This is a genomic window from Bariatricus sp. SGI.019, from assembly GCF_050315235.1.
Lineage (GTDB): Bacteria > Bacillota > Clostridia > Lachnospirales > Lachnospiraceae > JAFBIX01.
Genome location: NZ_JBNPOQ010000003.1, coordinates 57,672 through 115,342 on the forward strand (window position 1 = coordinate 57,672; position 57,671 = coordinate 115,342).

Genomic DNA, 57,671 nt, shown 5'->3' on the forward strand with positions numbered 1-57,671 from the left:
ATTTCATATAAGTTGTCTTATGGACTATATTGATTCCATAAGTAGAGTTTATGCACCCGTAGCTCAGGGGATAGAGCACCGCCCTCCGGAGGCGGGAGCGGCGGTTCGAATCCGCCCGGGTGTGTATTTTTTAAGTGCATATGGAGGTAGTCTTTATGGAGGGAAAGAAAAAAGGCTATTCTGCAAGGTACAAGAGGCATGTGCGGGGAACGATTTTGTTTGTCCTCTTATTGTTGGTACTCATTAGCGGACTGGTCAAAGCAAACCTCACAGAAGCAAAAGTCCAAAAAGCACAGAAGATAAATTCCAGAGATGTGAAAGTGGAGAATGCGGGATGCGAAAGCATGGAATTGAATCCACTTCAACAGGAGAAATATCCGGAAGTGACCGAAGTGGTACAGAGGTATTACCGGTCGTTGGGTGAAAAATCTAGCTTTGCCGATTCTTATGATGATATTATCGTATATACAAAGCTGGGGGAATACAAAGATACCTATGTGGCATTTGTCAGGTATGATATGAAAATAAAGGATATATATACGAAAGTTCCGGGGCTTGGTACCGTATATGTTGCGAAGGATGCGGAAGGTGAGTATCAGGTCAGTGCATCGCCAGAGGATGAAGAAATCAATGCATTTATTCAGGAGATTGCACAGCATGAAGATGTACAGGCACTTTTAGAGGAGACACAGACTGCGTATCATGAGGCAGTTCAGTCAGATGCTTTATTACAGGAAGCGCTGACAGATTTGAAAAATGCTTATGAAGACTCTACTGGAAGCTGAGAGAAGTTTGAATGAGGGTCAGATCCCTGTGATTGTGCAGTGGTCTGGCTCTTTTTTTGTTATTTCGTCTCTGATGCGATGCATCCGGGATAGATACGGTGACGGGCGTGGGAACGAAAGAAAGGAAAAGATATGTCTGGCTATAAAGAGGCGTTTAAAAAAGCATTTCCATATACGATTCCAGTATTGACTGGTTATCTGTTTATCGGAATTGCATTTGGGGTAATGTATGCTGAGAAAGGATATTCTTTCTTATGGGCAGTATTAATGAGTTTGTTGGTATATGCGGGGTCGGGGCAGTATCTTGCGGTTAATTTTTTTGTGCCGGGAGTATCGTTTTTGCAAGTGATATTTATGACGCTGATGGTGAACATACGGCACATTTTTTATGGAATATCATTGTTGGAAAAGTTTAATAAAATGGGAAAAAAGCGATGGTATATGATATTCGGACTGACGGATGAGACTTATTCTCTGCTCTGTACCACAAGAATACCGGAAGGGGTAGAAGAAGATAAGTTTTTATTTGCTATTTCTATTATGGATCAGTCTTATTGGGTCATTGGTTCGGCAATCGGCGGACTTGCCGGAACTTTGATTCCATTTAATTCAGAAGGTATTGATTTTGCCATGACTGCTCTGTTTGTGGTGATTTTTGTGGAGCAATGGATGGACAAGAAGAACCGGATTCCAGAAGTGATTGGAATTGCAGCAGCAGTTATCTGTCTGCAGGTTTTTGGAGCAGACAGCTTTGTACTTCCGTCTATGATTTTGATTATTTTGGTTCTCTTTATGATAAAACCGCGTTTAGAAAGGAAGGAGGATGACATATGCCAATAAGTGCTGCAAAATCATTTCTTATTATATTAGTTGTGGCAGCGGCTACTTTTTCAACACGTCTTGTGCCATTCCTGCTCTTCCCAAAAGGAAAAGAAATACCGCCGGTTATTCAATATCTTGGAAGGGTATTGACACCGGCGGTGATAGGAATGCTAGTTGTATATTGTCTGAAAACGACTCCAGTACTAACAGCTCCGCATGGAGTCCCGGAAGCCATTGCAGTAGCAGTCACGGCCGGTCTCCATGTATGGAAGCGGAATAACTTGTTGAGTATTGGAGTTGGAACCATCTTATATATGGTTCTAATCCAGGTGGTTTTTGTCTGTTAGGCCAGATTGATCTTTCGTTTCATTAAAAAGTACGTTACGATATATAAGGCTACCGTAAGTATGAAAGACAGTACAGTTCCGAATGCCAGGCTGTGAGAAAGAAAGTCCAGAGGATTCGGAGACACATCGTTGATCAATGATGATGCAAAGGCATCATTAAAGATTCCAAAGATCAGCATAACGGCGAAAGCAAAGTGGTCAATACGAAGTACATTACTACAGCACCAAGAATTCTGTGCCCGGAAAAAAGCTGTCCAAGTGCGATGGAGGCATACAGCATCAGGATGTTCGATAAAACATCAATAATCAGGCTTAGTACAAAGAACAGGATCAGGATGGAAAAGCTGCCGGAATATTCGTTCAACCCCAATATGTCCAGAAATTCTGCCCGGTTTTCTTGATAAAAGTTTACGACAGCAGGAGTAGCTATGGTGATGTACATTGCAGCCATTACCAAGGCAGTGTCTATAAATCCCCAGACACTTCCAGTAATCGTCTTGGACAAAAGATGCTGTCTACAGGTAACAGGAAGGGTACGGGACAGATATCCCTCATTGGAGAATAGATTCTGATAAAAATGAATTCCGATGACGATATAAGTTCCAAAGGTCACGCCTATAATCAGAATGACATAGAGGATTATGGTTAACGCAAGCAAGATACCATTGGTCTTGCCTTCCAGATCAGTAATCCGTCCTGTAAGGAAGAAGCGGGTTAAAACTGCGAAGACCATTAAAAAGCAATGAATGATTATCAGAAAGCGGTTCAGGGCTTTCAGGTCGTATTTGATTAATTTCCTTAACATCTGAATACCTCCCGAAATAAAGCGTTTACGATCTGCCCTTTCTCTAAAGATAAATTTAGATTATTCAATGCATAAAAGTTCTTATATTGTTTTGAAAGTCCCTGACATTCTAAAATAGGATTCATATCATTATTCCCCCTTTGTATTAGATATTACTTCTTGGAGAAGCTGGAAAATCTCCGCCTCTGCAAAGCCTAATTGCTTCATTTTCTCCATAAATTCCTGAATATGCTGGAAAGCAAGGTCGTGTTTTAGCTGCTTCAGCATCTGTTCATCTCTGGTAATATAACGTCCGCTTGTTCTTTGAGAATGGACAAGGCCACTGCGTTCCAGCTCGGATAGGGCTTTCTGCATGGTGTTTGGATTCACTGAGGCTTCCAGGGCAAGTTCTCTGACTGAAGGAAGTTTATCTCCGGGGCCATAGACTCCAGATATAATATCTTGTTGGATACGCTCCATCAATTGAAGATAGATGGGACGGTTGTCATCCAAGTTCCAAGGCATTGTATTCACTCCTTTTCAATAAAAAAGTTCGCATTATTGTACTATTTATATAATACAATAATACGAACTGTTTAGAATGTCAAGATAAAAGACATTTTATTTTTTGGTAAACTTTTCTTTTCCCTGTTTGCAGATTGGACAAGTATAAGTATCTGGTAATTCTTCAAAAGGAATCTCGCCATCATATACATATCCACAAATACTGCATACCCATTGTGTGGCAGCCGCTTCTGGCTTGCTGTCTTCTTCCGGCAGATAGGTAGGTGCATTCTTTGGACTCTTACCTTTGACTACATTATGGTAATAAGCATAAGTCATGGCAGGAGAAGAACCAATGGTGTCACAGTCAATCACTTCACCAAGAAAAACGGTGTGGGTAGAAGTTTCCATTTTATCAATGACTTTACAGACGATATAGCCACAGGAATCATTGATAACAGGTAGTCCTTCCTTGATGGAAAAATCTATACCGTCAAATTTGTTGACATCTTTTCCGGATTGGAATCCAAATCGTCCGATTAAAGCGGCATCGGATTCTTCTGAGAGAATAGAGACTGCGAATTTTCCGGTCTTGGCAATACAAGAATTGGTATAGTTGTCATGATTCATGCTGACTGCAATGGTTGCAGGAGATGAAGTGATCTGCATGATACTATTAGCAATGCATCCAGTATTGCGTTCGCCATCCAGTGTGGAAACGGCATAAACGCCGTATGATAAATTGCGGAATACGCGTGTATTCATATAAAAATCCTCCTTTGAATAATAATAGTAATTGTTATTGTTATATTAACATATAATGGAATTTTTTGCAATAAGAGTTTGAATATTAGGTTGTTGCAAGGAAAGCCTTGTGTTAGAATAACTAAGTAAATGCATTAGTTATGTAATTTTAGAATGAGAATCAGATAGATAAGACTAGGAGGATATCATATGAAGAAAATGATGGATCTAATTGCCGAAGAGCTTGCCGAAGCATTTGAAAAAGCGGGGTATGACAAATCTTATGCCAAGGTTACGTTGTCAAATCGTCCGGATCTGTGTGAGTATCAGTGCAATGGTGCGATGGCAGGTGCGAAGACATATCGTAAGGCACCAATAATGATCGCTAATGATGTTGTGGACAATCTAAAAGAAAGCAAATATCTGGAAGAAGTAAATGCTGTGAATCCAGGATTTATTAATATGAAGCTGAATAAGAAATTTGTGGCGGATTATCTGAATCAGATGAAGAGCGAGGAATCTCTTGGATTGGAGAAGACAGAGAATCCGCGTATGATCGTGGTAGACTATGGTGGACCAAACGTTGCAAAACCTCTTCATGTTGGACATCTTCGTTCTGCAATTATTGGAGAAAGTGTGAAGCGTATTGCCAGAAAGATGGGACATAAGGTCCTGGGAGATATTCATCTGGGTGACTGGGGATATCAGATGGGGCTGATCATTACGGAATTAAAGAGGCGCCAGCCGGAGCTTCCTTATTTTGATGAAGATTTTGAGGGAAATTATCCGAAAGAAGCACCTTTTACTATTGGTGAGCTGGAAGAGATCTATCCAACTGCAAGTGCGAAAGCTAAAGAAGATGAGGCCTACCGGGAAGAGGCGTTGCACGCAACATATCTGTTGCAGAATGGGCATAAAGGATATACGGCAATCTGGAATCATATTATGCAGGTATCTGTATCAGATCTTAAGAAGAATTATGCGAATCTGAATGTGGAATTTGATCTGTGGAAAGGGGAATCTGATGCACAGGCATATATTCCGGATATGATAGAAAGACTGAAAGAAGAAGGATTTGCCCATGTGGATGAAGGTGCCCTCGTCATTGACGTGCAGGAAGAGACAGATACGAAGGAGATTCCTCCATGCATGATTCAGAAATCTGATGGAGCATCTCTTTATGGAACAACAGATCTGGCAACACTGGTGCAGCGTGTACAGGATTATCATCCGGATCAGGTGATTTATATTGCTGATAAGCGTCAGGAATTGCATTTCCTTCAGGTGTTCCGTGCGGCTAAAAAGACTGGAATTGTTCCAGAAAAGACAGATCTTCAGTTCCTGGGATTTGGTACTATGAATGGAAAAGACGGTAAGCCATTTAAAACCAGAGAAGGCGGTGTAATGCGTCTGGAGAATCTGATCGCCGAGATTACAGAAGAGATGTATAAGAAGATTACGGATAACCGTACGGTAGAAGAAGCAGAAGCGCAGGCAACGGCAAAGGTCGTAGGAATGTCTGCAATTAAGTATGGGGATCTGTCCAACCAGGCATCAAAGGATTATGTGTTTGATGTTGACCGCTTTACTTCCTTTGAGGGCAATACCGGACCGTATATCTTATATACGATCGTACGTATTAAATCAATCTTGAATAAATATCAGGCAGAAGGAAAGGCACTGGACGGTCTGCAGATAGAAGCAGCACATAATGACAGTGAGAAGGCACTGATGCTGGAGGCATTAAAATATAATGAAGTGATAGAGAATGCTTTTGAAGAGATGGCTCCTCACAAGATTTGTGCATTTATTTATGACCTTGCCAATGCATTTAACCGTTTCTACCATGAGACAAAGATTCTTGCAGAAGAAAATGAATCGGTACAGAAGAGTTATGTTGCGTTGCTCGTACTTACGAAGCAGGTTCTGGAGTCTTGTATTGATGTGCTTGGATTTGAAGCACCGGAGAGGATGTAAGATATGACGGAGAAGTTATTCTACCAGGATAGTCACAGGAAAGAATTTCAGGCGAAAGTTCTTGCCTGTGAGAATAATGGCGAGCAATATCGTGTGGCGTTAGATCAGACTGCTTTTTTCCCCGAAGGTGGTGGTCAGTACGCGGATACGGGATATCTGGAAGATGTAGAAGTAACGGACGTTCATGAAAAAGAAGGGATTATTTTTCATACGGTAAAGGCTCCTTTGGAAGTGGGAAAGATGATAACCGGGAGATTGAACTGGGAAGAACGATTTGAAAAGATGCAGCAGCATACAGGAGAGCATATTGTGTCTGGCCTGGTTCATCAAAGATTTGGATATGAAAATGTGGGATTTCATCTGGGAAGTGATTATTGTACCATGGATTTTAATGGTCCGATTTCCAGAACAGAATTGAAAGAAATTGAACAGGAAGCAAACCGCGCAGTATTTCAAAATCTGGATATTCAGGTGACATATCCTTCCAAAGAGGAGTTAAAGAATCTGGAATACCGAAGCAAGATTGAGATTGAAGGTCAAGTCCGAATTGTAACAGTTCCAGGATATGATGTGTGTGCCTGCTGTGCACCCCATGTTGATAAAACTGGTGAGATCGGTATCATCAAGCTAGTTAATATGGCCAATTACAAAGGCGGAGAGCGTATTACGATGCTCTGTGGTTCCCGTGCTCTTAGGGATTATGAGATTAAGGACGAGAATACTAAGGCTATCTCTGCTTTGCTTTGCGCCAAAGAATACGAGGTGGCTGATGTAGTTTCGCATCTGAAAGAAGAACAGGCCAGCCTGAAAGGACGGGTGGCATCGCTTCAGCAGAAATTGTTAACTTATCAGGCACAGAAGATTCCGGTTGATTCCGAACTTGTAATGGTGTTTGATTCCGGACTATCCGGCAATGCGCCAAGAGAATTGATGAATCTTCTTCTTGACCGGAGCGCAAAAATATGTGCTGTTTTTGCCGGGACGGATTCAGATGGATACCGCTATGTGATTGGCAGCCGGTCAGAAGATGTCCGCCCGATCAGCAAAAGACTGAATTGTGCGTTTGGCGGCAGAGGCGGCGGTAAGCCGGAGATGGTCCAAGGCTCTTTGATGGGAACAGAAGTACGGATCAGGGAAGAACTTTCCAGGATTTAATCATTTTGTCACGATTCCATCACAGTTTAAACACAATTTGGCGTTAGACTACTTACATAAAGAAAAAGGAAGATATGAAAGGAGTCTTATATATGGAAAACCAATATACTTATTATAAACCAGAGCAGGATCCGCAGAATCAGTCAAATATGGGTGGTGGAGATATGAGTCGACAAGGACAACATCATAAAAACGGAGCCTCAAAACTAATCAAAACAATCTGTCTGGGGTTGGTGTTTGGTTTGGTTGCAAGTGCGGCCTTTCAGACCAGCAATATAGTGGCCGGGAAGATTCTTGGAAAGACTAATAATACGAAGCAGACGGAGACTGTGAGCAACACGAAGCTTACAACATCAAGCAGCAGTACGGTGAATTCAGACATTGCAAATATTGCTAAGAATACGATGCCTTCGGTCGTATCAATTACGAATATGAGTGTTCAGGAGGTGCAGAGTTTCTTCGGAGGAACACAGGAGCGGCAAAGCGAGAGTGTAGGTTCCGGTATTATTATCGGGCAGAATGATTCTGAATTATTAATCGTAACGAATAATCATGTAGTAGAAGGCAACGATACACTGACCGTTTCATTTATTGATGAAGCAAGCGTAGAAGCGAATGTAAAAGGAACAGATCCTAATAAGGATCTGGCAGTTGTCGCCGTTGACCTGAGTAAAGTGGAAGAAAGTACGCTGGATCAGATTGCAGTAGCAACCATGGGAGATTCTTCACAGATTCAGGTCGGAGAGACTGCAATAGCAATTGGAAATGCACTGGGATATGGACAGTCTGTGACGACTGGAATTATATCTGCTACTGGTCGAGAGTTAGACGGTATTGATGTGAAACTGATCCAGACAGATGCGGCAATTAACCCAGGTAACAGCGGTGGCGCTCTGCTGAATTCCAAGGGTGAAGTGATAGGTATTAATACTGCGAAGGTAGCAACAGATTCTGTAGAAGGAATGGGATATGCAATCCCTATCTCTGAAGCACAAGAGACGATTGAAAATCTGATGAACCAGGAGACAAAGACGAAAGTTGACGAAAAAGACAGAGGCTATATAGGAATCCAGGGTGTTGATGTAACAGAAGATACTTCTAAGATGTATAATATGCCGACCGGTGTGTATGTTTCAGAAGTTAGTTCGGGCGGTGGTGCTGATAAAGCTGGTATTACAAAAGGATGTGTTATCACAGCGATTAATGGCACTTCAGTCAATGACATGGAAGCACTTCAGGAACAGCTGCAGTATTATGCGAAAGGTGAGACCGTGACATTGACTATCCAAGTCCCTGGCAATAACGGAGAGTATACTGAGAAGCAAGTAGAAGTTAAGCTTGGAAGTGCTGGAAAATAATGTTACAATAGAATCCTGGGGAAAATATGACACCTAGGAGGAAAAACATGTATTCATTTGACGAGATTAAAAATGTAGACAGTGAGGTTGCGGATGCAATCCAGGGCGAGATGAATAGACAGAATTCCCATATCGAACTGATTGCATCTGAAAACTGGGTAAGTAAAGCTGTTATGGCAGCTATGGGAAGCCCATTGACGAACAAATATGCAGAAGGATATCCGGGAAGACGATATTACGGTGGATGTCAGTGCATAGATATTGTGGAGAATCTGGCGAGAGACCGTGCAAAAGAGTTGTTTGGCTGTGAATACGCAAATGTGCAGCCGCATTCTGGTGCACAGGCGAATCTTGCAGTTTTCTTCGCAATGTTAGAGCCGGGAGATAAAGTACTTGGTATGAATCTGGATCATGGCGGACATCTGACGCATGGTTCACCGGTAAATATTTCAGGAAAGTATTTTCAGATTGTATCTTATGGTGTAAATGACCAGGGTGTGATTGATTATGATGAAGTTAGAAAAATTGCATTGAGAGAAAGGCCAAGATTAATTATTGCCGGTGCAAGCGCTTATGCAAGAACCATAGATTTTAAGAAGTTCCGTGAGATTGCAGATGAAGCAGGTGCATATCTGATGGTGGATATGGCTCACATTGCCGGACTTGTGGCAGCAGGACTACATCCGAGTCCGATACCGTATGCTGACGTGACAACAACGACAACGCATAAGACGCTTCGAGGCCCAAGGGGTGGAATGATTCTTTGTAATCAGGGGGCAGCAGATAAATTTAACTTTAATAAAGCACTTTTTCCTGGAATCCAGGGAGGACCGCTTGAACATGTAATTGCCGCAAAGGCAGTCTGTCTGAAGGAAGCGCTTCAGCCAGAGTTCAAGGAATATCAACGGCAGATCCTTAAAAATGCAAAGGCTTTGAGTGAGGGATTAATGAAGCGGGGCGTAAAGATTGTATCCGGAGGAACAGATAACCATTTGATGCTGGTTGATCTGAGCGGGCTGGATGTGACTGGAAAAGAACTGGAAAAACGGCTTGATGATGCACATATTACCTGTAATAAGAATACGATACCAAATGATCCAAGATCACCATTTGTCACCAGTGGAGTCAGATTGGGGACTCCGGCTGTCACCTCTCGTGGTATGAATGAGGAAGATATGGATTTGATTGCAGAAGGAATTGCACTGGTGATTCAGAGTGAAACGAATGTTGAAAAAGTTAGGGGTATGGTGGAAGAATTAACAAAGAAATATCCATTATGCCAGTAAGTGGAATTTTGTAGATTTTAGAACAATTTTTTTGAAATTTCTTATGAAATGTAGTATAATAATTGCGTATGTGAAACGTATGCTGTCAGACAGCATGGGATAGCAAGAATATTTACATTATGAGGAGGGACTTTTCAATGAAATGTCCAATATGTGGTCAGGAATTAAAACCGGGAAAAAAAGATCCGAATTATCTGTTATGCTATAATTGTAAAAAGAAATTTAAAGTTCCACAGAAAAAAGTGAAGACGGTAGAGAAGGAACAGGAACCAGAGCAGGAAGATCAGAAGTATTCAAATATACCGCCAAAGCATGTTCGCCAAAAACGCGAAGAAGAGATGCGCAAAGCTTACGATGAATTATTGGCTGTAGGCGATGGAAAGAGCAAGAAGAAAAAGAAAAAGCAGCCAGAACCGAAGAAAGAAGAATACTTTGACGATGATTTTGATGACGATTTTGACGATGATGACGATGAGAAAATGTCAAAAGCTCCGATTATCATTCTCGCAATTGCTATTGTAGTAGTGGCTGCATTGATAGTTTTCATGCTGTTAAGATAATTCTATTTTGCTATTATTTAAGGGTTAAGATTAAATATGATAATTAAGAAAATGACGTGGCAATCTGCCACGTCATTTTCTCGATAGTGTTTATTTGTTATTTGAACACACATCAAATTCCGGGTTGATAGCATAGAAGTTTTTACTGTCAAGGTGATCCTGTACGATGCGGAGACTTTCACCAAAACGCTGGTAGTGTACAATCTCGCGTTCTCTTAAAAAACGGATTGGATCGCAGATTTCAGGATCTTTGACAAGGCGGAGAATGTTATCGTATGTGGTGCGGGCTTTTTGCTCGGCGGCCATATCTTCATGCAGATCTGTGATAGGATCGCCTTTGGATTGGAAGTAAGTAGCAGTCCAAGGGGTTCCGCCTGCTGATTGAGGCCATAACGCTAGCGTGTGATCCACATAATATTTGTCGAATCCTGTTTTTTCGATTTCTTCCGGCGTTAGATTTCGTGTCAGTTGATGGACGATAGCGCAGATTATCTCCATATGGGCGAGTTCCTCGGTTCCAATATCAGTCAGGATTCCGGTGACTTCACGATAAGGCATCGTGTATCGTTGGGATAGATAGCGCATAGAAGCGGCGAGTTCGCCATCCGGGCCACCGAATTGCGATATGATGACTTGAGCAATCTGCGGATTGGTCTGAGAGATTTTCACTGGATATTGTAAACGTTTTTCATAGTTCCACATAGACTAACAGCCTCCTTCCTGCCATGGCCATGGCTCATTGATCCAGCACCAGTGTTCGGACGAAGTACTGGCAGTATCCAGGGTCAGTGGACCATAGTATTTCGCATATTCTTTTAAAGCCTGCACTCGTTGTTTCTTGAATTCGTCGAAGAATTCCATGGCTTCTCTGTTGCAGGGATGTGTATCTAGAAATAATTTTGTGTCATCCACGGCGAAGCTTACTACATTGATCCATTCTAATAATTCTCTGCGGCTTGGTCTGTTTTCACTCATCTGCAGCATCCTCCTTTTCCGTGAAATGGTTTATCCAGTTCTTCGAAAATGGTTCCCCGATGAAATCCTTTTTGTACCTCATATAATGCCCGCCATTCCTGCCAAGGCACATATGCCATTGCAAGAGGCATGCCATTCAGTTCATCATTTTCAGATTTGTCTTCGCAGCAACTGGAACCAGAATTGACAGAATACACAGAAGAGGGTGACATTGTCTGGCGACCATAGGTATTCCGTCGCATATGATCCGAGGTGTTATAGCGATAATTTGGCATACGTCATACTCCTTTTTAGAAACATTTGTAATAACATAGTATGGAGAATTCGGAAGATTGGTGCAGAGTTTCGCTTTTTCTAGGTTGTTTTTACAGGAATATCTGAGTATAATAGATACGATTGGAGTGTAAATGTAATGACAAAAAGACAAGAGACCAAAAAGAAAAAAACGAATACCGCTCAGTTTTTTGATTATAGTATGCTTGCTGTATTGATCTGCCTGATTTGTTTTGGACTGGTCATGCTGTACAGTACCAGTGCATATAGTGCTCTGGTGAATTATGGAGACAGTATGCATTATTTTAAACGTCAGCTTATTTTTTGCGTGGCAGGTCTGATCGGGATGTATATTATTGCAAAGATTGATTACCATATCTACATAAAATGGGCAAAGAAGATATATTTCTTTTCTATATTTATGATGGCACTTGTACAGACACCTCTTGGAAAAGAGGTTAACGGTGCCAGACGATGGATCAAGCTTCCGTTTGATCAACAGCTGCAGCCTGCTGAAATTGCGAAAATTGCGGTGATTTTGTTTATCCCTGTTCTAATCTGCAATATGGGCAGAGAGATTAAGACTTGGAGAGGGATTATGAAAGTGCTTCTGTGGGGCGGCTTTGCATCTGCCTGTGTCTTATTTCTCACTGATAATCTGAGTACCGCGATCATTGTTATGGGGATTACCTGTATCATGATATTTGTTGTGCATCCGAAGACGAAGCCATTTCTTGCAATTGTGGGAATTGCGATGACAGCGGTTCTTGCAGGAGTTTTGATTCTACAACAACTGATGAATTCGGGGCTCGGGAAAAAGTTGTCGGAGAATTTCCGCCTTCGTCGTATTCTTGTGTGGCTGGAACCGGAAGAATATGCTTCCAAAGGTGGATATCAGGTTATGCAGGGACTCTATGCAATAGGTTCTGGAGGCTTTTTTGGAAAAGGACTTGGGAATAGTGCACAGAAGATGATTATCCCGGAAGTTCAAAATGATATGATTCTTTCTATTGTATGTGAGGAGCTGGGGGTATTCGGAGCAATTATGGTTTTGCTGCTGTTTGGACTGTTGCTGTATCGTTTGATGTTTATTGCCCAGAATGCGCCAGATATATATGGATCTTTAATTGTGACGGGAATATTTGCCCATGTTGCACTTCAGGTTATATTGAATGTATGTGTTGTGATTAATCTGATCCCGACAACTGGTATTACACTGCCATTTATTAGTTATGGAGGAACATCCAGTTTGTTTTTGATGGCAGAGATGGGAATTGCATTAGGGGTTTCACGAAAAATAAAATTCAATGAATAAAAGTCTTTTATTTCCTATATAAATGTGCTATTATTAATCAGGTAGTATTTAAAACTACATAGTACGGAAATGAAAGACATGCCAGAAAGATGTTTGTACCGGCATGCCGGGAGGAACGATATGAGTTATAAGATTATTGTTGATAGTTGTGGAGAATTGACGGATAAGATGAAAGCATCAGGGTGTTTTGAGACGGCTTCACTTCAGATTGATGTGAATGGACATCATATTGTGGATGATGAGACGTTTAATCAGGCCGAATTTTTAAAAATTGTTGCCGAATCGCCGGAATCTCCGAAGTCTTCCTGCCCATCGCCGGAGAGATATATGGAAGGATATTGTTGTGAGGCAGACCATGTATATGCAGTCACTTTATCAGCTGAATTGAGTGGCTCTTACAATAGTGCGGTATTAGGCAAGAATTTATATCAGGAAGAATACGGTGAGAAGGATATCTATGTGTTTAATTCACGCTCAGCATCTGTCGGCGAGACATTGATTGCTATGAAGATTGCAGAGTGTGAAGAGAAAGGAATGTCATTCTCAGAAGTTGTTGATACTGTAGAAGCGTATATTAATTCACAGCATACGTATTTTGTACTGGAGACATTGGATACGCTTAGAAAAAATGGAAGATTGACTGGAATAAAGGCAGTAATGGCTACGGCTTTAAACATTAAACCTGTTATGGGTTCAACGCCGGAGGGAACGATTCAGCAGCTTGGTCAGGCACGTGGCGTAAAAAAGGCATTGGCAAAGATGGGGGACGAGATTATCAAGGGATTGGAGAATTCCAGAGATAAGATTCTTGCAATTTCTCATTGTAATTGTCCGGCACGCGCAAAATATGTAAAAGAAATGCTGACAGCCAAAGCACAGTTCAAAGATGTAGTGATTTTGGATACTGCAGGAATCAGCAGTATGTACGCAGCTGATGGTGGAGTAATTGTGGTTGTATAATTTCCTGAATTGTGGTAGAATAACCTTTAGTTGGTACGTAAGTGTACTTAGAAAAAGGAGTCAGAAAGTATGAGCCAGGAAAAAGTAGACAGATATAAAAAAGAAAAAGCAAACCGCAAGAAAAACATGAAGAAAGAGAAGTTTCAGAACATCTTACGTAAATGTGCAGTAGCTCTTGTGGGAATTGTGCTGATAGGATGGATTGGATTTTCCGCATATAATACTTATGAATCGAAGCAGCCAAAGGAAGAAGCACAGATAGATTATTCTTCTTTGACGAATTTATATAATAATCTGGCTGAAGTCGAGGCAACATCCGCTGAATAATCAATAAATCAATAAAAAAAGAAGCAGAAAGGTCTGCTTCTTTTTTTATTGCCATTATGAGTATAAAGTGTAACCTTTTTGTGCAAAATCGTAAAAAGGTCTTGAAATCAATATAAAAGTGGTTTAAAATGAATGCAAGTGGTAGAAAGTGGTGAAAAGTGGAGCGAAGTGGTATGAATGTGGAGACCACTTGGAAGAAGGTGAGTTCTAATGTTGAAAGGGGAGTACAGTCATAATATTGATGCAAAAGGCCGATTAATCATTCCGGCAAAGTTCCGTGACGATCTAGGGGAGCATTTCGTCATAACAAAAGGAATGGAGAATTGCCTTTATGTCTACCCGGAAGACGAATGGACCACTTTTGAAGCAAAACTGAACGCCTTACCAACCACCACAGATAAAAAAGCCCGTGCGCTTGCATATTTCTTTCAGGGAAGTGCGACAGACGGGGACCTTGATAAGCAAGGTAGAACACTTATCCCTTCTGTTCTCAGAGAATTTGCTCACTTAGATAAGGAAGTAGTATTTATCGGTATGGGGAAGCGTGCCGAGATTTGGGACAAAGCAAGATGGGATGAAAAGAATGCTGAAGTGGAACTTAACATTGAAGATATTGCATCTGATATGGAAGCTAGCGGATTCAGTATCTAGAGGGAGAAGATATGGAATTCGAACACAAATCAGTACTGTTAAATGAAACAATTGATGGATTAAACATCAAGCCGGATGGCATCTATGTAGATGGCACGCTTGGTGGAGGTGGACATGCATATGAAGTGTGCAGACGCCTTGGTACAAAGGGGAGTATTGTAGGAATAGACCAGGATGCAGCAGCTATTGAGGCGGCGGGCGCCCGCTTAAAAGACTTCGGGGAGAAAGTTACAATAGTCCGGAGCAACTATTGTGATATGAAGTCACGGCTCCATGAATTGGGAATTGACAAGGTCGATGGGATCGTACTTGATCTGGGCGTATCATCTTATCAGTTAGATACGGCAGAACGAGGATTCTCCTATCGCGAAGATGCACCTCTGGATATGCGGATGGATACTCGTCAGAAGATGACGGCCAGAGACATCGTCAATGACTACAGTGAGATGGATCTTTACCGCGTAATCAGAGATTACGGGGAGGATAAGTTTGCGAAGAACATTGCAAAACATATCGTAGCAGAACGCGGTAAGAATCCCATCGAGACAACAGGCCAGCTGACAGAGATTATCAAAGCGGCCATTCCAATGAAGTATCAGAAGAAGTCTGGGCATCCGGCAAAAAGGACGTTCCAGGCTATCCGTATTGAACTGAACAGGGAGTTAGAAGTTCTTAGAGATTCATTGGATGATATGATTGAATTATTAAATCCAGGAGGAAGGTTATGTATTATAACGTTCCATTCACTGGAGGACAGGATTGTCAAGAGCGCATTTAAGAAAAATGAGAATCCATGTACCTGTCCACCAGATTTTCCCGTATGTGTATGCGGAAAAGTCTCAAAGGGGAGTATTGTTACTAGAAAGCCGATTTTGCCGAGTGAAGAGGAGATAGAATATAACAGCCGCTCTAAGAGCGCAAAGCTTAGAATCTTTGAACGGAAGTAAAATGGCTAAAAGAATATAGATAGAAAGGGGTGACATACATGGCAGCAAGACAGACTTATTCAAGAAACAGACAACAGTACAGTGGGATGTATGTGTATGGAAATACAGTGACCAAACCGGCAGCTGAACCAAGACGTCATGAAAAGTCACCCGAGAGACCAAAAAAAAGGACAAGCAGCAGACAGATCCGTAAAAATAGAAGACATGCTCTTCATATGAATTCAGCATATGTGATTTTTCTGGCAGTTGCTGCTGTTATGGCATTAATTGTGTGTGTAAATTATGTTCAATTACAGTCACGCATTACCAGTCGCTCTAAAAATATTACAGCAATGCAGGAAGAACTGGCAGAACTGAGGGAAGAGAATAACACCAAATATAATGCGGTTATGGACTCTGTGAACCTAGAGGAAATCCGAGATAAGGCTCAGAATGAGTTAGGAATGGTGTATGCTTCGCCGGAACAGATTGTGGAATATGATAATCCGGCTACGGATTATGTAAAACAGTATGAAGATATTCCGGAAGACGGAGTGCTTGCTCAGTCAGACAAAGATTCGAGATAGGTGAGTTATGGCAAGACAGAAAAAAAGTATTTTTCGAAGAAAATTTTCAAAATTTATGCAGAAAAAGCTAGTGATGATTTTTGTGGCAATCGTACTAGCTTTTGTTTTCTTAGTAGGAAGAATTACATATATTAATGCATCCAATGGAGCCAAATATACAAAGATTGTATTGAATCAGCAACAGTATGACAGTCGTACGATTCCATTTAAACGAGGAGATATCGTGGATCGTAATGGAACGAAGCTTGCGACCAGTGAGAGGGTATATAATGTCATTTTGGATGTAAAAGTTTTGACGGAAGATGAGGATTGCATTGAGCCAACAATCAAAGTGTTAGAAGATTGTTTTGGAATTGAAGAAGAAGTAGTACGGACATTGATAAAGGATAGTCCGTCCAGCAGATATAATATACTAAAAAAGGGGATTGATTATGAGACAGCGCAGGCATTTGAAGAGATTGATGAAGATGATGAAAAGTACTCGGATGTAAAAGGAATCTGGCTGGAAGATGATTATGTAAGAAAATATCCTTATAATACATTAGCAAGTGATGTGATTGGATTTACCGTAAATGGAAATGTGGGAAGCAATGGAATCGAAGCATCTTATAACTCTATCTTGAATGGAACGGATGGCAGGGAATATGGATATCTGGATGACAGTTCTTCTTATGAAAGAACGGTGAAAGAGCCAGAAAATGGAAGTACAATTGTATCAACAATAGATCTGCAGGTGCAGAGTATTGTGGAAAAACATATACTCGCCTTTAATGAAGCCCATAAAAATGAGGCATCTGTTGGAGAAGGAAGTAAGAATACAGCGGTAATTGTAATGAATCCACAAAACGGTGAGATTCTGGCAGAAGCTTCTTATCCGAATTATGATTTGAACAATCCGAGAAAATTTCTTGAATCTTATTCGGATGAAGAATTGGAAGCAATGGCAGAGGAAGCATCAGAAGCTGAAGGTGTAGAAAAGACGGTAGATGACATAAAGATAGATTTGTTGAATGAAAGATGGAATAATTTCTGCGTCAGTGATGTGTATGAACCGGGTTCTACTTTTAAGCCATTTACGATAGCTGCAGGCTTGGAGACCGGTGTTTTGACGGGAAATGAGAATTATACTTGCGGAGGCGTCATGCATGTGGGAGATCATGATATTCATTGTAGTAATCGTGATGGACATGGGCCGCAGACATTGAAGCAATCTCTGGAAAATTCTTGCAATGTTGCGTTGATGCAGATTGGCGCAAGCCTTGGTACAGAAGAATTCTGTAGATATCAGAAATTATTTGGCTTTGGAGAGTATACAGGAATAGATCTTCCGGGAGAGGCTGTCGGACTTTTATATTCTGCAGAAGATATGGATCCTGCCAGCCTGGCAACCAATTCGTTTGGACAAAACTTCAACGTAACAATGACGCAACTTGCGGCTTCTTTCTGTTCGCTGATTAATGGCGGAGATTATTATAAACCACATGTAGTGAAGCAGATTCAGGATGAAAATGGAAATATTACAGAAAATAAAGATCCAGTATTGCTGAAAAAGACAGTTTCTAATGAAACCAGTGATATTATCAAGGATTATTTACTTGGAGTCGTACAGGAAGGTACTGGTTCATCGGCAGCAGTAGAAGGGTATGATGTTGGCGGTAAAACAGGAACTGCAGAGAAGATTCCTCGTGGCAATGGTAAATATCTGGTATCATTCATTGGATATGCTCCGCAGGAGAATCCGCAAGTGGTAGTGTATGTGGTTATTGACGAACCGAATGTTGCGCAGCAGGCATCCAGTTCTTATGCGACTGAACTGGCATCTTCGATTATGGAAGAAATCTTCCCTTATCTTGGTGTTAAAAAAACAGAACAAGTCAGTGAGTAAGATATGAATTTACAATAATTACAGAATAACCTTGCAAAAGCTATAATAAGTTATAAAAAATGCTTTTGCGAGGTTTTTTGTTTTATGAAAAATAAAACATATAATAAGAAGAAAATTCTTGTTGTATTCTTGTGTGCAGTGACGGTGATTCTGGCACTGGTTGGACGACTTGTGTATCTGATGGTATTTGATGCCGAATATTATCAGAAAAAAGCGGAAGCGCTGCATGAAAGGGAACGTGAAATTAAGGCTGCACGAGGTGAAATCATAGACGCCAATGGAACAGTCCTTGCTACGAACAAAACTGTCTGTACTATATCAGTCATTCACAGCCAGATTACGGATTCCGAACGGGTGATTCAGGCATTAGCTCAGACTTTGGAGATGGAAGAGGAGATTGTTCGAAAGAAAGTGGAAAAAGTCTCTTCTATGGAAAGAATAAAAACAAATGTTGACAAAGAGACTGGAGATAAGATTCGGGATATGGAATTAGATGGAGTAAAAGTGGACGAAGATTTTAAAAGATATTATCCATACAATGAGTTAGCGTCAAAAGTACTGGGCTTTACTGGAGGTGATAACCAGGGGATTATTGGTCTGGAAGTCAAGTACGAAGAGTATCTGAAAGGAATCAATGGAATGATATTAACGACTACAGATGCCAGAGGGGTAGAGCTTGAAGGAGTCGCTGAAGATCGTCTGGAGCCGGTTGCTGGAAATACCTTACAGATTAGCTTGGATTATAATATACAGACTTATGCGCAGCAGATGGCGGAGAAGGTCATGGAAGAAAAGCAGGCCGATAAAGTCGCAATCTTGTTGATGAATCCACAGAATGGAGAGATACTGGCAATGGTAAATGTCCCGGAATTTGATCTGAATGATCCATTTACGTTGAATACAGGGGAAGAGAGCAGTAATATGTCAGATGAAGAAAAGCAGGGTGCTTTGAACCAGATGTGGCGAAATGGATGTATCAATGATACCTATGAACCTGGTTCCACTTTTAAAATCATCACGGCTTCTGCTTGTCTTGAGGAGGGAGTTGTCCATCTGGATGATTCCTTCAGCTGTCCAGGATATCGAATTGTGGAAGATCGAAAGATTCGATGCCATAAAGTGGGTGGTCATGGGGCAGAGACATTTGTACAGGGGATTCAGAATTCCTGTAATCCGGTGTTTATCGATATCGGACTTCGATTAGGAGTGGATAACTTTTACAAATATTTTCAACAATTTGGTCTGTTGAACCTTACGGGAGTAGATCTTCCGGGAGAGGCGGGAACGATTATGCATAAGAAAGAGAATATTGGTTTGGTAGAATTGGCAACTATGAGTTTTGGACAGTCGTTTCAAGTGACTCCGATTCAGATGGCAACAACAGTCAGTTCTCTGGTAAATGGAGGAAGAAGGATTACGCCGCATTTTGGTGTCAGGGTTCTTGATTCAGATGGCAATGAAGTGGAAGAATTTCAATACGAAGAGAAAAAAGACATTGTGTCGGAAGAAACTTCGGCGACTATGCGGATGCTGTTGGAAAGCGTAGTATCAGAAGGCTCTGGAAAGAACGCATATATTGAAGGATATGAGATTGGAGGAAAGACGGCTACTTCTCAGACGCTTCCCAGAAGTGCGAATAAATACATCTCTTCTTTTATTGGATTTGCGCCGGCGGATCATCCACAGGTTTTGGGGATGTGTATCATTTATAATCCTCAGGGCGTATATTATGGAGGAACGATTGCTGCACCGGTGATCAGAGAAATATTTGAAAATATATTACCCTATCTTGGCATTGAAAAAGAATAAGAAATGAAGTATACTAGGTTAGGTTGAAAAGTGAATTAACAAAAGAAATAAAGAGGTGGATATATGGATTATAAAGTGTTTATTCCAGTATTAATATCGTTTGCACTGAGTGTGATTATGGGGCCGTTGATTATCCCGGTATTAAGAAGGCTGAAGATGGGGCAGACGGAAAGAACAGATGGTGTACAGTCACATCTGAAGAAGGCTGGCACTCCGACAATGGGCGGTGTGATCATTCTTTTAAGTGTAGTAATTACATCTGTATTTTATATTAAAGATTATCCGAAGATCATACCAATTCTATTTGTGACACTTGGTTTTGGTCTGATTGGATTTCTGGATGATTATCTTAAGGTTGTAATGAAGCGTTCTGATGGTTTGTTCCCAAAGCAGAAAATGGCACTTCAGATTGTTGTGACAGCAGTGTTTGCATTCTATATGGTCAGATTCACAGATGTTTCGCTTGCGATGATGATTCCGTTTTCTGGAGGAAAGTACTGGGATATCGGCTGGCTGGCGATTCCACTGATGTTCATTGTAGTAATCGGAACGGTGAATGGTGTGAACTTTACAGATGGTCTGGATGGTCTGGCTTCCAGTGTGACTGTGCTTGTTGCGACATTCTTCACTGTAGTTGCAATTGGAACAAAAAGTGGTATTGAACCAATCACCTGTGCAGTGGTAGGAGCACTTTTGGGATTCTTGTTGTTCAATGTATATCCGGCAAGTGTATTCATGGGAGATACAGGCTCCCTGGCATTAGGAGGATTTGTTGCATCAACAGCATATATGCTTCAGATGCCGATTTTCATTATTATTGTCGGATTGATCTATCTGGTAGAAGTATTGTCTGTTATGATTCAGGTAACATATTTTAAGAAAACTGGCGGAAAACGTATCTTTAAGATGGCGCCAATACATCATCATTTCGAATTGTGTGGATGGTCAGAGACAAGAGTTGTGGCAGTGTTTTCAATTGTTACAGCGATTCTTTGTCTGGTGGCATTGATGGCTATGTAGGAGGAAACAAAGGTTGAATATGGAAGTTGCAGAGAAAAGAGTACTCGTATTTGGTTCGGGAATCAGTGGAATTGGGGCAGTAAAATTATTAGAAAAGCATCAGGCAGATGTGGTTCTCTATGATGGAAATGAAAAATTAGAAGAGGCACAGATTCGTGCAAAATTAGGCGTGGACAGTAAAGCAAGAATCATAATCGGAGCTTTTCCAGAAGAATTATTAGAAGAATTAGATCTTGTTATTTTGAGTCCTGGAGTTCCGACAGATCTTCCGGTGGTAGAGAAGATGAGGGAGAAGAATATTCTGGTTATAGGAGAGATTGAACTGGCATATCAGATGGGAAAGGGAGATGTGCTGGCGATTACCGGAACAAATGGTAAGACAACAACAACGTCTCTGTTGGGAGAAATTATGAAAAATTATCAGGACGACGTGTATGTAGTGGGAAATATTGGAAATCCGTATACGATTGCGGCAGATCAGATGACGGAACATACGATTACAGTCGCTGAGATGAGTAGTTTTATGTTGGAAAGTATTGTAGATTTTCGCCCGAGAGTCAGTGCGATTCTGAATTTTACACCAGATCATCTGAATCGTCATCATACGATGGAAGCGTATGTGAATGCGAAGAAAAATATAGCCAGAAATCAGACGGAAGAAGATTATTGCATTTTGAATTATGAAGATGATCTCACCAGAGAATTTGGAAAAAATCTGAAGACACAGGTTCTATATTTCAGTAGTCAGCGTAAACTAGAAGAAGGAATTTATCTTGAGGATGGCAACATTATATTCCATTATCATGGTGTAGAAGAAACAATCTGCCATGTGGATGAATTGCAGATCCTTGGAACACATAATCATGAAAATGTAATGGCTGCAGCTGCGATGGCAGCTGTCTATGGAGTACCGATGAATGTCATCCGTGAGAGTGTCAAGGCATTTGGCGGAGTAGAGCATCGTATTGAATATGTGACGGAAAAAAATGGCGTCGTGTTCTATAATGATTCAAAAGGAACGAATCCGGACGCTGCAATCAAAGGAATTCAGGCTATGAATCGACCGACGGTCCTGATCGGTGGAGGATATGACAAAGGTTCCGAATATAAGGAATGGATTCAGAGCTTTGATGGAAAAGTGAAGAAACTGGTCCTTCTGGGAGCCACGAAGGAAAAAATTGCAAAAGATGCCAAGTGCTGTGGATTTACAGATTATATGTTTGCCGATACATTTGAAGAAGCCGTTCTTACTGCGGCAAAGTTGGCAGAGCCGGGAGAAGCAGTTCTGTTATCTCCGGCATGTGCAAGCTGGGATATGTTCTCTAGTTATGAAGTACGTGGAGAGAAGTTTAAAGAGATTGTAAATTCCTTATAAGGAGTGGCATAGATTGACACTATTGAACAGGAAAAAGTATGATTATACACTTCTTGCTGCGTTATTTCTGCTCGTTATTATGGGGCTTGTGATCCTCTATAGTACGAGTGCATATAATGGAGAAGTAAAGTTCCATGATTCGTTTTACTATCTGAAAAAGCAGGCTTTTGCAACACTGCTTGGAATTGCCGGAATGTTTGTGGCTTCGAATATGGATTATCATATATGGAAGCATCTGGCAGTTCTTGGATATTTTACGGCAATCTTATTGTCAATAGCAGTTTTGTTTATAGGCGATGAATATAATGGGTCCAAAAGATGGCTGTCTTTGGGCCCGTTTTCTTTTCAGCCGTCAGAATTTGCAAAAGTAGCAGTGATCCTATTCCTCGCATATATGGTGACAAAAAATGTTCAAAATATGGGAAAGATGCGAACGATGATTAAGATTATCGTGATGATTCTGCCAATTGTGGCACTGGTGGGTGCCAGCAATTTGAGTACAGCAATCATTATTCTGGGAATAGCGGTGATTCTAGTGTTTGTGGCGAGTCCGAAGTATGGACAGTTTGTTGTCATGGGTGTTCTTGGAGTAGGATTTATGACTATTTTTCTGGGATTGGAAAGTTATCGACTAGAGAGACTGGCAATTTGGAGAAATCCAGAAGCTTATGAAAAAGGATATCAGACTCTCCAGGGACTGTATGCAATTGGGTCAGGAGGACTCTTTGGAAAAGGTCTGGGGCATAGCATTCAGAAGCTTGGGTTTGTGCCTGAAGCACAGAATGATATGATCTTCTCAATCATCTGCGAAGAACTTGGGCTGTTTGGGGCTGGATTCATACTAATTCTGTTTTTGATTCTGATCTGGCGCTTTTTTGTGATTGCCACTCATGCTCAGGATTTGTTTGGAGCATTGATTGCTACGGGTGCAATGGGGCATATGATGATCCAGGTGATATTGAATATTGCAGTGGTGACCAACACGATTCCGAATACTGGAATTACACTTCCATTTATAAGTTATGGAGGAACGTCCGTGGTTTTTTTACTTTTTGAAATGGGACTTGTACTAAGTGTATCATCTTTGGTAAAATAAAACACAAGAGTAAGCAGACAAAAGGGAGCATAATAATGGGAGAGACAAAAAAGAAAAAAAAGAAGACGCACCGACTATATGCATTTATTGTGTTGGTTTTAGGTGTTGCAATTATCGCGTTGGGTATATTAATTCTTTTCTATGTACAAGAGATAGAAGTCAGTGGGAATGAATATTGTTCTGACCAGGAGATTGTGGATACAGTGCAAAATGATAAATATTCTGTTAATACACTGTATATTGTCGGAAAATATGCTTTGGGATATGGAAAAGAACTACCATGTTTTGAAAGCATGAAAGTGAGTTTGAAATCTCCCTGGGCGTTAAAGGTGACGGTAAAGGAAAAGACAATCGTAGGATATGTTCAAAACGGTGATCATTATGATTATTTTGATAAAGAAGGGCTGGTAGTGGCCGAGTTACCTTCTCTGATAGAAGGACTACCGTGTATTGAAGGAATTGAAGTGAAAGACATCAAGCTATATCATAAGTTGAAAAGTGATGATGTTGGCATTTTTGAAGAAATATTGGAGACTTCGCAGGAAGTGACAAAATACAATCTGACTACAGACAGGATTGTGTGTAAGGATGATGCAATCTATCTATATATAGGAAATATATGTGTTAATCTGGGGGAAAATGTATCTTCTGAGCAGATTGCCCAGATTGAACCAATTATAGAAAAACTGGGTGATCAGCCGGGAACGCTTCATCTGGAAAATTATTCTGAGAATAATACAATAATAACCTTTGACAAGGAAGAAATTCAGGAAGAAAATTAAGAAAAATAGCCAAATTCTATTGATATTTTGTACGAAAGTCTTTATTATATAGTATATATGGCAAACTGAACTCATTTCATTTGCTTTATGTATGGGATGTATAATATATAATAAGGATAACAAAGGAGGAGAAACCCTTGCTAGAAATTAAAACGAATGAATCAGAAGCAGCGGCAAAAATAATTGTTGTTGGAGTCGGCGGTGGCGGTAATAATGCTGTAAACCGTATGATTGACGAGCAGATTGCCGGTGTCGAATTTATTGCTATTAATACAGATAAGCAGGCGCTTCAATTATGTAAAGCCCCAACATTAATGCAGATCGGGGACAAGATCACCAAGGGACTTGGTGCAGGTGCAAGACCTGAAATCGGAGAGAAAGCAGCAGAAGAAAGTGCAGAAGAGATATCTGCAGCATTAAAGGGAGCAGATATGGTATTTGTAACTTGCGGTATGGGCGGTGGTACCGGGACAGGTGCTACACCAGTAGTTGCACGGATTGCAAAAGAGCAGGGTGCTCTGACTGTAGGTGTTGTAACGAAGCCTTTCCGTTTCGAGTCTAAGACACGTATGAATAATGCTCTTGCTGGAATTGAAAAGTTAAAAGAAAGCGTCGATACATTGATTGTTATCCCGAATGATAAATTGCTGGAGGTTGTGGACAGACGTACGACTATGCCAGAAGCTTTAAAGAAAGCAGATGAAGTATTGCAGCAAGGTATTCAGGGTATTACAGACCTGATCAATGTACCTTCACTGATCAACCTTGACTTTGCGGATGTTCAGACTGTTATGACGGATAAAGGTATTGCACATATCGGTATTGGACAGGGACGTGGTGATGACAAGGCACTGGAAGCTGTTAAGCAGGCAGTTGCCAGTCCGTTGCTTGAGACAACGATTGCAGGCGCATCTCATGTTATTATTAATGTATCTGGTGATATCACACTTATGGATGCATCTGATGCGGCTGAGTATGTACAAGAACTTGCAGGAGAAGATGCGAATATTATCTTTGGTGCAATGTATGATGATTCCAGAGCTGATGAAGCAACGATTACAGTAATTGCAACAGGCCTTCATAATGTAGGCGGAAGTGCTTCGAAATTAAAATCAAGACTTGAAAACCAGAGAGTTTCTTCAATGCCACATAATGCAGCAGCATCACAGGTATATGAAAGAGCTGGTCAGACTGCGCCACGCAGCTCTCAGGCTTCTCCAAGATTAGATTTTGGTGCAGCTCCTACACAGGGCGGTGGAACAACGTCTGCTCCGAGAAGACCAGTAGGAGGTACAACTCCTACTTTGGATACACCAAGAACACCAACCAGCAAAGTGAAAGAACAGTCTATTAAGATACCAGATTTCTTTAAGAAGTAATTTATTATTAAGAAGTAATTCATTAGATTATAAAAAAAGAATGTGCTTTGGCACATTCTTTTTTTATTGCTGTATAGCTTGAAGAATCAGCTGATGCAGAAGTTTTACGGTTGTGGAAAGTATCATTTCCACCAGGAAAAATATTCGGGAAGAAATGACAATAAACGCCAAAAAATCCTCTTTTTCTTTTCAAAATTCTTTCTTTTGTGCCAAAAAAGTATACCAAATATAGTATTTCTACAAATAGAATTCCCCAAAATGACTTTTCTGAATCTATATCTTGTGGTTCACAGGAACTGTCGAACGAAAATCAAAATCCACTCCATCATCTGACAAAATCTTTTCGAGATGACTCGTATAATAAATTTTGCTGATGTACCAAACCGGTGATGAAAATGAAAGAAGGTGGAGCGTGTACTATGAATTATACATAGATGTATTCTTTATGGTGAATTTTATGATGGATTATCTTGTACTGATGATTACTCGTAAGATGATAAGATGTTCTGTCCCTGCCTGGCGTGTCTGTCTGGCGGCTGTGGCAGGTGCATTTCTTACGTGTCTGATCGTAGTGGTTCCATTGAACAATACATTCATGAAATTCATACTGTTCCATGGTTTGGTAAGTGTTGCAATGATAAAAACAGGATTTGGAATCAGGCAGTGGCGTGAATTGATAAGAACTTGGATTCTGATCTATGTTAGCGGTTTCCTGATCGGAGGAGTGTTACTGTGCGTTCGACAATATGTACGAATAGGAAGCCTTTTCTTTGTTCTGGCTATTGTTAGTTATTATGTAGTGTCAGGAATCTGGAGCCTGATCAGCTATCTGGCACGGAGAAAGCAAAGTCGCGTAAAAGTAATTCTCTGTAATGGCAAAAGACAATGTCAGGTAGAGGCGCTGATAGATACCGGGAATTGTCTAAGAGATGAGATTACAGGAGGTCCGGTCAGTATTGTTGACCAGAAAGTAATCCGTGTTTTGTATGGGAAAGAAAATCTGACAAAACTTCGCTATATTCCGTATCATTCGATTGGACGTTCCGAAGGAGTTATGCCGCTGATCCGTCTGGATGGGATGTATGTCTGCCAAGAAAGAAGATTCTGGATTGCAGAACCGCTGGTCGCAGTTTCCGAAGAAGATCTGACAGCGGATGATTATCAGATGATTCTGAATCCTGATATATTAATAGGAGGAATCGATTATGGTGATAAAAGTGGCAGTGCCGCATCAATTTAAGCTGAAGGTAGTTCCGGACTTTCGTACATTCTTTTTCCCGGATAAAAAAGATATTCATTATATTGGAGGATCGGACATTCTGCCGGCTCCCTTGGACAGTAATGAGGAGATGGCTGCAATCAATGATCTGGGATCTGAAGATGATGAACAGGCGAGAAAGGTTCTGATTGAACACAATTTGAGGCTGGTAGTGTATATTGCAAAAAAATTTGATAATACAGGAGTGGGTGTAGAGGATTTAATTTCTATTGGTACAATTGGATTAATAAAAGCAATTAATACGTTTAATCCGGATAAGAATATTAAGCTTGCGACATATGCCTCTCGATGTATCGAAAATGAGATTCTGATGTATCTTAGAAGGAATAATAAGACGAAGATGGAAGTCTCAATTGATGAGCCTTTGAATGTAGACTGGGATGGTAATGAATTATTGTTGTCCGATATTCTGGGAACGGAAGAGGATACAATATATAAGGACCTGGAGAATGAAGTGGAGAGAAAACTTCTAATCCGGGCAATTAACCGACTGTCAGGAAGAGAACGTACGATCATTCAGATGCGTTTTGGCCTGGGGACGCCGGATGGCGAAGAGAGAACGCAGAAAGAAGTGGCGGATATGCTCGGTATCTCTCAGTCATATATATCAAGATTAGAGAAAAAGATCATGCAGAGATTAAGACGCGAAATGGTAAAGTATTCATAGCAACTCTTACAGAAAAGGTGTATAATGAAAACAAAAAGGGGTTGGTTTTATGAGACTTAGCTTTATCGGAGCAGCCCATGAAGTAACCGGTAGTTGTCATTTGCTAGAGGCGTGTGGAAAGAATATTCTGATTGACTGTGGTATGGAACAAGGGCCAGATCTCTATGAGAATCAGGAACTTCCTGTCACAGCGGGAGAGATCGATTATATACTTCTGACTCATGCACATATTGATCATTCTGGTAAAATTCCGCTCTTGTGTAAAGAAGGATTTAAAGGAGAGATCGTAACAACGTTTGCTACGGCAGATTTATGTAATATTATGCTTCGTGACAGTGCACATATTCAGGAGTTTGAAGCTGAATGGCGAAACCGTAAGGCCAAGAGGAGCGGCGCGGAAGTGTATGAACCGTTGTATACCATGGCAGATGCAGATGCTGCAATTCAGTTGTTATCACCTTGTGATTATGACCAGAAGATTACTTTGTGTGAAGGGATTGAAGTCCGCTTTTGTGACGTAGGCCATTTGCTGGGGTCTGCAAGTATCGAAGTGTGGATTACAGAAGGGGATATTTCTAAGAAAATTGTTTTTTCCGGCGATGTGGGAAATCGAAATCAACCTATTATCAAAGATCCACAAAAAGTTGCAGAGGCTGATTATGTGGTCATTGAATCAACTTATGGGGATCGTACACATGGGGATGAGATCCCGGATTATGTGGGAGAATTTACCAGGATTCTTCGAGAAACATTTGCAAAAGGCGGTAATGTGGTGATTCCGTCCTTTGCAGTGGGGCGGACGCAAGAGATATTATACTTTATCCGTGAGATTAAAGAAAAGAATCTCCTTCCGGAATATCCTGGCTTTGAAGTGTATGTGGATAGTCCATTGGCAATTGAAGCGACTAACGTATTTAATAAAAATGTAAAGTCATGCTTTGATGAGGATGCTATGGCATTGGTAGAACAAGGGATTAATCCATTGGTTTTCCCAGGGCTTAAGACAACGATTACCAGTGAAGAATCGAAGATGATCAATTTTGATGACAAGCCAAAAGTTATCTTATCGGCATCTGGTATGTGTGAGGCTGGAAGAATCAGGCATCATTTGAAGCATAATCTGTGGCGATCTGAATGTACGATATGTTTTGTGGGATATCAGGCGATTGGAACTTTGGGCAGAAAATTGATTGAGGGAGCGGAATGTGTCAAGCTGTTCGGAGAGAATATTACGGTGAATGCCCGCATTGAATCTTTGAAGGGAATCAGTGGTCATGCAGATATGAATGGCCTTCTGGACTGGCTGAAAGGATTTGAGAAGAAGCCACAGCGTGTCATTGTTGTGCATGGTGAGGATACGGTTACGGATCATTTCGCAAGTCTGGTGGAGGAGACCATTGGATGTCCGGCATTTGCTCCGTATTCTGGCGGTGCGGTAGATCTGGCAGCCAACGAGATCCTTACAGAAGGAGTGAAGGTTCCGAAGAAGGCTGTGGAGAAGCCGGCCAGGGTAAAGGCTGCTTCTGCTTTCAATCGTGTTGTTGCTGCTGCGAAGAGACTGCTTGAAGTTGTATATAAGAATGAAGGTCTTGCGAATAAAGATCTGGCAAAATTTGAGAGTCAGATTATGAATCTGGCAGATAAATGGGATCGAGAAGAATAAGCTGCTATAGTGAGTGGATGATAAGCGGGAACAGGGGCGCATAGATGATATGCGCCCCTGTTATAATGGGATATATTATGAGATACATATTTGTCAAGGAGTAAAACTTTTTTTATTTTCCTATGATGGAGAATAACGAAAGTGCATAATGAGAATCATTTTACTAGAGAAAAATTACTTTATTCATCTAGTAGGAGGGCTCAATTATGGCACAGGGAAAAGTTGAAATATGCGGTGTGAATACGGCAAAGCTTCCAATCCTGAATGAAGAGGAGAAGGAAGCTTTAATTGCGCGCATCAAAGTAGGGGATGCAGAGGCAAAAGAAGAATATATCAAAGGAAATTTAAGACTGGTATTGAGTGTAATCAAACGTTTTGGAGGAAGTAATGAGAATCCAGATGACTTGTTTCAGATTGGCTGCATAGGTCTGATTAAAGCAATCAATAATTTTAATACAGAATTAGACGTCAAATTCTCCACCTATGCTGTGCCAATGATTATTGGGGAAATTCGCAGATATATGAGAGATAATAATTCTATCCGCGTCAGCCGCTCGCTTCGTGATACTGCGTACAAAGCTATTTATGCGAAAGAAAATTATGTCAAACGCAATCTCAAAGAGCCAACTGTCCAGGAGATTGCGGAAGAGATTGGAATCTCTAAAGAAGACATAGTTTTTGCGTTGGACGCCATACAAGTGCCAATGAGCCTTCAGGAACCAGTATACAACGATGGAGGAGATGCGCTATATGTCATGGATCAGATTAGTGACACCAAGAACAAAGAAGATAAATGGGTCGAAGATCTGTCCCTGGAAGCCGCCATGGAACACTTAGGAGAACGGGAACGGTACATTATAAAACTGCGTTTTTTTGAAGGAAAAACACAGATGGAAGTAGCAGAAGAGATACAAATCTCGCAGGCACAAGTCAGCCGTCTGGAAAAAAATGCATTGAGGATTATGAGACAGTACCTCACTTAGGTACACCCTGTTTGTCGATTAGGTACACCACATTTTGCAAGTGGGGACGTAGACTTTTTTCAAAAGTCTACGTCCCCACTTGCATTTTTACCCCTCACATACTATGATTAGTGCATGGAGGGATTTGTATTATGAAGGCTTGTATATTTGATTTAGACGGAACATTGACAGATTCATTGGAATCTCTGGCATATTCTGTAAAAGCAACTTTAAGGGAAATGGATCTTCCGGAGATTACGACGGATGAATGTCGCCGGTTTGTAGGTGATGGAGCAAGATGTCTGATGGAACGCTCGCTTCGGGCAACGGGAGAAGAGAATGTAAAAAGAATTGAAGAAGCTATGGAGATATACGGACGTATATTTGATGAGAATTGTACATATCATGTAACACCATATGAAGGAATCGTCCAGATGCTGAAGAGTATGAAGGATAAGGGGATTAAGCTGGCGGTTTTGTCGAATAAGCCGCATCAGCAGACGGTGAAGGTGGTTCGTGAGGTTTTTGGCGAGGAGATGTTTGATTTTGCACAAGGGCAGAAGGAAGAGATCGCGAGAAAGCCGGATCCGGCAGGTGTTAATTATCTGATTGAGCAGATGGGCGTGTCACAGGAGGAATGCCTCTATGTGGGAGATTCTGAAGTAGATATCCGAACGGGAAAGAATGCGGGACTGCGTACTATCAGCGTGGCGTGGGGGTTCCGGTCGAAGGAAGTGTTAGAAACTGCAGGAGCCGATACTATTATTGGCAGCCCGGAAGAATTATTGCAGTTCGTTTAAAGAAAAAACGGAATAAGGGAGGATTTTGTGAAAATGTATGAGTACGATGAAGATTGCCTGAAGACATTTCTTAAGAATCAGGCACAGTTATTTGATGAGCCGGTTGCGGAGACGCTGGAAGAAGCGGAAGCGTTTCTGGAAGACTGTATGGCGGTTGTAGTCGATAGTATTGAAGAAGTCAGAGAATTTCTTGAAGAAGAAGGCATGGATGTGGATGGAATGTCGGAAGGAGAGCTGGAAGAAGCGTCGGAGGTATTTTCTATTCCGGGTGGAAGATATCTGATCGTAGAAGGATAATAGAATGAAGATTACATTGAAAAAGCCGAAGCTATTCAGAAGTTTCGGCTTTTTTCAATGCTTCTTCGATTGCATTTACAATCATCTGGGAAGTATATGGATTATCTTCAGAATATTGGATATTATCTAGTGATTGATTGTTGTATATCTGTTCTGCGATATCTTCTATCGTAGGTTGAATCAAAGGATACATTGCAGAAATACTTTCGTCAAGATTGGAGAAACGAATGGAGTTAATATGGGATTCGTCGACGGTTACTTCTACTTCAAGTGCAGTATTGTTTAATGACAGTGTGGACGTATAGACTCCTGGCATATATTTTGCTTCGTTTGATTTTGCTTCTTTATATTTGGGAAGGAACATAAATACCAAAAGTAGAATTAATATGACTGCCAGCGCAGCAAAAATCAAGGTATAGATGATTTCCTTCATATGCAATACGACGATTTTGGTTTTGGAACTCATAGAGACCTCCTGTATTATGGATAAATTGTTACTTTCTATAATGTATGAGAAAAGAGTGGAAATTATTCATGGCTTCTTGTATAATAAAAAACTACGATTTCTATTAAAATTCTATAAATAAAATTCTATAAAATTACGAGGTGACAAACAGATGTATATTATTGCAGGACTTGGAAATCCCACATTACAGTATGAAGGAACACGACATAATGTCGGGTTTGATGTCATAGATACATTGGCGGATAAATATAATATATCGGTAGATGCGAGAAAGAGCCGTGCTTTCATTGGAAAAGGAATGATTGAAGGGCAGAAGGTTATTCTGGTCAAGCCTCAGACTTATATGAACCTAAGTGGGGAGAGTATACGGGGGCTCGTGGATTATTATAAGATTGATGTGGAACATGAACTGCTGGTAATCTATGATGACATCAGTCTGGATGTCGGTCAGCTGAGAATTCGTAAAAAAGGAAGCGCCGGAGGACATAACGGAATTAAAAATATTATTGCGAATCTGGGTACACAGAATTTTCCGAGAATTAAAGTGGGGGTTGGTGAGAAACCGAAGAAATATGATCTTGCAGATTATGTGCTCAGTCATTTTTCAAAAGCAGAGCGTGAGCTGATGGAAGAAGGATACCAGAAAGCAGTAAAGGCGGTGGAGATGCTCCTTGACGGAGAGATGGAAGCTGCTATGAATGAATATAACAGAAAAGTAAAGCCTAAGGAGGCATAGATATGCAAGCCTTAATCAGGCCATTGAATGAATTAGCAGAGTTTGAAGAGATTAGTAAAAAAAGGATGAAAGCACCGGGAATGATACGAGTATGTGGCTGTGTCAATTCTCAGAAATCCCATATGATGTATGCGCTGAGCGATGGCTGTCATTACAAAGTCATCGCTTGTTCCAGTGAATCTAAGGCGAAGCAAGTCTATGAGGAATATCGGTTCATGGATGCAGAGACTTATCTGTATCCGGCGAAAGATCTGTTGTTTTATCAGGCAGATATTCGAAGCAAGGAGTTGATCAGACAGAGAATGGAGGTGCTTCAGGCGATCGTTGCGGGAGGACCGATGACTGTTGTGACCAGTTTCGATGCTTTTATGGATTCCTTGCTCCCAAAAGAGGTTATTAGAGAGAGGATGCTCCATATTTCCAATGACAGTGTGATTGACCTGGAAGAAATGCAGAAGAAGCTTGTAGCACTTGGATATGATCGGGAAATTCAGATTGAAGGGCCAGGGCAGTTTGCAGTTCGGGGAGGAATTCTGGACGTCTATCCATTGACTGAGGAGCTTCCGGTTCGTATTGAATTGTGGGGAGATGAAGTGGACTCGATTCGTACATTTGATGTAGAGAGCCAGAGATCCATTGAGAATTTGACAGAAGTAACCATCTGCCCTGCATTGGAATTTCCACAGGAGGGGGAAAAAGGAGTATCTTTTTTAGATTATTTTCCGACAGATCAGACGATTCTTTTCTTAAACGAACCCGTCCGCCTTCTGGAAAAAGGACAAGGTGTAGAAGAAGAATTTATGGAGGCACAGAAAAACAGGCTGGAAAGCGGATATCAGCTGGAAGAAGGAGAAGTCAAGCTGTATCAGACGGAAGCAGTTCTGAAGAAAATGAACGGTTACAGCAGCATCGGTTTTTTTTCGTTAGATATGCGTTGCAAAGGTTTGGAAGTTCGGGCATCTTACAGTCTTCAGACTAAGAGTGTGAATCCCTATAATAGTAGTTTTGATGCGCTGACACAGGATCTGAAGCGATTGAAGCGAAATGGATATAGAGTCATTCTGTTGTCGGGTTCCAGAACCCGGGCAAAGAGGTTGGCAGAAGATCTGAGAGATTATAATCTTAGTAGTTATTACAGCGAAGAGATGAATCGGGAAGTCATGCCGGGGGAGATTATGACGGCATATGGATATGTAGCAGAAGGTTATGAATATCCACTCCTTAAGTTTACTGTCATCTCAGAGACGGATATATTTGGTAAGACTAGAAAAAAGAAGAAGAGAAAGGTCTACGAAGGCCGTAAGATTCAGAGCTTTGCGGAATTAAAACCGGGAGACTATGTGGTACATGAGAACCATGGACTGGGAATCTATCAGGGAATTGAGAAGATTGAAGTAGACAAGATCTCAAAAGATTATATGAAGATTTCTTATGCGCAAGGTGGGAATCTCTATATTCCGGCAACTCAATTGGATCTTATTCAGAAGTATGCCAGTGCGGATGCAAAGAAACCAAGACTGAACCGTCTGGGAACCCAGGATTGGAATAAGACGAAGACGAGAGTACGGGGAGCGGTAAAAGAAATTGCAAAGGATCTGGTTGAACTCTATGCAGCCAGACAGAATCAGGACGGTTATGTGTATGGGGAAGATACCGTCTGGCAGAGGGAATTTGAAGAAATGTTTCCATTTGAGGAAACAGAAGACCAGTTACTGGCGATTGAAGCTGTAAAACGAGATATGCAGAGTCATAAGATTATGGACCGTCTGATTTGCGGGGATGTAGGGTATGGTAAGACAGAGATTGCGATCCGTGCTGCATTTAAAGCGGTTCAGGAGAATAAGCAAGTAGTCTATCTGGTACCAACTACAATATTGGCACAGCAGCATTATAATACATTTACACAGCGAATGAAGAATTTCCCGGTCAGAGTAGATTTGATGTGCAGATTTCGCACTCCTGCTCAGCAGAAAAAGACGATTGAGGACACGAAGAAAGGACTGGTAGATATCATTGTCGGTACTCATCGGGTATTGGGAGATGACTTGAAATTCAAAGACTTGGGTCTTCTGATCATTGATGAAGAGCAGCGCTTTGGTGTACAGCATAAAGAGAAGATTAAAAAATTAAAAGAGAATATAGATGTACTGACGTTGACAGCAACGCCAATCCCCAGAACACTTCATATGAGCCTGATAGGAATTCGTGATATGAGTGTGTTGGAAGAAGCCCCGAACGATCGTATGCCGATTCAGACTTATGTAATGGAATATAATGATGAGATGGTAAGAGAAGCTATTGAAAGGGAATGTTCCAGACAAGGGCAGGTCTACTATGTGTATAACCGGGTCGAGGATATTGCGGAAGTTGCAGCCAGAATTCAGAAGCTTGTGCCAGATGTTACGGTGGAATATGCACATGGACAGATGCGGGAACATCAGCTGGAGAAGATTATGTATGAGTTTATCAATGGAGAGATTGATGTGCTGGTATCGACGACAATCATCGAGACAGGTCTGGATATTTCCAATGTTAATACGATGATTATTCATGACGCAGATCGCCTGGGATTGTCACAACTGTACCAGCTTCGCGGAAGAGTCGGACGTTCGAATCGAATGGCTTATGCATTCCTCCTGTATCGTAAGGATAAGTTGCTGAAAGAAGTGGCGGAAAAGAGATTATCTGCAATTCGGGAATTTACCGATCTGGGATCAGGATTTAAAATTGCAATGCGAGATCTGGAGATTCGAGGAGCAGGGAATCTTCTTGGCGCAGAGCAGCACGGTCATATGGAAGCAGTAGGATATGATCTGTATTGTAAGATGTTAAATGAGGCTGTGAAACATCTGAAAGGTGAGATGGATGAAGATACCTTTGTGACAACGATGGATCTGAATGTGGATGCTTATATTCCGGATTCATATATTCCGAATGAGTACCAGAAGCTAGATATTTATAAGCGGATAGCGGCCATAGAAAACGAGGAAGAAAAAGAAGACATGATGGAAGAGTTGATAGATCGTTTTGGAGATATTCCGAAGAAAGTGGAAAAATTATTGGATGTGGCAAGTTTAAAAGCAATGGCGCACAATGTATATGTCACCGCTGTAGAGCAAAAGGGAGAGATCTATACATTTACCATGTATGAAAAAGCAAAAATTCAGACCCAGAAGATTCCGGAATTCCTGGAAAAATTCAAAGGAGAGCTGATCATAAAAGCTGATGCGGTCAATCCTTGCTTTATCTATGAGAAAAAGAAGCGCAATAAAAAAGAAAAAGCGCCAGATGCACTATCGGTTGTGAAAAAAGTGTTAATTGAAATGAAAGCATTGATTGAAACGTAAAAAAAGGATATAATAAATGAGTTAATGGTACTAAGGAGGGTATATACAGATATGAAAAGAAGAATATTGATGCTTGCAATGGCGGGGGTGTTGGCGTTGACATCTCTTACCGGATGCAGCTCATTCAATGATGATGATGTGGTTGTCACCGTGAACGATACAGAGATTACGGCAGATGTTGCTAATTTTTATGCGAGATACATGCAGGCTCAGTATGAGACTTATTATTCAGCTTATCTGGGAGACGATATGTGGAGTTCAGAAGCAGAAGAAGGTAAGACGTACGAAGAATCTGTCAAGGACAGTGTCTTGGAAGAACTGGAAAAGATGGTTCTTCTTGAAGAACATATGGAAGAATATGATGTGTCTCTTTCTGATGAAGAGAAGCAAGTGATTGAAGATGCAGCCAAGGAATTTGATGAGGCAAATGCATTGGAGGACAAGGAGAAGGTATCTGGTACAGAGAAGGCTGTAAAGCGTGTGATGACGCTTTTGGCTATTCAGCAGAAGATGTCAGATGCGATTCAGGCAACTGCAGATACAGAGGTTTCAGATGAAGAAGCAGCACAGAAGAGCATGCAATATGTATACTTCTCTTATACTACCACGGCAGAAGATGGAACCACTCAGGATATGACGGATGATGAAAAGGCAGATGTAAAGGCGCAGGCAGAAGGTTTTGCAGAAGGGGCTGCAGCGGCAGAAGATTTCAATGTATATGCCCAGGAACAGGGACTTGAGACATCTACGGCGACTTTTGATAAAGACAGTACATCACCTTCCGCAGATCTGGTTGCAGCAGCGGATGCTTTGAATGAAGGAGAGATAACAGGGGTTATAGATACGGATAGCGGATGTTATGTTGCAAAAGTGACCAGTCTTTTTGATCAGGATGCAACGAATAGTAAGAAGCAGGAAATCATCAGCCAGAGACAGCAGGAGAAATATACAGAGACCTGTGATGGGTGGATGGATGATGCAGATATTAATGTCGATAAAAAGGTATGGAAGAAGATTGATTTTAATGATTTGAGTGTTACGATTAAGGAAGAATCCGAAGAACCATATGCAGATTCTATTCAGACAGATGATGTTGATGAGTCAGAAGATTCCGGCACAGAAGCAGAATAAAAAGAAGAACAAAAAAACCGATCTGAAATTGTGATTTCAAGATCGGTTTTTTATTGCCATCAGCTTAGCTCATAAAAGAAGATACAATCTCATTGACCAGCTTGCCGTCGGCTTTGCCTTTTACCTTTGGCATTAGATTTTTCATGATCTTTCCTTTGTCTTTTGCAGTCGGAGCATCCAGACCCATCTCGGCAAGAACGGAAGCGACGATCTCCTTGATCTCGGCTTCATCCATCATCTTAGGGGCATAATGTTCTAATACAGCCAGACGTTTGGTGCATTCATCAATAATCTCTGTGCGGTCGGAAGGAGTCATTTCCAGAGTCTCTTTGGTCTGCTTGATCTCTTTCATGATAACCTGTGTCTCTTCTTCGGGAGTCAGATCAGCGCGTTTGTCAATTGCTTTATTCTTAAGAGCAGCCAACAGCATGGACAGCGTTTCCTTGGTTTCTTTGTCACCGGCCTTCATGGCTTTGACCATATCGGCACGAACTTCTTCGATTTTACTCATGTTTTCATTCCTCCTATCATTGTCTGCAATTATTATACAGAATTCTATTATAAATATCCAGCCTTTTCCATACTTAATTCAGAACCGTCTGGAATGGAATTGGATATTGACAGTGATGGCCGAAAAGACTATCATGAATTTAAGTAAAGGCAAAGGAGTCTCAATGAGAGCACTTTGCTTTTTTTGTGCCTGTGTATTGAAGAAGCTGTCAGTGGACAGATTCTGGTGGTATTTTTGGGACACAAATGGAAACGATATTATATGAAATGGGGGTTTTTTAAATGACAACAAACAAAAGTAAAGTGGTAATAGTAGGGACTGGTCTGGTCGGCTCGTCCACGGCGTTCAGTCTTTTGACGCAGGGTGTCTGCGATGAGATTATGATGGTGGACATTAATAAGGAAAAGGCTCTTGGAGAGGTACTGGATCTAAAAGATTGTGTGGAATATCTGAACCGGAATACCAAAGTGTATGTAGGTGATTATAAAGATTGCAAAGATGCGGATATTATTGTGATTACGGCAGGTGCGCCGCCAAGACAGGGGCAGACAAGGCTGGATACGTTGGAAGCGTCGGCGAAGATTACAAAGTCTATCGTAAGTCCGATTATGGAAAGTGGATTTGACGGGATCTTCCTGATCATCTCTAATCCGGTAGATATCATAGCACATTATGTACAGCGTCTGTCAGGTCTTCCAAAGAATCAAGTCATTGGAACAGGAACAGCATTGGATTCTTCGAGGCTTAAGAACTTTATCGGAGAGCTGATTCATGTAGATCCAAGAAGTGTCCATGCATTTTCGATGGGAGAGCATGGAGATTCACAGATGGTACCGTGGTCAGCTGTTATGGTCGCAGGGAAACCATTCTATGATATTATCCGTGATAATCCAGATCTGGTTGGTGATGTGGATCTGGACAATCTGGTAGTTAAGACTGCACAGGAAGGCTGGGAGATCCTGAACAGAAAAGGAACAACTTATTATGGAGTGGCAACTACCGCAGTTGGAGTGATCAAGGCAATCTTACACGATGAGAACAGAATTATTCCGGTCTCAACATTACTGGAAGGAGAATATGGAGAAAAAGATGTCTATTGTGGAGTGCCGGTTGTCCTGAATCGCACAGGGGCTTCGGATGTGCTGGAAATCCACATGAGCAGTCAGGAATTGACTCGGTTTAAAGAGTCGGCAAAAATTATCCGGGAGTATACGGACAAGATTATGGAATACTAGAGTATAATGAGAGATAGAAGGTCGAATCAGTGATAAACTGACTCGGCCTTTTTTAAATTCAGCAAAATTCAGTTATTTCTTGTTGACAAGTATAGTTGTCATATGCTATGCTCTTTGTGACAAGGATAATTGTCAAAATGACAAAGAAAGCTTTCAATATAATGCATGGAGGTGATTATGTGCCTTTATATAATCGTTTAAAAGAATACAGGGCCAGAATTGGTGTGAACCAGCAGGAGATGGGACGCCTGTCTGGAGTTTCCAGACAGACTATCAGCCAGATCGAACGAGGGGATTATTCTCCATCAGTGACGCTGGCATTAAAGATTGCAAAGGTATTTGAAGTACAGGTAGAAGATATTTTCTGGTATGAGGAGGAAGATTAAGATGATGAGTAGAAAAGAAGAGATCAGTCAGGAGAATAGAAGAGCGAGAAAGTGGTTTATTCCGATTGTTATTGTCAGCGGGGTGGTGGGCGCCATACTCGGGATATTGATGGTTTTCCTGGGGACAACAGGAATTCAACGGGCAGCTGGGGCAATGACGCAGAAGGTAACGATGTTGGCACCGTATTTTCTGGCGGCGGAGGCTGTGATATTCAATATCTTGGCGTTTGCCATGTATCGAAAGAGCCGTGTGTTGCTTCGAGAATGGGATGGAGAAGAGGAGGAGATTCCGAATCAGATAGATATTAAGCTGAATTATGCATTGTGGGCACTCAGCCTGAATCAGGTCATCAGCTTTCTTTTGTTTGCTTTGGGAGTGGATCTGAGACCGGAAGATATGACAGGGGTACGGAATGAATTAATACTGGCGGTTGTATTCATGGCAAATGTATTCATAAGTATATGGATACAACAGAAAGTGGTGGATCTGTCTAAAGAGATGAATCCGGAGAAAAAGGGAAGTGTTTATGATATCCGTTTTCAGAGTAAATGGATGGACAGCTGCGATGAGGCGGAGAAGATGCAGGTATATCAGGCGGCATATTCAGCATTTAAAGTGACCAATATTGCATTTATGATTGTGTGGCTGTTTGCATTTCTGGCAATTGAATTTGCAGGAACGGGTGTCTTTGCCTGTGTGCTGATCTCAATCTTATGGGGAATTCATGTGAGTGTGTATTGTTTTAAGACGATTCAGCTCTCTAAGTAATCATTCAGACATGAAATCACTTCATTCACGCAGGAACTATTGCTGAGACTGCTGCATTTTGGTAGGATGTAGTCAACAAGAAAGGAAGTGAGGAGTATATGTTCATACAGGACAATTATGTTACGATTGCCTGGCTGGGACTTCTGATTCTTTTGCTGATTGTTGAGATCATCACAGTGGGACTGACCAGTATCTGGGCGGCTGGAGGTGCATTGGTTGCACTTATATTCAGTATTCTTGGTATTTCCCTGATGTGGCAGATCGTAATATTCTTCGTGGTAACCTTTGTACTGTTATATTTTACAAGGCCGTTTGCAATGAAGTTTATCAACACGCAGCATGAGAAGACGAATTATGAAGGAATCATTGGTAAGACGATCCGGATTACGGAGAGAGTAGATAATCTCCATCAGACCGGAAAGGCAACGGTGAATGGACAGGAGTGGACGGTTCGTGCGGATGATGATGCACAGATTCTGGAGCCGGAGACGCTGGCAAAAGTGATCAATATTTCAGGAGTAAAATTAATTGTAAAAAAGTATGAGGAGGAATAGAATATGTTGACTTTGGGGTTTATTGCGGTAGTAGTTATTATTTTAGTTTTTTTGATTTTGCTGATTTCCTGTATCAAGATTGTGCCGCAGGCAAGAGCGGTGGTAGTGGAACGTCTGGGAGCTTATCAGGCAACGTGGAGTACAGGCCTTCACTTTAAAGTTCCGATCATTGACCGGGTGGCAAGAAAGGTAGATCTGAAGGAGCAGGTTGTTGATTTTGCTCCGCAGCCAGTGATTACAAAAGATAATGTAACAATGCGGATCGATACGGTCGTATTCTATCAGATTACAGATCCGAAGATGTTCTGCTATGGAGTGGCGAATCCGATTATGGCGATCGAGAATCTGACGGCAACTACGTTGCGTAATATTATTGGGGATCTGGAGCTGGATCAGACGCTGACCTCAAGAGAGACGATCAATACGAAGATGAGGGCATCTCTTGATGAAGCGACAGATCCGTGGGGAATCAAGGTGAACCGCGTAGAATTGAAGAATATCATTCCTCCGGCAGCAATTCAGGATGCGATGGAGAAGCAGATGAAAGCAGAACGTGAACGACGGGAGGCAATCCTTCGTGCTGAAGGTGAGAAGAAGTCTACGATTCTGGTAGCAGAAGGACATAAGGAATCTGCAATTCTGGATGCAGAGGCAGAGAAGCAGGCTGCTATCTTACGTGCGGAAGCACAGAAGGAAGCCATGATTCGTCAGGCAGAAGGTGAGGCAGAAGCAATCCTGAAAGTGCAGCAGGCTAATGCAGATGGTATTCGTTTCCTGAAGGAAGCAGGAGCAGATGAAGCGGTTCTTACGATGAAGAGTCTGGAAGCTTTTGAAAAGGCTGCAGATGGAAAATCAACAAAGATCATTATTCCGTCTGAGATTCAAAGTCTTGCGGGACTGGCGAAAAGTGCCAAAGAGATTATAGCAGAATAAAGCAGAATATATACAGATATGGAAAAGAGAGAGGAGGCAGTGCAATGACGCATGTATTAATTCTGGAAGATGACAAGGCTTCACTGGAAGCTTTGAAAAGGATTCTTACAGAGTACTCGGAAGATCTTTGTGTACATACTGCCTCCTCTTATCGGGAAGCGAAAAAACTGTTAGATATGGATTGGACATATAGGTTGTTTTTGTTGGATGTGAATCTAAATGGCAATGCTCATGAAGATATCGGCGGTATCCTCTTTGCCAGGGAATTGCGAGAGCAGTTCCGTTATACCTTTACCCCGGTTGTGATGGTCACAGCAATAGGAGCCATGGAGATGCAGGCTTATCGGGAATTACATTGTTATCAGTACATTATGAAGCCGTTTCGGCCGGAACAGGTCAAAGAAGTGGTTCAAAAGGTGCTGGAAAGAGAGAAGCATGAGGAGCGTCCGATGGTTGTCGTGAAAAAAGACGGCATCAATTATCAGGTCCTATGCGAAGATATCTGTTATATAGAAGCGATTCCAAGGGGAATCTGTCTTCACATGAAGAATGAGAACTGGAATGTACCATATGTTACTTTAAAACAAATCTTACAAAAAGTTCCGGCGGATATGTTTCTGCAATGTCATCGGATGTTTGCAGTGAATCGAAGAAAGGTGGAGTATTTTGACACGGTCAATCGAATTGTCAAGATAAAAGACTGCGAAGATATCGTGGAGATAGGAGTGACGTATAAGTCGGAGATTGGGAGGCTGATCAGTGGTTGATTGGATAAAAAAGTTTTTATATAGGATTTTTTGTGTGCTTGCATTGTTGGTGTCCGTATATCTGGTGGTAGATTTTTTAATCAGTGGAACCTTTGACTACCGAATCTTTATTATGTTTCTTCTGATGGTTGTGATTGTGTTCTGGGGAATTGCTGACTGGCGTAAGAATTATATTCTTATGCAGAAGAAGGAGACAGAGCTTAAGCTGTATCAACATTATGTACAGCCTCTGGAGGAACTGGTGAAAGAGATCCGGGCAAAGCAGCATGAATTTGATAATCATCTGAATGCGATATTAAATATGCATCTGACAGTCGATAATTATGAAGAACTGGTAGAACGTCAGTCGGAATATATTATAGAAGTGATTAAGGATGATGACAGCCGACAGTATCTTCCACTTTTAAGAATCAGTGATAAAGTGCTTGCGGGATTTTTGTACAGCAAGATTGTTCGGTCTCCTTCTTTTGTAAAGACGGAAGTAGAAGTCAAGAGCCTGGAGATTATTTCAGGGATTTCAGAGCATCATTTGATTGAAATAGTAGGCACATTAGTAGACAATGCTTATGAAGCCTGCACAGAAGAATTGAATCAGGTTATGATGGAACTGGATTCCGAAGATGACCGGCTGGTTTTTATTATCAAAAATCAGATTAATGATATCAGGATGAAGAATATCGACCGCTTTTTTGAGAAAGGTTATTCAACCAAAAGTGGTGATAGAAGGCATGGACTGGGATTATATAATGCCAAGATGCTCATTAAAAAATATCAAGGAGATATTTTTGTAAGTACGGAGAATATCAATGAAAAGAGATATATCTGTATGAGAGTGGTTGTATAAACGTAGTATAAAATTCTTCCATTTACAGATACTAATTCTGGAAATCGTCAGTACAGTAAATGGAGGAATTTATTATATGAAAGCTACAGGAATCGTACGAAGAATCGATGACCTTGGAAGAGTGGTCATTCCCAAAGAAATACGAAGAACTTTAAGAATCCGTGAAGGAGATCCGCTGGAGATTTTTACGGATCGAGAGGGTGAGATTATTCTGAAAAAATATTCTCCGATAGGTGAGTTGTCTACATTTGCCAGACAGTATGCGGAGAGTCTGGCGCAGACGGTGGGATGTCTGGTCTGTGTCTGTGATATGGATCAGATTATTGCAGCATCCGGTGCCGGCAAGAAAGAATTACAGGATAAATATATCAGCCACCAGCTGGAGAAGCAATTAAGTGCGAGAACACAATTGACAGCAACAGCTGGAGATAAAAAATATATTCCCATTACAGATAACCCTGAGGAAGAATTCATCTATGAAATTATCAGTCCGATTATCTGTGAAGGAGATATTATTGGAGGAGTGATTCTTCTGTCAAAAGATGTGAAGAAGAAGCTGCAGGAGTTAGAGCAGAAGCTGGCATCCTGTGCAGCTGGTTTTTTGGGAAGTCAGATGGAACAATAGAGGAATAAACGTAAGCTTTCCATCATACCTTGTGTTAGACAAGGAGGGATGGAATGGAGAGACAGTTTCAAAAAGATTCTAAAGTTATGTGGGTGCTGAAGTCACTGCTGGCTTCATACGTTATTACAGGTATACTTCTTGTATTGCTTGCAGCGGCACTTTATAAGTTCGAATTAAATGAGAAGATGGTATCAGCAGCTATTATAGCAATTTATATTGTGGCGACTTTGATCGGAGGAATCATGATTGGAAAGTATGCCAAGACAAGAAGATTTGTGTGGGGCTTGGGACTGGGAATTGGATATTTTGCACTTCTTCTGTTGATTACATTAGGTGTGTATCATAGCTTGAATGGGAATGGCGATAACCTGATTACTACATTTATCTTATGCGCTGGTGGCGGAATGGTTGGAGGCATGATATCGTAATAACGAAATTAAAGCCTTAACAGTCAGATAAAATGATTGCGAAAATAAAGATGAAATGCTATAATAATATAAGTTAAGCAAAGTTTAAGGAGGAATGTAAACATGAAACATGTAAAGACATTAAATAAACAGACTATGAACAATAACATGAAGAAGAGCGGATGTGGTGAATGCCAGACATCTTGCCAGTCAGCATGTAAGACTTCCTGTACCGTAGGAAATCAGACTTGCGAACAGAAAAAATAATTTTGAAGTATATGGAATACTCGAGACAGCGGTCTACAGGGTCGCTGTTTTTCGTTGTATACAAAAAAGTGAAAGGGGTATACAGCCTTGATTCATCAGTATAAGAATAATGGCTATAATATCGTGATGGATGTCTACAGTGGCGCAGTTCATGTAGTAGATGATCTATGTTATGATGTGATCGCAGAATTAAACGAAATCAATAAAGATCATACAGTAGAGACGTTAAAAGAAGATTCTGTTTTGTCCATGCTGCATCAAAAGCTTGGGGACAAATATGAAGAAAAAGAGATTGGTGATGCACTGGAAGATGTCATTGAATTGACGGAAGCGGGACAGCTATTTGTAAAAGACACCTATGAATGTATGATTGAGGAAGTCAAGAAGCGGAAAACGGTCGTAAAAGCACTTTGTCTTCACATTGCACATGACTGTAATCTGGCCTGCAAGTATTGCTTCGCAGAAGAAGGAGAGTATCATGGCAGGCGTGCTCTGATGTCCTATGAAGTCGGGAAAAAGGCATTAGACTTTTTGATCGCCAATTCAGGTAACCGACACAATCTGGAAGTAGATTTCTTCGGTGGAGAACCACTTATGAACTGGCAGGTGGTCAAAGATCTGGTTGCCTATGGAAGAGAGCAGGAGAAGATTCATAACAAGCATTTCCGTTTTACATTGACTACGAATGGTGTATTACTGAATGACGAAGTACAGGACTTTGTAAATAAAGAGATGGATAATGTGGTCTTAAGTCTGGATGGAAGAAAAGAGATCAATGATCAGATGCGTCCGTTCCGCAACGGAACCGGAAGCTATGATCTTATTGTTCCGAAGTTTCAAAAGCTGGCAGAAAGCAGGAATCAGGAAAAATATTACATACGAGGAACATTTACCCGGAATAATCTGGACTTCTCCAATGATATTCTCCATTTTGCAGATCTTGGATTTAAGCAGATGTCTATTGAACCTGTTGTCGGAGAGGAAAGTGATCCTTATGCAATCCGCGAAGAGGATGTTCCGATTATTAAAGAAGAATATGATAAACTTGCAAAGATCATGATTGAACGTGAAAAGGAAGGAAAAGGTTTTAATTTCTTTCATTTTATGATAGACTTAGACGGTGGACCATGTGTGGCAAAGAGACTGTCAGGATGTGGTTCGGGAACGGAATATCTTGCCGTTACTCCGTGGGGAGATCTGTATCCTTGCCATCAATTTGTAGGACAGGAAGAGTTCTTGATGGGAAATGTGGATGATGGCATTGTCAGGCCGGAAATTGCAGATGATTTTCGTAGTTGTAACGTATATTCCAAAGATAAGTGCAGAGATTGTTTCGCAAAATTCTATTGCAGCGGTGGCTGTATGGCGAATTCTTATAATTTCCACGGTACGATCCACGATACATATGATATCGGGTGCGAGATGCAGCGGAAACGTGTAGAATGCGCGATTATGATAAAAGCAGCGTTGGCAGAAGAATAGTAGAAATCAAGGCAGAAGAAGCAGAAAGGAAGTAAATCATGAAGAAGAACAAAGGCATACTGAGCCTGATTCTGACCGCTGTATTGGTCGTATTGCTTGGATTCACAGTGCTGGTTGGTCTCGGAGAGACCGGAACGGGTGCAATGAAGAATATTAAGCTTGGTCTGGATCTTAAAGGTGGTGTCAGCATTACTTATCAGGTAAAAGATGACAATCCGACAGAAGAAGAGATGAGTGATACCATCTATAAACTTCAAAAACGTGTAGAGCAGTATAGTACAGAGGTAAGCGTATATCAGGAAGGTGATGACAGAATTAATGTCGAGATTCCTGGAGTTACAGACGCCAACGCGATTCTGGATGAGCTGGGAAAACCGGGGGCACTGGAATTTCAGACACAGGATGGAGAGACGGTTATTACAGGTTCTGATGTAAAGACAGCGTCTGCGCAGTCAGGACAGGATGATATGGGGAATAAAGAGTACTCTGTAGAACTGGATCTGACAGATGAAGGTGCAGAAAAGTTTGCGGAAGCTACGGAGGCAAATGTTGGAAAGCAGATTTCCATCATTTATGATGGTGAAGTTATCAGCAGCCCGAGAGTCAATGAAGCAATCACTGGAGGACAGGCATATATCACAGGAAACTTCACATACGAAGAGGCAGATAATCTTGCTTCTACGATTCGTATCGGTGGACTGAAGCTGGAACTGGAAGAATTACGTTCCAACGTAGTCGGAGCGCAGTTAGGAGAACAGGCAATCAGCACAAGCTTGAAGGCAGGAGCGATTGGTCTGGCAATTGTATTCATATTCATGATCTTTGTATATTATCTTCCAGGTTTTGCTGCTGGTCTGGCACTGATCATTTATACAGAACTTGTATTACTTATATTAAATGCATTTAACATTACGTTGACTTTACCAGGTATTGCAGGTATCATCCTTGGTATTGGTATGGCTGTGGATGCAAATGTTATTATATTTGCCCGTGTGCGTGAGGAGATGACACGCGGAAAGAGTGTGAAGAATTCTCTGAAGACCGGATTCCAGAAAGCGATGTCTGCAATTGTGGATGGTAACGTGACTACATTGATTGCAGCAGCGGTTCTGTGGTTAAAAGGTTCTGGTACAGTAAAAGGATTTGCACAGACTCTGGCGATCGGTATTATTGTATCTATGTTCACTGCATTAGTGATTACAAGAATGATCGTATATGCATTCTATGCTGTTGGACTTCGCAATGAAAAATTGTATTATCGTCCGAAGAAAGAAAGAACGCCAATCAATTTCCTGGGTAAGAAGAAAGTGTTCTTTGTAATCTCTTTGGTACTGATCATTGGTGGATTTGCAGTCATGGGTGTTAATTCATCCAGAGGAAATGGAGCATTTGCATATAGTCTGGAATTCGAAGGTGGTACTTCTACGAATGTAACATTTAACGAAGATTATTCGATTGAAGAGATTGATGAGAAGATCGTTCCAATTGTAGAAGAGGTTACTGGAGATCACAATGTACAGACTCAGAAGGTAGCCGGTACTAATCAGGTTGTGATCAAGACCGTGACTTTGGAATTGGATCAGCGTGAAGCTTTGAATCAGGCAATGGTAGATAATTTCCAGGTTGATGAGTCGAAGATCTCTGCTGAGAATATTAGTTCTACTGTAAGTAATGAGATGCGTCAGGATGCGATCATAGCAGTAATCGTTGCTACGATCTGTATGCTTCTGTATATCTGGTTCAGATTTAAGGATATTCGATTTGCGGCCAGTGCAATTTTTGCATTGCTTCATGACGTTTTGATTGTTCTTGGATTCTATGCAGTGGCAAGAATCTCTGTAGGTAATACATTTATTGCATGTATGCTGACGATCGTAGGTTACTCTATCAATGCAACAATCGTTATATTCGACCGTATTCGTGAGGAACTTCATTATCAGTCCAAGACGACAGAGCTTTCAGAAGTTGTTAATAAGAGTATTACCCAGACACTTACAAGAAGTATTTATACTTCTTTGACAACTTTCGTAATGGTAGCGATTCTGTTTGTTATGGGAGTAAGTTCTATTCGTGAGTTTGCAGCACCGCTGATGGTTGGTATTATCTGTGGAGCATATTCTTCTGTATGTATTACAGGAGCACTCTGGTATGTAATGAGAACGAAGTTGGGCAAAAAACAGACTTCCAAGAATAGCAATAAGAAAAAATAGTATGAGATGATGAAGCAGCCATTGTTATCTGATTTGTAGAATCAGAGATGACATGGCTGCTTTTTTCTATAAGAAGTTTTATTTGGAGTGGGATGAAAGATGGAAAGATGGGTACTTTTGAGAAAAGGTGCAGATTTTGAAGCAATTGGAAAAAAATACCATATTAGTCCAAGGCTTGCCTGTCTGATCCGGAACAGAGATATTATAGGTGAAGAAGAAATCCATCAATATCTTAATGGAACGATTACGGATCTGTATGACGGTATGCTGATGAAAGATATGGATAAAGCTTTGGATATCCTGAGAGAAAAGATTGCAGGACAACAGAAGCTTCGCGTCATAGGAGATTATGATATTGATGGAATCAATGCTTCTTATATTCTGTTGGAAGGTCTGGAGCGTCTGGGGGCGGATGTGGATTGCGATATTCCAAATCGAATAACAGACGGGTATGGGCTGAATATTGATCTGATCGAACGTGCGTATGATGATGGGATAGATACCATCGTTACCTGTGATAACGGAATTGCGGCAGCGGATGAAATCGCATATGGGAAGCAGTTGGGAATGACCATTATAGTGACGGATCACCATGAGGTGCCATATTGTGAGGATGATGGAAAGAAAACGTATCGTCTTCCGTTGGCAGATGCGGTCATTGATCCCAAGCAACCGGGCTGTGAATATCCTTTTAAGGGCTTGTGTGGAGCGGCGATTGCTTACAAGCTTGTGGAGGCGCTTTGCGAATCTATGGGAAGAGATGTAGATGATCTGGATGATCTGATTGAAAATGCTGCTATTGCAACAGTAGGTGATGTTATGGATCTGGAAGGAGAAAATCGTATTCTGGTAAAAGAAGGGCTGCAAATGTTGGGAAGAACTCGTAACCAGGGACTGCGCTCTTTGATGGAGTGTACTGGTGTTCAAAAAGATCAGATTCGGGCTTATCATATTGGATTTGTTCTGGGGCCATGCCTGAATGCAAGCGGCAGGCTAGATACGGCAAAGCGGGCGTTAAAACTCTTGCGTGCAAAAGATAAAAAAGAAGCGGACATACTGGCAGGAGAATTAAAAGCATTGAATGACAGCCGAAAAGATCTGACGGATGCGGCGGTAAAGCAGGCGATAGAGCTGGTAGAGACAACGGCTGTGGGACAGGATAAAGTTCTAGTCATCTATCTGCCGGGATGCCATGAAAGTATTGCTGGAATTGTGGCTGGACGTATTCGTGAGATTTACTATAAACCAGTGTTTGTATTGACTGATGCGGAAGAAGGAATCAAAGGTTCGGGAAGATCGATCGAAGCTTATTCTATGTATGAGGAGTTAAGTAAATGTCAGAAGCTGCTGACCAGATATGGAGGACATAAACTGGCAGCAGGTCTGTCATTGGAAAAAGAAAATATTGAAAGATTACGGTATATGTTAAATGCTAACTGTACACTTCAAGAAGAGGATCTGGCAGAAAAAGTAGTGATTGACATGGAGATGCCGTTTTCCTGTGTGACAGAAGAGCTAGTCCAGGAACTGTCATTGTTGGAACCATTTGGAAAAGGGAATACAAAACCAGTATTTGCGGCAAAGAGTGTAGAAATTCTAAGTGGGAAAATTCTTGGAAAAAATAAAAATGTACTAAAACTTCAGGTACAAGATTCTGCCGGTACTCAAATAGAAGCTATGTATTTTCAGAATATAGATCAGTTCTTATCAGAACTTGAGGAAAACTATGGTGTTTTTGAAGTTGAGTCGATGTTGGCTGGCAAAAAGAATCATATCATTCTGATGCTTACCTATTATCCTGGAATGAATGAATATATGGGGAAGAAGACACCTCAGATTGTTATTACGCATTTTCGTTGTCAAATAACATTGAAAAACCCTAAGAAATAGCAGGAAAACAGCAGATTTATTTGAAAATCGCATAAACTAATGCTATACTTAGGATTGTATTTTAATAGAATGGAGAGATTGTTATGAAACCGATTGAAGAGTACGTAAGAAGTATTCCGGATTTTCCAGAACCGGGAATTATATTTAGAGATGTGACCAGTGTGCTTCAGGATGCTGACGGGCTTCATCTTGCGATAGATCTTATGCAGGAGAAGTTGAAGGATGTAGAGTTTGACGTGATTGTTGGGCCTGAATCCAGAGGATTTATTTTCGGAGTGCCGATTGCATATAATCTGCATAAACCATTTATTCCGATTCGAAAAAAGGGAAAACTTCCATGTGAGACGGTTTCAATCAGATATGACCTGGAATATGGCACGGCGGAACTTGAGATGCATCGCGATGCAATCAAGCCAGGACAGAAAGTAGTCATCATTGATGATTTGATTGCGACAGGCGGTACCAATGAGGCTATGGTAAAGTTGGTGGAAGGTCTTGGCGGAGAAGTTGTCAAAACGGTATTTTTGATGGAATTAAAGGGTCTAAAAGGCCGGGAAAGATTAAAAGGATATGATGTTGAATCTGTAATTGCATATCCAGGAAAATAATACGAACGAAAAATATAAGACAGGAAGGAGGCGTTAATATGTCAAAGACAACAACCTATGAGGCTATCGATGGTCGAATCGCGACAGAATCTGTTATGGGGGATAATGCGAAAGGGCTTGAGATTGTTGATGGTCATGCGGTAAAAGCACCAGGCGATTACGAAGATCCGGATCGTTTGTATGACATGTTAATTGCCCGTATCCGTAAGTATCACCCGTCAACAGATGTCTCAATGATTGAGAAGGCTTACCGTCTGGCATCTAAGGCACATGGCAGTCAGCGACGTAAGTCGGGAGAACCTTATATCGTACATCCACTTTGGGTCGCTATTATTCTGGCAGATCTGGAGATGGATAAAGAGACGATTGCATCAGGAATGCTTCATGATGTGGTGGAAGATACGGATGTTAGTGAAGAAGATATCAGAAGAGAATTCGGAGATGAAGTAGCGCTTTTGGTGGATGGTGTCACAAAGTTAGGACGTTTGTCTTATTCTTCTGATAAACTGGATGTACAAGCTGAAAATCTGCGCAAGATGTTCCTTGCTATGGCAAAGGATATTCGTGTCATTATTATTAAACTGGCCGACCGTCTTCATAATATGCGGACATTGCAATTCATGAAGCCTGAAAAGCAGAAAGAGAAAGCCAAAGAGACGATGGATATCTATGCGCCTATTGCCCAGCGTCTTGGTATATCTAAGATAAAGACAGAATTGGATGATCTGGCACTGAAATATTCCCAACCAGAGGTGTTTTTTGATCTCGTAAAGCAGATTAATGCCAGAAAGACAGAACGAGAAGAGTTCGTTCAGCAGATTGTTGATGAAGTATCTGAACATATGAAGAATGCTAATATTAAGGCGGAAGTAAATGGCAGGGTAAAGCATTTCTTCAGCATCTATAAAAAAATGGTGAATCAGGATAAAACGGTGGATCAGATCTATGATCTGTTCGCAGTCCGTATTATTGTTGAGTCTGTAAAGGATTGTTATGCAGCCCTGGGTGTGATCCATGAGATGTATACGCCGATTCCAGGACGTTTTAAAGACTACATTGCGATGCCTAAGCCGAATATGTATCAGTCTTTGCATACAACACTAATGAGTTCGGTCGGTCAGCCTTTTGAGATTCAGATTCGTACGGAAGAAATGCATAAGACCGCGGAATATGGTATTGCGGCCCACTGGAAATATAAGGAATCTAATGATGGTAAGAAGAGTGTTGAGGCGCAGGAAGAAGAAAAACTAAGTTGGCTCAGACAGATTCTGGAATGGCAGCGCGATATGTCGGATAACCGGGAATTCATGAATCTGATCAAAGGTGACCTGGATCTGTTTGCAGAAGATGTCTATTGTTTCACTCCACAGGGAGATGTGAAGAACTTGCCGAATGGATCTACACCGATTGATTTCGCATACGCGATTCATAGTGCTGTCGGCAATAAGATGGTTGGCGCCAGAGTGAACGGTAAGCTTGTAAATATTGATTACAAGATACAGAACGGAGACAGAATAGAGATACTGACTTCTCAGAATTCTAAAGGACCAAGCCGTGACTGGCTGAATGTTGTTAAGAGTACACAAGCAAAAAATAAAATTAATCAATGGTTCAAAAAGGAATTCAAAGAAAGTAATATTATAAAGGGAAAAGAAATGATTGCGGCCTACTGTAAGGCGAAAACAATCAATCCAAGCAATATTCTCAATCCAAGATATCAAGAGATTGTGCAGAAAAAATATGGTTTTAAGGATTGGGACTCTGTTTTGGCAGCAATTGGTCATGGGGGGTTAAAAGAAGGTCAGGTCGTTAATCGACTGGTAGAAGAATACAGTAAAGAGCATAAGCAAGAGCTCACGGATGAGGTTGTTATGGAAAAAGTTGCTGAGGCAGCAAAAAATAAGGTTCATATTGCCAAGTCTAAGAGCGGAATTGTCGTCAAAGGAATTGATGATGTGGCTGTGCGTTTCTCCAGATGCTGTAATCCGGTGCCGGGAGATGAAATCGTAGGATTTGTCACACGAGGAAGAGGACTTTCCATTCATCGAACAGATTGTGTCAATATGATTCATCTGACAGAAGCAGAGCGTGCCAGATTGATTGATGCAGAATGGGAAAGTGATGTAGCAGAGAAAGATGGAGGACAGTATCTGGCAGATATCAAGATGTATGCCCGTGACAGACAAGGACTGTTGATGGAGATGTCCAAAATCTTTACAGAGAATAATGTAGATGTGAAGTCCTTGAATGTACGGACCAGTAAGCAGGGAACTGCAACGATTGAAACCGGCTTTATCGTGCACAGCAGAGAAGAATTGGAAAGAGTCGTGAAGAAACTCCGTCAGATAGAAGGAATTATTGATATTGAAAGGGCGACAGGTTAATCATAAGATGAAAGTTGAGAGATTTGTTACAGGAATTATTAGCACTAATTGTTATTTGGCAATCAATGAAGAGACACGACAGGCAGTTGTAATTGATCCGGCTGCCAGTCCGTCCTATCTGATGAAACATATCAGATCAGAAGGGCTTAAGATTGAAGCGATTCTTTTGACTCATGGACATTTTGACCATATGATGGGAATTGATGGATTCCTGGCCGAATATGATGTTCCAGTGTATGTTCATGAAGACGATGAGGATGTGATGAATCAGCCAGAGTTGAATCTGTCATCCACCTATACATCCGGTTACACATTTTCTGGAGCACATTATATGAAAGATAATCAGGTGCTTACGTATGCGGGATATGATTTTCAGGTGATTCATACTCCGGGGCATACCAGAGGTGGATGTTGTTATTATGTGGAATCAGAAGGCGTATTGTTCAGTGGAGATACGTTGTTCCAGAATTCAGTGGGACGTACAGATTTTCAGAATAGCAGTACTTCGGATCTGATTCGATCTATTCGCGAAAAGTTGATGCTCCTTCCAGATGATACACATGTATATCCGGGACATATGGGAGAGACAACGATTGGTCATGAAAGAAAATATAATCCATATATATAGATTGGAGTATTGGAATGATTCAGATTATATGTAGAAGTGAAGCGTATATTTATAATGTGTATCATATGATAAAGGCTTTTTATCCGTCTGAAGATGTTGTCAGTCAGGTGGAGGAAAAAGCCTCTAATTATGTAACGGTATTGCTTCAGGATGGTAGTATGATTGTTGTGGATGCAGATTATATATCAGAAGAACTATCGGAAAAAGAAGTGAAATATCGGATCGATACCTTTATTTATCAAAAATTGGCAGATGTAACGGGACATACACTTGCATGGGGAATTCTGACTGGAGTGCGCCCTACGAAGATAGCAATGAATAAACTGGAAGAAGGCTGGAATCAGGAGACTTTTGTACCATGGTTCATGGATGATTGTAAAGTAAGCCGCCAGAAGGCAGAATTGTCTTGGAAGATTGCAGAGAGGGAGAGAGAACTGTTGCAAAGACTGGACTATCAAGATGGATATAGCCTTTATGTAGGGATTCCATTTTGTCCGTCTGTCTGTACCTATTGTTCTTTCAGTTCTGGTGCATTGGCAGAGTGGGAACACCGGGTAGAAGATTATCTGCAGGCACTGTGCAAAGAGCTTTGTTTTATTGGAAAAAGATCGGCAGGCAAAAAGCTGAATAGTATTTACATAGGTGGTGGAACGCCAACAACGCTGAGTGCTTCACAGATGGATCGTTTACTTGATTGTATCGAAGAATATTTTCCCAGAGAATATCTGCTGGAATATACGGTAGAAGCCGGAAGACCGGATAGTATTACTCGCGAAAAATTAGAAGTGATTAAAAAACATGGAATTACCCGTATCTCAATTAATCCGCAGAGTATGCAGCAAAAGACGCTGGAAGCGATCGGCAGAAAGCACAGTGTAGAAGAGATTATAGAAGCATATCACCTGGCAAGGGAAATTGGCTTCGACAATATTAATATGGACATTATTGCCGGACTGCCGGGAGAAGATATGGAAGATATGCAAGATACTCTGAGGCAGATTGAACGCCTTGCCCCAGACAGCCTGACCGTCCATTCACTTGCAATCAAACGTGCGGCCAAGATGGAATTAAAAGATCTGGAACAGGATACACAGAAGATATCCCGGACGCTTTCTGGTATGATCTTAGAAGCTTCGGAGGCAGCAAAACGAATGGATCTGGTGCCATATTATTTGTACCGGCAGAAGAATATTGCAGGAAATTTCGAAAATGTTGGTTATGCAAAGGTTGACAAAGCCGGAATATACAATATACTTATTATGGAGGAAAAACAATCCATAATTGCTGCAGGTGCAGGTGCATCGACGAAGATCGTATTACCGGAGCCGATTCTGGTCCCGGGCAGCAAAAAGAAGAAGATGACCCGACTGATAAGGGTAGAGAATGTGAAAGCGATCGATGCTTACATTGAACGTATCGACGAGATGATAGAGCGAAAAGGAGAATGGTTATGGCATTAAAGAAGAAACCGGTCACCGGGATGAAAGACATGCTTCCCAAAGAGATGGAGATCCGTGATTATGTGATTCAGCTGATCAAGGATACTTATAAGACCTATGGGTTTACCTCTATGGAGACTCCATGCGTGGAGCATATTGAAAACCTGTGCAGTAAGCAGGGCGGAGATAATGAAAAGTTGATTTTTAAGATTCTGAAGCGCGGCGAGAAGCTGAAGATTGATGAGGCAGAAGAGGAGAATGATCTGGTAGATGGCGGACTGCGTTATGACCTGACGGTGCCTCTTGCAAGATATTATGCCAACCATTCGAACGAGCTGCCGGCTCCATTCAAAGCCTTACAGATTGGCAACGTATGGAGAGCAGACCGTCCGCAAAAAGGACGTTTTCGTCAGTTTATGCAATGTGATATAGATATTTTGGGAGAGCCGGGCAATCTTGCAGAAATCGAGCTGATTCTGGCGACAACAGCGATGCTTGGCAAATTGAACTTTCATAATTTTACGGTATGTATCAATGACCGAAATATCTTAAAAGCAATGGCTGCATACAGTGGATTTAAAGAAGAAGATTACGATGAGGTTTTCATTATTCTGGATAAGATGGATAAGATTGGTGCAGAAGGAGTAGCTGCAGAGCTTCAAGAGATGGGATATACGAAGGAAAATGTAGAGACCTATCTTCAGCTTTTTGATGAAGTGGCTCCAAATGTGGAAGGAATCCGTTATCTGAAGGAGAAGTTAGGGGATGATCTTTCTGATCAGACAGCAGACGGCATGGAAATGATCATCTCAAGTGTAGAAGCTGCAAAAGAATGTGAATTTAACATCAAGTTCGACCCGACCCTGGTAAGAGGCCAATCCTATTATACCGGTACTATTTTTGAAGTAACGATGGACGACTTCGGAGGTTCTGTTGCAGGCGGAGGACGGTATGATAAGATGATCGGTAAATTCACCGGTCAGGATACACCGGCCTGTGGTTTCTCGATTGGATTTGAGAGAATCGTTATGCTGCTTCTGGAAAATGGATATGAAGTTCCGAAAAAAGGAAGTAAGAAGGCTTATCTTCTGGAGAAAAATATGCCAAAAGAAGGCTTGTTAAAGGTATTATCACTTGCAAAAGCAGACAGAGAAGCAGGCAGACAGGTGCTGATCGTGAACATGAAGAAGAATAAGAAATTCCAGAAAGAACAGCTGACGGCAGACGGTTATGAAGAGATCATCGACTGTTATGCTGATTCCGTGGAAAATATATAAATATATCCTGAAGGATGAAAAAGGAGATAAAGACTATGGCAGAGTCAATGCAAGGGTTAAAGAGAACCCATAGATGTGGAGAATTATCCAGCGCCAATATTGGTGAGACAGTCACTATTATGGGATGGGTACAGAAGAACCGTAACAAAGGCGGGCTGGTATTTGTAGATGTAAGAGACCGTTCTGGAATTATTCAGGTGGTATTCGAAGAAGGAAAGGCAGAAGCTGCGCTGATCGAAAAAGCAGCAAAGCTTCGTGCTGAGTTCGTTGTAGCTGTTGTTGGTAAAGTAGAAAAACGTTCCGGTGCAGTAAATGAGAACCTGGCAACCGGAAAGATTGAGATCATTCCGGAAGAGCTTCGGATTCTTTCGGAGTCTGAGACGCCGCCGTTCCCAATTGAAGAGAATTCCAAGACAAAAGAAGAAGTACGTCTGAAATACAGATATCTGGATTTGAGAAGGCCGGATCTTCAGCGCAACTTAATGATGAGAAGTAAAGTTGCAACACTGACTCGTCAGTTCCTGGCAGATGAAGGCTTCTTAGAGATCGAGACCCCGGTACTGATCGGAAGTACTCCGGAAGGAGCCAGAGATTATCTGGTGCCAAGCCGTGTACATCAGGGACATTTTTATGCGCTGCCACAGTCACCGCAGCTTTTTAAGCAGCTGCTGATGTGTTCTGGATATGACCGTTACTTCCAGCTGGCAAAGTGTTTCCGTGATGAGGACTTACGTGCAGACCGCCAGCCGGAATTTACGCAGATTGATATGGAGCTGTCTTTTGTGGATGTGGATGATGTTATCGATGTCAATGAAAGACTGCTTGCAAAGTTGTTCAAAGAAGTACTTGGGATAGAAGTATCTCTTCCGATTCCACGAATGACTTGGCAGGAAGCGATGGACCGCTATGGTTCTGATAAGCCGGACGTCCGCTTTGGCATGGAACTTACCAACGTCACAGAGGTGGTAAAGGACTGTGAATTTGTTGTATTCAAAGGTGCTATTGAAAATGGCGGAACAGTCCGTGGTATTAACGCTAAAGGACAAGGCGAGATGCCGCGTAAGAAGATTGATAAACTGGTATCCTTTGCGAAGGATTATGGCGCAAAAGGACTTGCTTATATTGCAATTCAGTCAGATGGAACAGTCAAATCATCTTTTGCCAAATTCATGAAAGAAGAAGAGATGACAGCTCTGATCAATGCTATGGACGGAGAAAATGGAGATTTATTACTCTTTGCGGCAGATAAAAATAAAGTCGTATGGGATGTCCTTGGTGCTCTTCGTCTGGAGCTTGCACGTCAGATGGATCTGTTAGACAAGAATGAGTACAAATTCCTGTGGATCACAGAGTTCCCATTGTTAGAGTGGAACGAAGAACAGAATCGCTATACGGCAATGCACCACCCATTTACAATGCCGATGG

The 57,671-nt window shown here is 41.3% G+C and carries 57 protein-coding genes and 1 tRNA gene (1 of these 58 only partly in view); 50 read left to right on the forward strand and 8 right to left on the reverse strand.

What is annotated here, in order from left to right; genetic code table 11:
* The first annotated feature begins 52 nt into the window (after positions 1 to 52).
* From ACQRD1_RS02665 to ACQRD1_RS02680, 4 genes are all read left to right on the forward strand, one after another.
* A tRNA-Arg gene (locus ACQRD1_RS02665) sits at positions 53 to 124 on the forward strand.
* Positions 125 to 155: 31 nt separating this feature from the next.
* Entirely contained in the window at positions 156 to 785 is a 630-nt protein-coding gene (locus ACQRD1_RS02670; protein ID WP_235232188.1) for a hypothetical protein, read from the forward strand.
* 132 nt (positions 786 to 917) lie between these two features.
* The gene (locus ACQRD1_RS02675) at positions 918 to 1,625 is read left to right on the forward strand and encodes an AzlC family ABC transporter permease (RefSeq protein WP_347376002.1); all 708 of its coding nucleotides are present in this window, start codon (positions 918 to 920) and stop codon (positions 1,623 to 1,625) included.
* Positions 1,616 to 1,954 (forward strand): branched-chain amino acid transporter permease, encoded by a 339-nt coding sequence (locus ACQRD1_RS02680; protein WP_235232190.1) that lies wholly within the window; start codon positions 1,616 to 1,618, stop codon positions 1,952 to 1,954. The genes ACQRD1_RS02675 and ACQRD1_RS02680 overlap by 10 nt, the downstream gene beginning before the upstream one ends.
* 172 nt (positions 1,955 to 2,126) lie before the next feature.
* Here ACQRD1_RS02680 and ACQRD1_RS02685 read toward each other — a convergent pair whose 3' ends face one another.
* The 3 genes from ACQRD1_RS02685 to ACQRD1_RS02695 form a co-directional block, all read right to left on the reverse strand.
* Positions 2,127 to 2,759, reverse strand: coding sequence for a hypothetical protein (locus ACQRD1_RS02685; protein ID WP_347376003.1), 633 nt, complete (start codon positions 2,757 to 2,759; stop codon positions 2,127 to 2,129).
* Positions 2,760 to 2,888: 129 nt separating this feature from the next.
* Complete coding sequence (locus ACQRD1_RS02690) at positions 2,889 to 3,263, reverse strand: GntR family transcriptional regulator (RefSeq protein WP_235232192.1); 375 nt, start codon at positions 3,261 to 3,263, stop codon at positions 2,889 to 2,891.
* A 96-nt stretch (positions 3,264 to 3,359) separates the two neighbouring features.
* The gene (locus ACQRD1_RS02695) at positions 3,360 to 4,007 is read right to left on the reverse strand and encodes a flavin reductase (protein WP_235232193.1); all 648 of its coding nucleotides are present in this window, start codon (positions 4,005 to 4,007) and stop codon (positions 3,360 to 3,362) included.
* Positions 4,008 to 4,196: 189 nt separating this feature from the next.
* Between ACQRD1_RS02695 and argS the strand changes: the two genes are divergently transcribed.
* The 5 genes from argS (at position 4,197) to ACQRD1_RS02720 (ending at position 10,322) form a co-directional block, all read left to right on the forward strand.
* Positions 4,197 to 5,963, forward strand: a complete 1,767-nt coding sequence (argS, locus tag ACQRD1_RS02700; protein WP_235232194.1) for an arginine--tRNA ligase — start codon at positions 4,197 to 4,199, stop codon at positions 5,961 to 5,963.
* A 3-nt stretch (positions 5,964 to 5,966) separates the two neighbouring features.
* A complete protein-coding gene (locus ACQRD1_RS02705) occupies positions 5,967 to 7,118 on the forward strand; it encodes an alanyl-tRNA editing protein (RefSeq protein WP_235232195.1) in 1,152 nt (383 codons plus the stop codon).
* Positions 7,119 to 7,210: 92 nt separating this feature from the next.
* Positions 7,211 to 8,476: a S1C family serine protease gene (locus tag ACQRD1_RS02710; protein ID WP_235232196.1), complete on the forward strand. Its 1,266-nt coding sequence runs from the start codon at positions 7,211 to 7,213 to the stop codon at positions 8,474 to 8,476.
* A gap of 47 nt (positions 8,477 to 8,523) precedes the next feature.
* Positions 8,524 to 9,762, forward strand: coding sequence for a serine hydroxymethyltransferase (gene glyA, locus ACQRD1_RS02715; RefSeq protein ID WP_347376006.1), 1,239 nt, complete (start codon positions 8,524 to 8,526; stop codon positions 9,760 to 9,762).
* Between the two features lie 137 nt (positions 9,763 to 9,899).
* Positions 9,900 to 10,322 (forward strand): hypothetical protein, encoded by a 423-nt coding sequence (locus ACQRD1_RS02720; protein ID WP_347376007.1) that lies wholly within the window; start codon positions 9,900 to 9,902, stop codon positions 10,320 to 10,322.
* 90 nt (positions 10,323 to 10,412) lie between these two features.
* Here the strand turns inward: ACQRD1_RS02720 and ACQRD1_RS02725 are convergent, their stop codons facing one another.
* From ACQRD1_RS02725 to ACQRD1_RS02735, 3 genes are read right to left on the reverse strand one after another with little or no spacing between them, the layout of a single operon-like run.
* Complete coding sequence (locus tag ACQRD1_RS02725; protein WP_235232199.1) at positions 10,413 to 11,024, reverse strand: manganese catalase family protein; 612 nt, start codon at positions 11,022 to 11,024, stop codon at positions 10,413 to 10,415.
* A 3-nt stretch (positions 11,025 to 11,027) separates the two neighbouring features.
* Positions 11,028 to 11,297, reverse strand: a complete 270-nt coding sequence (locus ACQRD1_RS02730; protein ID WP_235232200.1) for a spore coat protein CotJB — start codon at positions 11,295 to 11,297, stop codon at positions 11,028 to 11,030.
* A complete protein-coding gene (locus tag ACQRD1_RS02735; protein WP_235232201.1) occupies positions 11,294 to 11,572 on the reverse strand; it encodes a spore coat associated protein CotJA in 279 nt (92 codons plus the stop codon). Before ACQRD1_RS02735 ends, ACQRD1_RS02730 begins: the two co-directional genes overlap by 4 nt.
* 137 nt (positions 11,573 to 11,709) lie before the next feature.
* On the opposite strand from ACQRD1_RS02735, the gene ACQRD1_RS02740 reads away from it, so the two are divergent.
* The 19 genes from ACQRD1_RS02740 (at position 11,710) to ACQRD1_RS02830 (ending at position 31,350) form a co-directional block, all read left to right on the forward strand.
* Positions 11,710 to 12,885 carry an FtsW/RodA/SpoVE family cell cycle protein gene (locus ACQRD1_RS02740; protein ID WP_427786888.1) on the forward strand — a complete coding sequence of 392 codons (1,176 nt, stop codon included), beginning with the start codon at positions 11,710 to 11,712 and terminating at the stop codon, positions 12,883 to 12,885.
* A gap of 120 nt (positions 12,886 to 13,005) precedes the next feature.
* A complete protein-coding gene (locus ACQRD1_RS02745) occupies positions 13,006 to 13,845 on the forward strand; it encodes a DegV family protein (RefSeq protein ID WP_427786889.1) in 840 nt (279 codons plus the stop codon).
* Positions 13,846 to 13,914: 69 nt separating this feature from the next.
* A complete protein-coding gene (locus ACQRD1_RS02750) occupies positions 13,915 to 14,172 on the forward strand; it encodes a hypothetical protein (RefSeq protein ID WP_235232204.1) in 258 nt (85 codons plus the stop codon).
* A 210-nt stretch (positions 14,173 to 14,382) separates the two neighbouring features.
* A complete protein-coding gene (gene mraZ, locus ACQRD1_RS02755) occupies positions 14,383 to 14,823 on the forward strand; it encodes a division/cell wall cluster transcriptional repressor MraZ (protein WP_235232205.1) in 441 nt (146 codons plus the stop codon).
* Between the two features lie 11 nt (positions 14,824 to 14,834).
* Positions 14,835 to 15,770: a 16S rRNA (cytosine(1402)-N(4))-methyltransferase RsmH gene (gene rsmH / locus ACQRD1_RS02760; RefSeq protein ID WP_235232206.1), complete on the forward strand. Its 936-nt coding sequence runs from the start codon at positions 14,835 to 14,837 to the stop codon at positions 15,768 to 15,770.
* Positions 15,771 to 15,808: 38 nt separating this feature from the next.
* Positions 15,809 to 16,336 carry a hypothetical protein gene (locus ACQRD1_RS02765; protein ID WP_427786890.1) on the forward strand — a complete coding sequence of 176 codons (528 nt, stop codon included), beginning with the start codon at positions 15,809 to 15,811 and terminating at the stop codon, positions 16,334 to 16,336.
* A gap of 7 nt (positions 16,337 to 16,343) precedes the next feature.
* Positions 16,344 to 18,221: a peptidoglycan D,D-transpeptidase FtsI family protein gene (locus ACQRD1_RS02770; RefSeq protein WP_235232208.1), complete on the forward strand. Its 1,878-nt coding sequence runs from the start codon at positions 16,344 to 16,346 to the stop codon at positions 18,219 to 18,221.
* An 84-nt stretch (positions 18,222 to 18,305) separates the two neighbouring features.
* The gene (locus tag ACQRD1_RS02775; RefSeq protein ID WP_235232209.1) at positions 18,306 to 20,030 is read left to right on the forward strand and encodes a peptidoglycan D,D-transpeptidase FtsI family protein; all 1,725 of its coding nucleotides are present in this window, start codon (positions 18,306 to 18,308) and stop codon (positions 20,028 to 20,030) included.
* Positions 20,031 to 20,093: 63 nt separating this feature from the next.
* Positions 20,094 to 21,050: a phospho-N-acetylmuramoyl-pentapeptide-transferase gene (gene mraY, locus ACQRD1_RS02780; RefSeq protein WP_235232210.1), complete on the forward strand. Its 957-nt coding sequence runs from the start codon at positions 20,094 to 20,096 to the stop codon at positions 21,048 to 21,050.
* 19 nt (positions 21,051 to 21,069) lie between these two features.
* The gene (gene murD, locus ACQRD1_RS02785) at positions 21,070 to 22,425 is read left to right on the forward strand and encodes a UDP-N-acetylmuramoyl-L-alanine--D-glutamate ligase (RefSeq protein ID WP_235232225.1); all 1,356 of its coding nucleotides are present in this window, start codon (positions 21,070 to 21,072) and stop codon (positions 22,423 to 22,425) included.
* 13 nt (positions 22,426 to 22,438) lie between these two features.
* Positions 22,439 to 23,521: an FtsW/RodA/SpoVE family cell cycle protein gene (locus ACQRD1_RS02790; protein WP_331473062.1), complete on the forward strand. Its 1,083-nt coding sequence runs from the start codon at positions 22,439 to 22,441 to the stop codon at positions 23,519 to 23,521.
* A gap of 35 nt (positions 23,522 to 23,556) precedes the next feature.
* Positions 23,557 to 24,303 (forward strand): cell division protein FtsQ/DivIB, encoded by a 747-nt coding sequence (locus tag ACQRD1_RS02795; protein WP_235232211.1) that lies wholly within the window; start codon positions 23,557 to 23,559, stop codon positions 24,301 to 24,303.
* Positions 24,304 to 24,440: 137 nt separating this feature from the next.
* Positions 24,441 to 25,682: a cell division protein FtsZ gene (ftsZ, locus tag ACQRD1_RS02800; RefSeq protein WP_235232212.1), complete on the forward strand. Its 1,242-nt coding sequence runs from the start codon at positions 24,441 to 24,443 to the stop codon at positions 25,680 to 25,682.
* Between the two features lie 412 nt (positions 25,683 to 26,094).
* Positions 26,095 to 26,922: a sigma-E processing peptidase SpoIIGA gene (locus tag ACQRD1_RS02805; RefSeq protein ID WP_235232213.1), complete on the forward strand. Its 828-nt coding sequence runs from the start codon at positions 26,095 to 26,097 to the stop codon at positions 26,920 to 26,922.
* Positions 26,888 to 27,628: an RNA polymerase sporulation sigma factor SigE gene (gene sigE / locus ACQRD1_RS02810; protein ID WP_347376009.1), complete on the forward strand. Its 741-nt coding sequence runs from the start codon at positions 26,888 to 26,890 to the stop codon at positions 27,626 to 27,628. Before ACQRD1_RS02805 ends, sigE begins: the two co-directional genes overlap by 35 nt.
* Positions 27,629 to 27,677: 49 nt before the next feature.
* Positions 27,678 to 29,291 (forward strand): MBL fold metallo-hydrolase RNA specificity domain-containing protein, encoded by a 1,614-nt coding sequence (locus ACQRD1_RS02815; RefSeq protein WP_235232215.1) that lies wholly within the window; start codon positions 27,678 to 27,680, stop codon positions 29,289 to 29,291.
* A 206-nt stretch (positions 29,292 to 29,497) separates the two neighbouring features.
* A complete protein-coding gene (sigG, locus tag ACQRD1_RS02820; protein WP_235232216.1) occupies positions 29,498 to 30,274 on the forward strand; it encodes an RNA polymerase sporulation sigma factor SigG in 777 nt (258 codons plus the stop codon).
* A gap of 131 nt (positions 30,275 to 30,405) precedes the next feature.
* Positions 30,406 to 31,053, forward strand: coding sequence for an HAD family hydrolase (locus tag ACQRD1_RS02825; RefSeq protein WP_427786891.1), 648 nt, complete (start codon positions 30,406 to 30,408; stop codon positions 31,051 to 31,053).
* A 33-nt stretch (positions 31,054 to 31,086) separates the two neighbouring features.
* On the forward strand, positions 31,087 to 31,350 hold the full coding sequence (locus tag ACQRD1_RS02830) for a glyoxalase (protein ID WP_427786913.1): 264 nt from the start codon (positions 31,087 to 31,089) through the stop codon (positions 31,348 to 31,350).
* 31 nt (positions 31,351 to 31,381) lie between these two features.
* Here the strand turns inward: ACQRD1_RS02830 and ACQRD1_RS02835 are convergent, their stop codons facing one another.
* Positions 31,382 to 31,816, reverse strand: a complete 435-nt coding sequence (locus ACQRD1_RS02835; RefSeq protein WP_427786892.1) for an FMN-binding protein — start codon at positions 31,814 to 31,816, stop codon at positions 31,382 to 31,384.
* Between the two features lie 151 nt (positions 31,817 to 31,967).
* On the opposite strand from ACQRD1_RS02835, the gene pth reads away from it, so the two are divergent.
* The 3 genes from pth to ACQRD1_RS02850 are packed head-to-tail and all read left to right on the forward strand — an operon-like array spanning position 31,968 to position 37,030.
* Positions 31,968 to 32,552 carry an aminoacyl-tRNA hydrolase gene (gene pth, locus ACQRD1_RS02840; RefSeq protein ID WP_427761012.1) on the forward strand — a complete coding sequence of 195 codons (585 nt, stop codon included), beginning with the start codon at positions 31,968 to 31,970 and terminating at the stop codon, positions 32,550 to 32,552.
* 2 nt (positions 32,553 to 32,554) lie between these two features.
* Positions 32,555 to 35,899 carry a transcription-repair coupling factor gene (gene mfd, locus ACQRD1_RS02845; RefSeq protein ID WP_427786893.1) on the forward strand — a complete coding sequence of 1,115 codons (3,345 nt, stop codon included), beginning with the start codon at positions 32,555 to 32,557 and terminating at the stop codon, positions 35,897 to 35,899.
* Between the two features lie 51 nt (positions 35,900 to 35,950).
* Positions 35,951 to 37,030, forward strand: a complete 1,080-nt coding sequence (locus ACQRD1_RS02850) for a peptidyl-prolyl cis-trans isomerase (protein WP_347376015.1) — start codon at positions 35,951 to 35,953, stop codon at positions 37,028 to 37,030.
* A gap of 64 nt (positions 37,031 to 37,094) precedes the next feature.
* On the opposite strand, the gene ACQRD1_RS02855 is transcribed toward ACQRD1_RS02850, so the two are convergent.
* On the reverse strand, positions 37,095 to 37,541 hold the full coding sequence (locus ACQRD1_RS02855) for a GatB/YqeY domain-containing protein (RefSeq protein ID WP_427786894.1): 447 nt from the start codon (positions 37,539 to 37,541) through the stop codon (positions 37,095 to 37,097).
* A 281-nt stretch (positions 37,542 to 37,822) separates the two neighbouring features.
* Between ACQRD1_RS02855 and ACQRD1_RS02860 the strand changes: the two genes are divergently transcribed.
* From ACQRD1_RS02860 to aspS, 19 genes are all read left to right on the forward strand, one after another.
* On the forward strand, positions 37,823 to 38,776 hold the full coding sequence (locus ACQRD1_RS02860) for an L-lactate dehydrogenase (RefSeq protein WP_235232018.1): 954 nt from the start codon (positions 37,823 to 37,825) through the stop codon (positions 38,774 to 38,776).
* Positions 38,777 to 38,955: 179 nt separating this feature from the next.
* A complete protein-coding gene (locus ACQRD1_RS02865) occupies positions 38,956 to 39,162 on the forward strand; it encodes a helix-turn-helix transcriptional regulator (protein WP_235232111.1) in 207 nt (68 codons plus the stop codon).
* A gap of 1 nt (position 39,163) precedes the next feature.
* Complete coding sequence (locus ACQRD1_RS02870; protein WP_235232019.1) at positions 39,164 to 39,931, forward strand: DUF3169 family protein; 768 nt, start codon at positions 39,164 to 39,166, stop codon at positions 39,929 to 39,931.
* A 98-nt stretch (positions 39,932 to 40,029) separates the two neighbouring features.
* The gene (locus ACQRD1_RS02875; protein ID WP_427743600.1) at positions 40,030 to 40,485 is read left to right on the forward strand and encodes an NfeD family protein; all 456 of its coding nucleotides are present in this window, start codon (positions 40,030 to 40,032) and stop codon (positions 40,483 to 40,485) included.
* 3 nt (positions 40,486 to 40,488) lie between these two features.
* Positions 40,489 to 41,418, forward strand: a complete 930-nt coding sequence (locus ACQRD1_RS02880) for an SPFH domain-containing protein (RefSeq protein WP_235232021.1) — start codon at positions 40,489 to 40,491, stop codon at positions 41,416 to 41,418.
* Between the two features lie 44 nt (positions 41,419 to 41,462).
* Entirely contained in the window at positions 41,463 to 42,185 is a 723-nt protein-coding gene (locus tag ACQRD1_RS02885) for a LytR/AlgR family response regulator transcription factor (protein WP_235232022.1), read from the forward strand.
* Positions 42,178 to 43,029 (forward strand): sensor histidine kinase, encoded by an 852-nt coding sequence (locus tag ACQRD1_RS02890; protein ID WP_427786895.1) that lies wholly within the window; start codon positions 42,178 to 42,180, stop codon positions 43,027 to 43,029. The genes ACQRD1_RS02885 and ACQRD1_RS02890 overlap by 8 nt, the downstream gene beginning before the upstream one ends.
* Positions 43,030 to 43,105: 76 nt before the next feature.
* Positions 43,106 to 43,654 (forward strand): stage V sporulation protein T, encoded by a 549-nt coding sequence (gene spoVT, locus ACQRD1_RS02895; RefSeq protein ID WP_235232024.1) that lies wholly within the window; start codon positions 43,106 to 43,108, stop codon positions 43,652 to 43,654.
* 53 nt (positions 43,655 to 43,707) lie between these two features.
* Positions 43,708 to 44,082: a TIGR04086 family membrane protein gene (locus ACQRD1_RS02900; RefSeq protein ID WP_235232025.1), complete on the forward strand. Its 375-nt coding sequence runs from the start codon at positions 43,708 to 43,710 to the stop codon at positions 44,080 to 44,082.
* Positions 44,083 to 44,184: 102 nt separating this feature from the next.
* Entirely contained in the window at positions 44,185 to 44,328 is a 144-nt protein-coding gene (scfA, locus tag ACQRD1_RS02905) for a six-cysteine ranthipeptide SCIFF (protein ID WP_235232026.1), read from the forward strand.
* 87 nt (positions 44,329 to 44,415) lie between these two features.
* Complete coding sequence (gene scfB / locus ACQRD1_RS02910; RefSeq protein WP_427786896.1) at positions 44,416 to 45,810, forward strand: thioether cross-link-forming SCIFF peptide maturase; 1,395 nt, start codon at positions 44,416 to 44,418, stop codon at positions 45,808 to 45,810.
* 38 nt (positions 45,811 to 45,848) lie between these two features.
* Complete coding sequence (gene secD / locus ACQRD1_RS02915; RefSeq protein WP_427786897.1) at positions 45,849 to 48,020, forward strand: protein translocase subunit SecD; 2,172 nt, start codon at positions 45,849 to 45,851, stop codon at positions 48,018 to 48,020.
* Positions 48,021 to 48,119: 99 nt separating this feature from the next.
* Positions 48,120 to 49,910 (forward strand): single-stranded-DNA-specific exonuclease RecJ, encoded by a 1,791-nt coding sequence (gene recJ, locus ACQRD1_RS02920; protein ID WP_347376022.1) that lies wholly within the window; start codon positions 48,120 to 48,122, stop codon positions 49,908 to 49,910.
* A gap of 83 nt (positions 49,911 to 49,993) precedes the next feature.
* Positions 49,994 to 50,518: an adenine phosphoribosyltransferase gene (locus ACQRD1_RS02925; protein ID WP_235232030.1), complete on the forward strand. Its 525-nt coding sequence runs from the start codon at positions 49,994 to 49,996 to the stop codon at positions 50,516 to 50,518.
* Positions 50,519 to 50,556: 38 nt separating this feature from the next.
* Entirely contained in the window at positions 50,557 to 52,902 is a 2,346-nt protein-coding gene (locus ACQRD1_RS02930) for a RelA/SpoT family protein (RefSeq protein WP_235232031.1), read from the forward strand.
* A 7-nt stretch (positions 52,903 to 52,909) separates the two neighbouring features.
* Positions 52,910 to 53,530 (forward strand): MBL fold metallo-hydrolase, encoded by a 621-nt coding sequence (locus tag ACQRD1_RS02935; protein ID WP_347376023.1) that lies wholly within the window; start codon positions 52,910 to 52,912, stop codon positions 53,528 to 53,530.
* 14 nt (positions 53,531 to 53,544) lie between these two features.
* Complete coding sequence (gene hemZ, locus ACQRD1_RS02940; RefSeq protein WP_427786898.1) at positions 53,545 to 54,990, forward strand: coproporphyrinogen dehydrogenase HemZ; 1,446 nt, start codon at positions 53,545 to 53,547, stop codon at positions 54,988 to 54,990.
* The gene (hisS, locus tag ACQRD1_RS02945; RefSeq protein ID WP_235232034.1) at positions 54,975 to 56,246 is read left to right on the forward strand and encodes a histidine--tRNA ligase; all 1,272 of its coding nucleotides are present in this window, start codon (positions 54,975 to 54,977) and stop codon (positions 56,244 to 56,246) included. The genes hemZ and hisS overlap by 16 nt, the downstream gene beginning before the upstream one ends.
* Before the next feature lie 35 nt (positions 56,247 to 56,281).
* Positions 56,282 to 57,671: the 5' portion of an aspartate--tRNA ligase gene (aspS, locus tag ACQRD1_RS02950; RefSeq protein WP_427786899.1), read on the forward strand. 398 nt of this gene lie beyond the right edge of the window; 1,390 of the gene's 1,788 nt are visible here — the first part of the coding sequence; it begins with the start codon at positions 56,282 to 56,284; the stop codon falls past the right edge of the window.

Bases quoted from the DNA above. Each gene is read 5' to 3' on its own strand.
- ACQRD1_RS02670 (WP_235232188.1), top strand. From the start codon at position 156: ATGGAGGGAAAGAAAAAAGGCTATTCTGCAAGGTACAAGAGGCATGTG.
- ACQRD1_RS02675 (WP_347376002.1), top strand. From the start codon at position 918: ATGTCTGGCTATAAAGAGGCGTTTAAAAAAGCATTTCCATATACGATT.
- ACQRD1_RS02680 (WP_235232190.1), top strand. From the start codon at position 1,616: ATGCCAATAAGTGCTGCAAAATCATTTCTTATTATATTAGTTGTGGCA.
- ACQRD1_RS02685 (WP_347376003.1), bottom strand. From the start codon at position 2,759: ATGTTAAGGAAATTAATCAAATACGACCTGAAAGCCCTGAACCGCTTT.
- ACQRD1_RS02690 (WP_235232192.1), bottom strand. From the start codon at position 3,263: ATGCCTTGGAACTTGGATGACAACCGTCCCATCTATCTTCAATTGATG.
- ACQRD1_RS02695 (WP_235232193.1), bottom strand. From the start codon at position 4,007: ATGAATACACGCGTATTCCGCAATTTATCATACGGCGTTTATGCCGTT.
- argS (WP_235232194.1), top strand. From the start codon at position 4,197: ATGAAGAAAATGATGGATCTAATTGCCGAAGAGCTTGCCGAAGCATTT.
- ACQRD1_RS02705 (WP_235232195.1), top strand. From the start codon at position 5,967: ATGACGGAGAAGTTATTCTACCAGGATAGTCACAGGAAAGAATTTCAG.
- ACQRD1_RS02710 (WP_235232196.1), top strand. From the start codon at position 7,211: ATGGAAAACCAATATACTTATTATAAACCAGAGCAGGATCCGCAGAAT.
- glyA (WP_347376006.1), top strand. From the start codon at position 8,524: ATGTATTCATTTGACGAGATTAAAAATGTAGACAGTGAGGTTGCGGAT.
- ACQRD1_RS02720 (WP_347376007.1), top strand. From the start codon at position 9,900: ATGAAATGTCCAATATGTGGTCAGGAATTAAAACCGGGAAAAAAAGAT.
- ACQRD1_RS02725 (WP_235232199.1), bottom strand. From the start codon at position 11,024: ATGTGGAACTATGAAAAACGTTTACAATATCCAGTGAAAATCTCTCAG.
- ACQRD1_RS02730 (WP_235232200.1), bottom strand. From the start codon at position 11,297: ATGAGTGAAAACAGACCAAGCCGCAGAGAATTATTAGAATGGATCAAT.
- ACQRD1_RS02735 (WP_235232201.1), bottom strand. From the start codon at position 11,572: ATGCCAAATTATCGCTATAACACCTCGGATCATATGCGACGGAATACC.
- ACQRD1_RS02740 (WP_427786888.1), top strand. From the start codon at position 11,710: ATGACAAAAAGACAAGAGACCAAAAAGAAAAAAACGAATACCGCTCAG.
- ACQRD1_RS02745 (WP_427786889.1), top strand. From the start codon at position 13,006: ATGAGTTATAAGATTATTGTTGATAGTTGTGGAGAATTGACGGATAAG.
- ACQRD1_RS02750 (WP_235232204.1), top strand. From the start codon at position 13,915: ATGAGCCAGGAAAAAGTAGACAGATATAAAAAAGAAAAAGCAAACCGC.
- mraZ (WP_235232205.1), top strand. From the start codon at position 14,383: ATGTTGAAAGGGGAGTACAGTCATAATATTGATGCAAAAGGCCGATTA.
- rsmH (WP_235232206.1), top strand. From the start codon at position 14,835: ATGGAATTCGAACACAAATCAGTACTGTTAAATGAAACAATTGATGGA.
- ACQRD1_RS02765 (WP_427786890.1), top strand. From the start codon at position 15,809: ATGGCAGCAAGACAGACTTATTCAAGAAACAGACAACAGTACAGTGGG.
- ACQRD1_RS02770 (WP_235232208.1), top strand. From the start codon at position 16,344: ATGGCAAGACAGAAAAAAAGTATTTTTCGAAGAAAATTTTCAAAATTT.
- ACQRD1_RS02775 (WP_235232209.1), top strand. From the start codon at position 18,306: ATGAAAAATAAAACATATAATAAGAAGAAAATTCTTGTTGTATTCTTG.
- mraY (WP_235232210.1), top strand. From the start codon at position 20,094: ATGGATTATAAAGTGTTTATTCCAGTATTAATATCGTTTGCACTGAGT.
- murD (WP_235232225.1), top strand. From the start codon at position 21,070: ATGGAAGTTGCAGAGAAAAGAGTACTCGTATTTGGTTCGGGAATCAGT.
- ACQRD1_RS02795 (WP_235232211.1), top strand. From the start codon at position 23,557: ATGGGAGAGACAAAAAAGAAAAAAAAGAAGACGCACCGACTATATGCA.
- sigE (WP_347376009.1), top strand. From the start codon at position 26,888: ATGGTGATAAAAGTGGCAGTGCCGCATCAATTTAAGCTGAAGGTAGTT.
- ACQRD1_RS02815 (WP_235232215.1), top strand. From the start codon at position 27,678: ATGAGACTTAGCTTTATCGGAGCAGCCCATGAAGTAACCGGTAGTTGT.
- sigG (WP_235232216.1), top strand. From the start codon at position 29,498: ATGGCACAGGGAAAAGTTGAAATATGCGGTGTGAATACGGCAAAGCTT.
- ACQRD1_RS02825 (WP_427786891.1), top strand. From the start codon at position 30,406: ATGAAGGCTTGTATATTTGATTTAGACGGAACATTGACAGATTCATTG.
- ACQRD1_RS02830 (WP_427786913.1), top strand. From the start codon at position 31,087: ATGTATGAGTACGATGAAGATTGCCTGAAGACATTTCTTAAGAATCAG.
- ACQRD1_RS02835 (WP_427786892.1), bottom strand. From the start codon at position 31,816: ATGAGTTCCAAAACCAAAATCGTCGTATTGCATATGAAGGAAATCATC.
- pth (WP_427761012.1), top strand. From the start codon at position 31,968: ATGTATATTATTGCAGGACTTGGAAATCCCACATTACAGTATGAAGGA.
- mfd (WP_427786893.1), top strand. From the start codon at position 32,555: ATGCAAGCCTTAATCAGGCCATTGAATGAATTAGCAGAGTTTGAAGAG.
- ACQRD1_RS02850 (WP_347376015.1), top strand. From the start codon at position 35,951: ATGAAAAGAAGAATATTGATGCTTGCAATGGCGGGGGTGTTGGCGTTG.
- ACQRD1_RS02855 (WP_427786894.1), bottom strand. From the start codon at position 37,541: ATGAGTAAAATCGAAGAAGTTCGTGCCGATATGGTCAAAGCCATGAAG.
- ACQRD1_RS02860 (WP_235232018.1), top strand. From the start codon at position 37,823: ATGACAACAAACAAAAGTAAAGTGGTAATAGTAGGGACTGGTCTGGTC.
- ACQRD1_RS02870 (WP_235232019.1), top strand. From the start codon at position 39,164: ATGATGAGTAGAAAAGAAGAGATCAGTCAGGAGAATAGAAGAGCGAGA.
- ACQRD1_RS02875 (WP_427743600.1), top strand. From the start codon at position 40,030: ATGTTCATACAGGACAATTATGTTACGATTGCCTGGCTGGGACTTCTG.
- ACQRD1_RS02880 (WP_235232021.1), top strand. From the start codon at position 40,489: ATGTTGACTTTGGGGTTTATTGCGGTAGTAGTTATTATTTTAGTTTTT.
- ACQRD1_RS02885 (WP_235232022.1), top strand. From the start codon at position 41,463: ATGACGCATGTATTAATTCTGGAAGATGACAAGGCTTCACTGGAAGCT.
- spoVT (WP_235232024.1), top strand. From the start codon at position 43,106: ATGAAAGCTACAGGAATCGTACGAAGAATCGATGACCTTGGAAGAGTG.
- ACQRD1_RS02900 (WP_235232025.1), top strand. From the start codon at position 43,708: ATGGAGAGACAGTTTCAAAAAGATTCTAAAGTTATGTGGGTGCTGAAG.
- scfA (WP_235232026.1), top strand. From the start codon at position 44,185: ATGAAACATGTAAAGACATTAAATAAACAGACTATGAACAATAACATG.
- secD (WP_427786897.1), top strand. From the start codon at position 45,849: ATGAAGAAGAACAAAGGCATACTGAGCCTGATTCTGACCGCTGTATTG.
- recJ (WP_347376022.1), top strand. From the start codon at position 48,120: ATGGAAAGATGGGTACTTTTGAGAAAAGGTGCAGATTTTGAAGCAATT.
- ACQRD1_RS02925 (WP_235232030.1), top strand. From the start codon at position 49,994: ATGAAACCGATTGAAGAGTACGTAAGAAGTATTCCGGATTTTCCAGAA.
- ACQRD1_RS02930 (WP_235232031.1), top strand. From the start codon at position 50,557: ATGTCAAAGACAACAACCTATGAGGCTATCGATGGTCGAATCGCGACA.
- ACQRD1_RS02935 (WP_347376023.1), top strand. From the start codon at position 52,910: ATGAAAGTTGAGAGATTTGTTACAGGAATTATTAGCACTAATTGTTAT.
- hemZ (WP_427786898.1), top strand. From the start codon at position 53,545: ATGATTCAGATTATATGTAGAAGTGAAGCGTATATTTATAATGTGTAT.
- hisS (WP_235232034.1), top strand. From the start codon at position 54,975: ATGGTTATGGCATTAAAGAAGAAACCGGTCACCGGGATGAAAGACATG.